The sequence below is a fragment of the Pseudomonas sp. B8(2017) genome (assembly GCF_002113575.1).
In the GTDB taxonomy this organism is placed as follows: Bacteria; Pseudomonadota; Gammaproteobacteria; order Pseudomonadales; family Pseudomonadaceae; genus Aquipseudomonas; species Aquipseudomonas putida_Z.
This window is the reverse complement of the sequence record NZ_NEIO01000003.1, coordinates 285,831-343,501: the sequence shown is the minus strand read 5'-3', so window position 1 is coordinate 343,501 and position 57,671 is coordinate 285,831. Positions and strand designations below refer to the sequence as shown.

Below are 57,671 nucleotides of genomic sequence, written 5' to 3'. Positions count from 1 at the left end.
TCACCGACGAAACCGTCGGGCATGCCTTCGATGGCATCGAGGAGTACGACAACCCGCTGCCGAAATGGTGGTTCTGGCTGTTCGTCGGTACCATCGTCTTCGCCCTCGGCTACCTGGTGCTGTACCCGGGCCTGGGCAACTGGAAAGGCGTCCTGCCGGGCTACTCGTACTTGGATAACGACAAGCAGACCGAGTTTTCCAACGGCCAGCCGGGCTGGACCGGCGTGCACGAGTGGGAAAAGGAAATGGCCAAGGCCGACGCCCGCTTCGGGCCGATCTTCGCCAAGTTCGCCGCCATGCCCATCACCGAGGTGGCCAAGGACCCGCAGGCCCTGAAGATGGGCGCGCGGCTGTTCGCTTCCAACTGCTCGGTGTGCCACGGCTCCGACGCCAAGGGTGCCTTCGGCTTCCCTAACCTCACCGACAACGACTGGCGCTGGGGCGGCGAGCCAGACACCATCAAGACCACCATCATGGGCGGTCGCCACGGCGTGATGCCGGCCTGGGCCGAAGTGATCGGTGACCAGGGCGTGGCCGATGTGGCCGCGTTCGTGGTCAGCAAGCTCGATGGCCGCACCCTGCCAGAGGGCGTGAAGGCCGATGCCGAGAACGGGCAGAAGATCTTCGCCGCCAACTGCGTGGCCTGCCACGGGCCGGAGGGCAAGGGTACGCCAGCCATGGGCGCGCCGAACCTGACCCATCCGCAGGCGTTCATCTACGGTTCGAGCTTTGCCCAGTTGCAACAGACCATCCGCTACGGTCGCCAGGGGCAGATGCCGGCCCAGGAGCAGATGCAAGGGAATGACAAGGTGCACTTGCTGGCGGCTTATGTGTACAGCCTGTCGCAGCAGGCCGAACCGGCCAAGGCCGAGTAAGCAGGCCTGGCCTCTTCGCGGGTAAACCCGCTCCCACAGGTACTGCGCTCGCCCAAGGGCCTGTGCGATTCCTGTGGGAGCGGGTTCACCCGCGAAGAGGCCGGCAAAGACACAGCATTTCTTGCAGGCTGATGACCTGGATCAATTGACACCTGCCATAACACGATTCATACCACGAACCCAACGCGACTAAAGGTCGCAGTGCAGCCCCATACTGCCATCAGCGGCGTATCATGGGCCGCAGAGCGCTAGCAGATTGCGCGAGACTGCGGCCGGCACGCACTGGCTGCGGCGTTTCTCCACTGCCGTGGGACTTGATGATGAGCAAGCAAATTCCGGTACATGACGTCACCCCGCCTGCCAACAAAGGGAAGGATTCCGTCGACCTCTACGCCTCCCGGGAAAAGATCTACACCCGTGCCTTCACCGGCCTGTTCCGACGCCTGCGCATGGTCGGCGGGGCTGTGCTGTTCCTGCTGTACTTCGGCACCGTATGGCTGAACTGGGGTGGCCACCAGGCCGTGTGGTGGAACCTGCCCGAGCGCAAGTTCTACATCTTCGGCGCCACCATCTGGCCGCAAGACTTCATCCTGCTTTCGGGCATCCTCATCGTTGCCGCCTTCGGCCTGTTCTTCATCACCGTGTTCGCCGGCCGGGTGTGGTGCGGCTACACCTGCCCGCAAAGCGTGTGGACCTGGATTTTCATGTGGTGCGAAAAGGTCACCGAGGGCGACCGCAACCAGCGCATGAAGCTCGACAAAGCCCCCATGAGCGGCAACAAGTTCCTGCGCAAGTTCGCCAAGCACAGCCTGTGGCTGCTGATCGGCTTCGTCACCGGCATGACCTTCGTCGGCTACTTCTCGCCGATCCGTGAACTGGCCACCGAATTCTTTACCGGCCAGGCCGACGGCTGGGCCTACTTCTGGGTCGGCTTCTTCACCCTCGCCACCTACGGTAACGCCGGCTGGCTGCGCGAGCAGGTATGCGTGTACATGTGCCCCTACGCGCGCTTCCAGAGCGTGATGTTCGACAAGGACACACTGATCGTTTCCTACGACCCGCGCCGTGGCGAAACCCGCGGCCCGCGCAAAAAGGACCTGGACTACAAGGCCGCGGGCCTGGGCGACTGCATCGACTGCACCATGTGCGTGCAGGTCTGCCCCACCGGCATCGACATCCGTGACGGCTTGCAGATCGAGTGCATCGGCTGCGCCGCGTGCATCGACGCCTGCGACAACATCATGGACAAGATGAACTACCCCAGGGGGCTGATCAGCTACACCACCGAACACAACCTGTCCGGGCAGAAGACCCACATGCTGCGCCCACGCCTGATCGGCTATGCCGTGGTCCTGCTGGTGATGATGGTCGGCCTGGCCACCGCCTTCGCCACCCGTTCGCTGGTCGGTTTCGACGTGAGCAAGGACCGCGTGCTGTACCGCGAGAACGCCCAGGGCCGGATCGAGAACGTGTACAGCCTGAAAGTGATGAACAAGGACCAGCGTGACCACGTCTACGTGCTGGACGCTACCGGCCTGCCGGACCTGAAGCTTGAAGGCCAGCGCGAGATCCGCGTGGACGCTGGTGACATCGTCAGCCTGCCGGTGCAGCTGTCGATCGCGCCCGAGAAACTGCCATCGACCACCAACGAAATCACCTTCATCCTCAAGAGCGCCGATGACAGCGACGCCCAGGTTGAAGCCAAGAGCCGCTTCATCGGCCCACAGATCCGCTGAGAGAGATAACCCACAATGCCTGCCACCGCCGCCAGCCCCTGGTACAAGCACCTCTGGCCCTGGATCATCATCGGCATCCTCGCCACCTCGGTGTGCCTGAGCCTGACCATGGTCAGCATCGCCGTGCACAACCCGGACAACCTGGTGAACGACAACTACTACGAGGCTGGCAAGGGCATCAACCGCTCGCTGGACCGAGAACTGCTGGCGCAGACGCTGGGCCTGAAGGCCGGCGTGCACCTGGACGAGCTGACCGGCGAAGTGGATGTGCGCCTGGCCGGCAACAGCGACCCGCAGAGCCTGGAGCTGAACCTGATTTCGCCAACCCAGCCGGAGAAAGACCGCAAGGTGCTGCTGAGCCGGGTCGAGGCAGGGCGCTATGTGGGGCAGCTGGAGGACAAGGTTGACGGGCGGCGCTTCGTCGAGCTGCTGGGTAGCGAAGGTGGCCAGGTTTGGCGCTTGTTCGAGGAAGAAAAGGTGGAGCATGGTGTGACCTTGCAGCTGGGTGATGAAGCGCTGCAAGGTGCCGAGCACCAGCAGTAGCAACACCGCTAATCCCTGTGGGAGCGGGCATGCCCGCTCCCACAGGGTTTCATATCTGTCTGACCAGTCGTGCCTGCCTTATGACCCAGCCCACCCCCTGCTACCACTGCGCCCTGCCCGTCCCCTCCGGCAGCCGCTTCACCGCCGTGGTCCTCGGCCAGCCTCGGCAGTTCTGCTGCCCCGGCTGCCAGGCGGTGGCCGAGTCGATCGTCGCCGGTGGCCTGGAGCACTACTACCAGCACCGCAGCGACAACAGCGCCAACCCCGAGGCCCTGCCCAAGCAGCTTCAGGACGAACTGGCCCTCTACGACCGCAGCGACGTACAGCAAACCTTCGTTCGCCATGCTGGCGACCTGGCCGAAACCACCCTGCTGGTCGAAGGCATCAGCTGCGCCGCCTGCGGCTGGCTGATCGAAAAGCACCTGCGCAACCTGCCCGGCGTCGCCGAGGCGCGCCTGAACCTGTCCAACCACCGCCTGCTGCTGAACTGGCATGACCAGCAACTGCCGCTCTCGCGCCTGCTGGCCGAGCTGCGCCAGATCGGCTACGCCGCCCACCCCTATCAGCCCGACCAGGCCGCCGAGCAACTGGCACGCGAGAACCGCAGCGCCCTGCGCCGCCTGGGCGTGGCCGGGCTGCTGTGGTTCCAGGCGATGATGGCAACCATGGCCACCTGGCCGGAATTCAACATCGACCTGTCGCCCGAGCTGCACACCATCCTGCGCTGGGTGGCGCTGTTCCTCACCATCCCCATCGTGTTCTACAGCTGCGCACCGTTCTTCAAGGGCGCGGCACGCGACCTGCGTACCCGCCACCTGACCATGGACGTTTCGGTGTCGCTGGCCATTGGCCTGGCCTTCGGCGCCGGCATCTGGACCGCCATCACCGGCAGCGGCGAGCTGTATTTCGACACCGTGGGCATGTTCGCGCTGTTCCTGCTCACCGGCCGCTACCTGGAGCGCCGCGCCCGCGAACGCACCGCCGCGGCCACTGCGCAGCTGGTCAACCTGCTGCCGGCCTCGTGCCTGCGCCTGGACGCCGTCGGCCGCAGCGAGCGCATCCTGCTCAGCGAACTGCAGCGCGGTGACACGGTGCAGGTGCTGCCAGGCGCGGTAATCCCCGCCGACGGGCGCATCGTCGAAGGCCGCTCCAGCGTCGATGAATCGTTGCTGACCGGTGAATACCTGCCGCAACCACGGCGGGTCGGCGAGCGGGTCACCGGCGGTACCCTGAACGTCGAAAGCACCCTGAACGTGGAAGTCGAAGCCCTCGGCCACGACTCGCGGTTGTCGGCCATCGTCCGCCTGCTGGAACGCGCCCAGACCGAAAAACCACGCCTGGCCGAAATCGCCGACCGGGCCTCGCGGTGGTTCCTGCTGTTCTCGCTGCTGGCCGCTGCGGCCATCGGCCTGTGGTGGTGGCACCTGGACCCGGCGCGGGCGTTCTGGATCGTGCTGGCCATGCTGGTAGCGACCTGCCCTTGCGCGCTGTCCCTGGCCACGCCAACGGCGCTTACTGCGGCCACTGGCACCTTGCACAAGCTCGGCCTGCTGGTCACCCGTGGCCATGTGCTGGAAGGCCTGAACCAGATCGACACAGTGATTTTCGACAAGACCGGCACGCTGACCGAAGGCCGCCTGACCTTGCGCAGCATTCGCCCGCTCGGCAGCCTGCCCGCCGACCGCTGCCTGGCCCTGGCCGCGGCGCTGGAGAACCGCTCCGAACACCCCATCGCCCGTGCCTTCGGCCGTACCGCCACGCCTGCTGACGACGTGCAGACCGTGCCGGGCCTGGGCCTGGAAGGGCTGGTCGAAGGCCAGCGCCTGCGCATTGGCCAGGCCACCTTCGTCTGCGCCCTGAGCGGCGCGGAAATCCCCGGTGTGCCAGAGCCGCGCGGCCAGTGGCTGCTGCTGGGCGACCGCCAGGGCCCGCTGGCCTGGTTCGGCCTGGATGACCGCCTGCGCGACGATGCCCCTGCCCTGCTGGCGGCCTGCAAGGCCCGTGGCTGGCGCACGCTGCTGCTGTCGGGCGACAGCTCGCCGATGGTTGCCGAAGTGGCCGCACAGCTGGGCATCGACCAGGCCATCGGCGGCCTGCGCCCGGACGACAAACTGGACCGGCTGAAGGCGCTGCAGGCGGCCGGGCGCAAGGTGCTGATGCTGGGTGACGGGGTCAACGACGTGCCGGTACTGGCCGCCGCCGACATCAGCATCGCCATGGGCAGCGCCACCGACCTGGCCAAGACCAGCGCCGACGCCGTGCTGCTGTCCAACCGCCTGCAGGCTCTGGTACAGGCCTTCGAGCTGGCCCGCCGCACCCGCCGCAACATCCTCGAGAACCTGCTCTGGGCGACCTTGTATAATGGCCTGATGTTACCGTTCGCCGCGCTTGGCTGGATCACCCCGGTTTGGGCAGCCATCGGCATGTCGGTCAGTTCACTGATCGTGGTACTCAACGCCCTGCGCCTGACCCGCCTGCCCCTGCCATCGGGCCTGCCAGCGAACGAAGCGTCCTTGCCCGGGAGGAAGTCGTCATGCCCGCACTCTATGTCATGATCCCCGCAGCCCTGCTGCTGGTCGGCGTGGCCGTGTACATCTTCTTCTGGGCGGTGGACAGCGGCCAGTACGACGACCTGGAAAGCCCTGCCCACAGCATCCTGTTCGACGACCAGGACCCGCGCCACCAGGCGGCGGTGAAGCCTGACGACAACCAGGCCGACACCGACAAGGAACCCCCACCCCGTGCCTGACCTGCTGCCCCTGCTGGGCTCGGCGTTGGTCCTCGGCCTGCTCGGCGGCGGCCACTGCCTGGGCATGTGCGGCGGCCTGATGGGTGCGCTGACCCTAGCCATACCACCCGAACAACGTGGCCGGCGCTTGCGCCTGCTGCTGGCGTACAACCTTGGGCGCATTCTCAGCTATGCCTGTGCCGGCCTGCTGCTGGGCCTGGCCGGCTGGGCCGTGGCCAGCAGCCCGGCGGCGCTGGCACTGCGGGTGGTGGCGGCGCTGCTGTTGATCGCCATGGGGTTGTACCTGGCCGGCTGGTGGAGCGGGCTGACCCGCATCGAGGCGCTGGGCCGGGGGCTGTGGCGGCATATCCAGCCGGTGGCGTCGCGCTTGCTGCCGGTGTCCAGCGTGCCTCGGGCGTTGTTGCTGGGGGCCTTGTGGGGGTGGTTGCCGTGCGGGTTGGTGTACAGCACCTTGCTGTGGGCGGCCAGCCAGGGCAATGCCGGGTACAGCGCGGCGCTGATGCTGGCTTTCGGCGTGGGGACCTGGCCGGTATTGCTGGCTACCGGATTAGCCGCGGAGCGAGTAAACATTTTGTTGAAAAGACGCAGTGTGCGGGTGGCTGGCGGAGTGCTGGTGATGCTGTTTGGTATCTGGACCATGCCTGGACCGCACCAGCATTGGTTGATGGGGCATTGATGGGGGCCGCTTTGCGACCCTTCGCGGGCATGCCCGCTCCTACAGGATCATGTGTACCCCTGTGGGAGCGGGCAAGCCCGCGAAGGGCTGCAGAGCAGCCCCAATGCCCTTGATACAAATCAACACAGATTCCTACAGACGGCCATAGACTCCGGGGCACTGCTGCTCTTTCCGGGGACCGCCCTCATGCTCGACGACCTTCGTTGGGATACCGACCTGATCCGCCGTTACGACCTGGCCGGACCACGCTACACCTCTTACCCGACCGCCGTGCAACTGCACAGCGAAGTGGGCTCGTTCGACCTGCTCCACGCCCTGCGCGAAAGCCGTCGGGCCGCGCGCCCGCTGTCGCTGTACGTGCATGTGCCGTTCTGCGCCAACATCTGCTACTACTGCGCCTGCAACAAGGTGATCACCAAGGACCGCGGCCGCGCTGCGCCCTACCTGCAGCGCCTGGAGCAGGAAATCCAGCTGATCGCCTGCCACCTCGACCCTAAACAGCGTGTCGAGCAGCTGCATTTCGGCGGCGGCACGCCAACTTTCCTCAGCCATGTGGAACTGCGCCAGCTGATGGCCACCCTGCGCCAGCACTTCCACCTGCTGGACGACGACTCCGGCGACTACGGCATCGAGATCGACCCGCGCGAAGCCGACTGGTCGACCATGGGCCTGCTCCGCGAACTGGGCTTCAACCGCGTCAGCCTGGGTGTGCAGGACCTCGACCCGGCCGTGCAGCGTGCGGTCAACCGCCTGCAGAGCCTGGAACAGACCCGCACCCTGATCGAAGCCGCGCGCACCCTGCAGTTCCGCTCGATCAACCTCGACCTGATCTACGGCCTGCCCAAGCAAACCCCGGAAGGCTTTGCCCGCACCGTCGAAGAAGTGATCCGCCTGCAACCCGACCGCCTGTCGGTGTTCAACTACGCCCACCTGCCCGAGCGCTTCATGCCGCAACGGCGCATCGACAGCAATGACCTGCCCAGCGCGGCCGCCAAGCTGGAGATGCTGCACGCCACCATCGACCAGCTGACCGCAGCCGGCTACCGCTACATCGGCATGGACCACTTCGCCCTGCCCGACGACGAGCTGGCCATCGCCCAGGAAGAAGGCACCCTGCAGCGCAACTTCCAGGGTTACACCACCCATGGGCACTGCGACCTGATCGGCCTGGGCGTATCGGCCATCAGCCAGATCGGCGACCTGTACTGCCAGAACAGCAGCGACCTCAACACCTACCAGGACAGCCTGTCCAACGCCCAGCTGGCCACCCAGCGCGGCCTGCTGTGCAACCACGACGACCGCATCCGCCGGGCAGTGATCCAGCAACTGATCTGCCATTTCGAGCTGGATTTCGAGCCGATCGAACAAGCCTTCACCATCGATTTTCGCGGCTACTTCAACGACCTCTGGCCAGAACTGCTGACCTTGCAGCGCGACGGCCTGATCCGCCTGGACGACAAAGGCATCCGCATCCTGCCGGCCGGCCGCCTGCTGGCGCGTTCGGTATGCATGGTGTTCGACGCCTACCTGGCGATGCACAACCGCCAGCGCTTCTCGCGGGTGATCTGAACCGAGTCGTTCAACCGCATGGACAAAGTTCCTTGCCAGGCACACCATGGGCACAGCGAAGGCCCCGGCGCACACCCGCCGGGGCCGGCCAGTTCGCACCACAACAGCGCACGCTGGCCTACAACCTACGCCGTGAGTTACCCTTACGTCTTATGTGTGCTTTCCCACAAGGATCGAATGAAAATGTCCGAGCCAGTCAAACTGCGCCCACACAACCAGGCCCATTGCAAGGACTGCAGCCTGGCCCCCCTGTGCCTGCCTCTGTCGCTCAACCTGGAAGACATGGATGCACTGGATGAAATCGTCAAGCGTGGGCGGCCGTTGAAAAAAGGCGAGTTCCTGTTCCGCCAGGGCGACAATTTCGGCTCGGTCTACGCGGTACGTTCCGGCGCGCTGAAAACCTTCAGCCTCAGCGACAGCGGCGAAGAGCAGATCACCGGCTTCCACCTGCCCAGCGAGCTGGTCGGCCTGTCGGGCATGGACACCGAAGCCTACCCGGTGTCGGCCCAGGCCCAGGAAACCACCTCGGTGTGCGAAATCCCGTTCGAGCGCCTCGACGAGCTGTCGGTGCAGCTACCGCAGCTGCGCCGCCAGCTGATGCGGGTAATGAGCCGGGAAATCCGCGACGACCAGCAGATGATGCTGCTGCTGTCGAAAAAGACCGCTGACGAGCGTATTGCCACCTTCCTGGTCAACCTGTCGGCACGCTTCCGCGCCCGCGGCTATTCGGCCAACCAGTTCCGCCTGAGCATGTCGCGCAACGAGATCGGCAACTACCTGGGCCTGGCGGTGGAAACCGTGTCGCGGGTGTTCACCCGCTTCCAGCAGAACGGCCTGATCCGTGCCGAAGGCAAGGAAGTGCACATTCTCGACCCGATCCAGCTGTGCGCGCTGGCCGGTGGAGCAATGGAGGCCTGAGGCCGGCGTTTAGCGGGTATACTTGGGCATTCGTTTTCCCAGGATACCCGCAACAATGCACAGCGACGCCTTCGACCTCAAAGCCCTGATCCGCCCGGTAGTGGACTTCCCCAAACCGGGCGTGATCTTCCGCGATATCACCCCGCTGTTCCAGTCGCCGCGCGGGCTGCGCTATGTGGCCGACCAGTTCATCGAACGCTATGTCGAAGCCGAGTTCAGCCACATTGGCGCCATGGACGCGCGGGGCTTCCTGATCGGCTCGATCATCGCCCACCAGCTGAACAAGCCACTGATCCTGTTCCGCAAGCAGGGCAAGCTGCCGGCTGATGTGCTGAGCGAGGGTTACCAGACCGAGTACGGCGAAGCCTTCCTGGAAGTGCATGCCGACAGCCTGTGCGAAGGGGATTCGGTGTTGATCTTCGATGACTTGATTGCTACTGGCGGTACGCTGCTGGCAGCGGCCAACCTGGTGCGCCGGACCGGTGCGCGGGTGTTCGAGGCGGCGGCGATCATCGATCTGCCGGAGCTGGACGGGTCGCGCCGGCTGCAGGCGGCCGGGGTACCGACTTTCTGCCTGACCGAGTTTTCACTCAGCGAATACTGAGTATTCGAGGGCGCTTTGCGCCCTATCGCCGGCAAGCCAGCTCCCACAAGTACGGCGCTGCCATCAGCCCTGCGGCAACCCTGTGGGAGCTGGCTTGCCGGCGATGGGCCGCAAAGCGGCCCCAACCATTCTGAATCAGAGCGAAATCGGCCGACGCCCCGCAAACGCATGGGCCAAGGTCCCACCATCCACCAGCTCCAGCTCGCCGCCCAGCGGCACGCCATGGGCAATCCGCGACGCCACCAGGCCCTTCTCGCTCAGCAACTGGGCAATGTAATGCGCCGTCGCCTCCCCTTCCACCGTCGGGTTGGTCGCCAGGATCACCTCGGTGAAGGTGCCCTGCTCCTCGATCCGCGCCATCAGTTGCGGAATCCCGATCGCCTCAGGCCCCAACCCGTCCAGCGGCGACAAGTGGCCCTTGAGCACGAAGTAGCGGCCACGGTAGCCGGTCTGCTCCACTGCATACACATCGGTCGGCCCTTCGACCACACACAACTGGGTATCGTCACGGCGCGTGTCGGCGCATTGCGGGCAAAGCTCCTGTTCGGTCAGGGTGCGGCACTGACGGCAATGCCCAACCCCCTCCATGGCCTGGGTCAAGGCCTGGGCCAGACGCAGGCCGCCGCTGCGGTCACGTTCGAGCAGTTGCAGGGCCATGCGCTGGGCGGTTTTCTGGCCGACCCCCGGGAGAATACGCAGGGCATCGATCAGTTGGCGGATGAGAGGGCTGAAGCTCATGGGAAAGGCCTGACAAATCAATAAGAGGCGGTTTATACCCAGCGGGGGCAGTGGCGTCAAATCAGCCATGCGCACATCGCAAGGCTTGCGCGGTCCCTGTAGGAGCGGCCTTGTGTCGCGATGGGGCGCGAAGCGGCCCCAGGTTGCCAGCTTCGCAGCATGGATTGCCGGGGCTGCTGCGCAGCCCTTTCGCGACACAAGGCCGCTCCTACAAAGACCGCGCAGGCTGCAGGAACGCACAAAAAAACCGCCGCTGTCATCAGCGGCGGTTTTCGGTAACGCAAATGCCCTTAGAACGGCATCTTGAAGCCCGGCGGCAGCTGCATGCCGGCGGTCATGCTGCCCATCTTGTCCTGGCTGTTCTGCTCGACCTTGCGCACGGCGTCGTTCAGCGCGGCGGCGATCAGGTCTTCCAGCACTTCCTTGTCGTCTTCATCAGTCGACATCAGGCTCTGGTCGATGCTGACGCGCTTGACGTCGTGACGACCGGTCATCACCACGCTCACCAGGCCACCACCGGACTGGCCGGTGACTTCGGCGTTGGCCAGCTCTTCCTGCATCTTCTGCATCTTTTCCTGCATCTGCTGGGCCTGCTTCATCAGGCCGGCCATGCCACCTTTCATCATGGGGGTATACCTCGATTGGGTCATGTGATGCGGCCCGGCACCGGGCCGGCCGCATGGTTATCCGTTACTGGCCCTGATTAACCAGGGCTTCTACAGGCTCAATAGTATCCTGCCGCACCTTGGCGCCGAACAACTTGATCATCTGCTGGATCAACGGATCCTGCTCGATCGAGGTGACTGCGTCCTGCTGGCGCTCGGCGCGTTTGCGCGCCGCTGCCTGGGCCGGGGTTTCCTGCTCGGGCAGGATCAGCTCGATGCGCAGGTTCAGCGTGCGCCCCAGGTGCTGGTTGAGCGCTTCGTTAAGGCGCCGCTGCTGGGTGGCGTTGAACAGCGCACCCTGGCCAGGGTCCAGGTGCAGCAGCCAGTCGTCGCCATCGGCGGCAATCAACGTACAGTTTGCCGCGATGTTGCCTGTCATCCCGGATACAGGCAACTGTGGGAATAATTCCAGCCATTGCAGGGCCAAGCCGGTGGCCGGCTTGGCTGCGGGCAGCGGTTCGGCTGCCGGCTTGGGTGCTTCTTCCTGGACGTGTTCGGCCAGTTCGTCCAGGTAGCTGAAGCCGACCGGGTCGCTTTCGCCGCCGTAATAGTCTTCGTCCAACGGCGGTTCATCGTCGCGGTCCATGCCTACTGCGGCATAAGCGGACGGGTCGAAAGGTGGCTCGTCGTCGTGTGCCGGGGCGGCAGATACCGGCGTGGGTGCAGGGGGCGGAGCAGGAGCCGGCGCAGGCTCGGCCACTACCGGTGCAGGCGCTGGCGCGGGCTCTTCCCATGGCAGATCAACCACCTCTGCCACGGGTTCTGGTGCTGGCTCAGGTTCGCTGACCGGGGCAGGCTCAGCCGCCACCACAGGCTCGACAACCGGCTGTGGCGCTGGCTCGACCGGTGCGGGCGCCTGCACTTGTTGCGCGGCAACCGGTGCAACAGGCGCCACGACAGCAGCGGCCGGCGGCGCCACGGCAACCGCCGGCGCTGCCACCGGTGTTGCAGGATCAGCTGTGGCCTGGCTGATCCCCACTGGCTTTAGTACCGGCTTCGGCGCGTCGTCGGTGTCGGCCGGGCGGAACGCCAGCATGCGCAGCAGGACCATTTCGAAACCACCGCGCGGGTCCGGCGCCAGGGGCAGGTCACGGCGGCCGATCAGGCCCATCTGGTAATAGAACTGCACGTCCTCGGCTGGCAATGCCGAGGCCAGCGCCAGCACCCGCTCACGGTCACCCTGGCCGTTGTCCACCGCTTCCGGCAGCGCCTGGGCAATGGCAACGCGGTGCAGCACATTGAGCATCTCGGCCAGCACGCCAGCCCAGTCCGGCCCCTGCTCGGCCAGGTTGCGCACGGCCTCGAGCAAGGCCCGGGCATCGCCTTCGAGCAGCGCCTGCAGCACCCCGTAAACCTGGCCATGATCGAGGCTGCCGAGCATGGCCCGCACATCGGCGGCCAATACCTTGCCTTCGCCAAAGGCGATGGCCTGGTCGGTCAGGCTCATGGCGTCACGCATCGAACCATCAGCCGCGCGCCCCAGCAGCCACAGGGCATCCGGCTCGAACGGCACGTTCTCGGCAGCCAGAACATGGCTGAGGTGCTCGACCACCCGCTCCGGGCTCATGTTCTTCAGCGAGAACTGCAGGCAGCGCGACAGGATGGTGGCCGGCAGCTTCTGCGGGTCGGTGGTGGCGAGGATGAACTTGACGTAGGGCGGCGGCTCTTCCAGCGTCTTGAGCAAGGCGTTGAACGAGTGGGTCGAGAGCATGTGCACTTCGTCGATCAGGTAGACCTTGAAGCGCCCACGGCTCGGGGCGTACTGCACGTTATCGAGCAGTTCGCGGGTGTCCTCGACCTTGGTGCGGCTGGCGGCGTCGATCTCGATCAGGTCGACGAAACGGCCTTCGTCGATCTCCCGGCACACCGAGCAGGTGCCGCAGGGCGTGGAGGTGATGCCGGTTTCGCAGTTCAGGCACTTGGCGATGATACGGGCAATGGTGGTCTTGCCCACACCCCGGGTACCGGTGAACAGGTAGGCATGGTGCAGGCGCTGGTTGTCCAAGGCATTGATCAAGGCCTTGAGCACATGGGTCTGGCCGACCATTTCGCGGAACGAGCGCGGACGCCATTTACGTGCAAGAACCTGATAACTCATCGAAAAACCATCGTAGCCTGATCGAGCGGAAGATCGCTAATGCTAGCGGAGCGGGGGCAAAATTGCACCCTGCGCAAGTCGTCTAAGCTTTGAAACTGGCGCGCCATCCAGGGAGGATTGCCTTTGCGAAGACTGCTGGCCCTGTTGCTGCTGTGGAGCACCTACAGCCAGGCTGAACAGCCCGTGTTGCGTTTTTCTGTCGCCGAGAGCTGGAGCATGCCGCTGGTGCGCATCGAAAACGACCAGCCGGTGGAAGGTTTGCTGTACGACCTGATGCAGGCCTTGGCCAAAGAGGTGGGCGTACGCCCCGAATACCACGTCATGGCCCGCCTGCGCCTGCAGGAGGCGATGAACAGCGGTGATATAGATGTGCGCTGCTATGTCAGCACCCAGTGGTTCAATGATCGGCCGGGGGATTTTGTCTGGAGCATCCCGTTGCTGCACCAGCGAGACTTGCTGGTAGGCCGCGCTGGCGACAGTACTCCGCTCCCCCCGGAGCAATTGCCTGCCCAGGCCATCGGCACAGTGCTTGGCTACACCTATTCGACCTTGCAACCGCTGCTCGACCAAGGCCGCCTGCACCGCGAGGACAGCCGCAGCCAGTTGCTGGTGCTGCAGAAGCTGCAAGCCGGGCGCTATCGGCATGCGGTAAGCAACCAGCTGTCGTTGCAGTGGTTCAACCAGGGTCTGCCCGCCGAGCAGCAATTGCAGGCGCTGGCGGTGCTGGAGGACCAGGACCTGGGGTGCATGGTACGCAATGACCCGGCGATACCGACCCAAGGGCTGCTGCGGGCGCTGGTGCGGATGAAGCAGTCGGGGGAGATCGAGCGGATTGTGCAGCGGTATGGGGGGATGGGCGATCCAACCCCTATGTCTGTGGCTCGCCCCTGAACCCTGGAGCATCGGCAGCGATCTCTGACTCAAAATCTCAAAATCTCAAAGTCGACGCGGTCGCTGTGGGAGCGGGCGAGCCCGCGAACACCGGCAAAGCCGGTGCCAGCCACCGAGCTGCATTCTTCGCGGGCATGCCCGCTCCCACAAGATTGTGCGGTGCAGACACAGTTTCTATTGCAGGCTCAAGCCTGGTGGTGCTGTCAGCAGGCTGATTGCACGCTCGCCAGCAAACCCGCACTCAAGAACATCCCCACGCCAAACACAAAATGCGTGGCCAGGCTCTTCAGGCAGTTGCGCGCAGGCGTCGGCGTCCTCGACGCAAAGAACCCCGCGCCCATCGCCGGTTGCATGAAGCACAAAGGCGCCACGACCGTCACCACACCAACAACCAGCGCAGGCAACAAAGTAGGTGCCAGCAACCAGCCCTCCCCCACGATCACGACCAGCAGCATCGCGAACAGCACGCCGATGGCGTAATGAATCCCCCACCCCAACGCCAGCTCATGCCGCACCGGTTCCGCCTTGGCAATCGCCTGGTGCCGCACACGCCCGTGCAGCAAATGCCCCGCCCAACGCCCGACCATGGCGAAGTTCAGCGTGGCGACACCCATCCGCCTCAGCAGCAGCCCCCACAAGTCCATCACCATCGTGGCACCGATACCAATTGGCAAAGCAGCGGAAAACATTGCAGTAAACGTCATTGAACAAGCCCTCGAAGATTGACGGTCATCACCATGCCGCGCAGCATAGAAGTTGAAGTCAACTTCAAGTCAAGGGCCCGAAATGGACATTGCCGACGTCGCCAAACGCACAGGCGTACCCGCCTCGACGCTGCGCTACTACGAGAAGAAAGGCCTGCTCAAGTCACTTGCCGGGCCTGGCCAGCGACGGCAGTTCGCAACCGATGTTGCAGACCGGCTGGCGTTGATCGCCCTGGGCCAGGCTGCGGGGTTTTCGCTGGATGAAGTGGGGACGATGCTGGTGGACCTGCAGGTCGACCGCCAGATGCTGATCGCCAAGGCCGACGAACTGGATGCACGGATCAGGCGCTTGCAGGCGATGAGCAAGGGCTTGCGGCATGCGGCGCAGTGCCCTGAGGAAGATCACTTGGAATGCCCGAAATTCCAGCGGCTGATGAAGCTGTCGGCGGCGGAGCATGGAAAAAAACAGGGCAGTTCAACAGCTACCTTTAAGCGGCCAAGATAAAACCACCATCTGGATGCATCATCATCTGAATAGAGTAATGGCAATGCGATATCAATACGCCACTACTCAGTGTAGAGTTACGCGCCTCCGCGCCCTGCCGTGCGCCGAGAACAGTACTCACACTCAGGAAATGTTGCATGTCCACAATTCGAAATCTGACCGCTGCCGCACTGATAGCGCTGACCACTGGTTGTGCTACCGGCCTCAATTCGGCCCAAGAGTCGGAACTTGCCAGCTATCGCGCCAGAAACCTCGCGGTTGAAGAAAAAAGCCCAGGGCTTGCTGCCGGCCTTGGCCTGCTTCCAGGTGGCGGTTCGTTCTACGGTCGCGCATATGGCTTTGGTGTTGTGAACCTGCTGTTCTGGCCGCTTTCCATTCTGTGGGACCCGGTGAGTGGGCATGACGCTGCAGAGATGATCAACTACCAAGCCAGCAAAGCCCATGTTGCAACGCTGAAAAAGCACGACATGGACGAACTCGATGCCAAGCTGGAATCTGACACGATCGACCTCAAACGCTACACGCTCGACAAACGCAGAATCGATGAGAAGTACAACCTGTAAAGGCATCTGCCGCACAGCGCAACGCTCGGCCTGAGGCCTGTACGTTCCCAACGATGCCGCGGCGCAGCCTTTCAATAGTTGAAGCCATACACGATGTATGGCTTTCGTCTTGCTTTACCGGCATATCACTCAAGGATTATTCAAGTGACCTACTTCCGTGTGTTTCTGGTCTCGGTATTTATTGCCCTTTGCACTGGGTGCGCTTCGCCTGCGCAAATCTCCGGAATGTCCGTGGCATCCGACCAGACCGATGCGCAGTTTTATGATCAACGCCTGCATCGCAATATTCAGGTAACCGAAGTAAATGGCGGAGACGCCACCAACCCGCTCTGGACTTCGGAAATCGACGGCCCCGACTTCGGTGCTGCACTCAAACAATCACTTGCCAGTGCTGACCTGCTTGGCGAAGCACCTGCTGCCTACACCCTGCGCGCCAACCTGCTGCGGGTCGACCAACCCATTTTTGGCCTGGATTTCGAAGTTACCTGCGAGGCTGAATATACGTTGACCGAGTCTGCTTCAAACACCGTTATTTTCCGAGAGATCATTCGGACGCCCTTTACCGCTGGCGTTGGCGACTCCGTTATCGCGATCAAGCGTCTGCGCCTGGCCAATGAAGGTTCGGCACGCACGAATATCAGCACGCTGCTGAAGCGCCTCAAGGCGCTCAAACTTGAGGCCGGACAGGTTTCTCTAAAGTAATGGATACCTGCTGATACCGGGCTTTCGATGCGGGTAGGACAACAGCGCCTACTCCGCTGCATCGGCGCGGTCGCGGCAGAAATGGAAGTCAGAAGGCACCTACCGGCGCCGGGCACATGCCTGCGTCTTGCAGCCCCCGAAGGATTGCTTCCTGGAAGGTGCCGAGCCTGTTGCCCGGAGATCGAACACCAGCACCTGCGCATCAGTAGCGTGGCTGAACGTGACCGCCTGGGTTTCCGTCAGCTTCAGTCCGTCGCCCTCCACAACAGTTTCTCCGTTCACCCGGAGCCTGCCAGCGACAACGTGGACATAGGCGTGTCGTCGCCCTGCGAGGGCCAGAGTATGCGACTCACCTTGTGAGAAGTTGCCCGCATAGATTTTCGTATCCTGGAGGATTTTCAGCGATCCGGCTTGCCCCGTTTTCGAGGCGATCAGCTGGAGCTTTCCATGCCGTTCTCCGGCCGGAAAGTGCTTCTGTTGGTATGAAGGCTTGGTGCGAGACGAATGAGGGGTCAGCCAGATTTGTAGCAGATGCACAGGCTGGGTAGCGGAAGCATTGAATTCGCTGTGCTCGATACCCGAGCCGGCACTGATGAGCTGAAAGTCGCCTGCGTGAATCCTGGTGCTGTTTGCCAGGGTGTCTCGATGGGCCAATGTTCCCTTGAGGACATAGGTCAGGATCTCCACATCACGATGGCCATGTTGACCGAAGCCTTTACCCTGTGAAATCCAGTCTTCGTTGATGACGCGCAGGTCCGAGAAACCACTCTCTTGCGGGTTTCTATAGCTTCCAAACGAGAAGGAATGCCGGGATTTCAGCCACGGCAAACGGGTGGCGCCCCGATCACCTGCCTTGCGGATCTCTTTCATGCTCACACCGAAATGCATTGCTTCAAAGAGGAGGCAGCTTAGAGGAGAGTTTGATCGAAGAAAAATATCAGAAACTGGTCTAAATCATCGCCCTGGTAGATTGAATAGACATTCGGTTACCCTGAGACGCTCGTGACTCATCAAAATCAATGATAGGTAACATCGACATTTGCCTGTTTTCTATCAGCCAAATGAAATGGAGAATGGCGCCTGAACTCAAATCCGGAACTGTCTGATGCGCTTTATGCCTCTTGCTGCTGCCTCCTTCACTATCACGCTGCTGGCGGGGTGCGCATCCGCGCCTAATCAGCCGACAAAGGAGTTGCTGACCGCGAAATCTCCAGAAGCTTTTTCCGCCTGCGTCATGCAGAAGTTGCAAGAGAATCAGCAATCGCCAAACGTCACCCATACGAGCCGAAGCTATCGCGTGATCCTGAGCAGCCCTGCTGCGGCGGACAATGTGATCGAGACGTTCAAAGGGGACACGGGCGGGAAAGTCTACGTTTATCAGCGAGGGCTCTTTTCTGAAAACCTCGTTCGTGTAGCTTCCCAATGCGCTTGAGGAGAAGTCGAGTAGGGTAATGCGAGAAATCCTTGAGAATTCAAGGACCTGAAATGGAGGCGGCCCCACCAGCCACACCCCGGCACTCGATGTTCCCGCTATGGCTGCTCCCTTCCGGGCCTGACCAGGTTAACGGGTAATCAATGCGGGGGGACCGATGGGGCCACCACTACAAGGCTCGCTGAACAGTGAGTGGCGCCATTGTACCGGTCTTGGGGGCAGATACAACCTCTGGAGAAGAAAAAGTCATCATTTCTCAATGACTTGTCCGGGCCGGGGTGGACTGGAGCTGCCAATTCGCGGGTGAACCCGCTCCTACAGGGGTAGCGCTGACAGCAAGACCAGCGCAGGACCTGTGGGAGCGGGCGTGTCGAGGCGTCGAACCGCCGCGAAGCAGGCGCCGCGGTGGATGGCACGGGCTTCGCCCGTGTTCGCGGGCATGCCCGCTCCCACAAGGACCGCGCAAGCCACAGGGGATTGCGCAGGGCGTTAGACAGCGATGCCCTGCTCGGCCAGGAAGGTGACGAAGGCATCTTCATCAAGTACCTTCACCCCCAACTCACTGGCCTTGGCCAGCTTGGACCCCGCCCCCGGCCCTGCCACCACGCAGTGGGTCTTGCCGGAAACCGAACCCGCCACCTTGGCCCCCAGGCTTTCCAGCTTTTCCTTGGCGACATCACGGCTCATGCGCTCCAGGGTGCCGGTCAGCACCCAGGTCTGGCCGGCCAGCGGCAGGCCTTCGGCGACTTTCTTCTCGCTGCTCCAGTGCATGCCGAACGCCAGCAACTGTGCCTCGATGTCCCGAGCCAGTTTCTGGTTGGCTTCATCCTTGAAGAACTCGCGCACGGCTTCGGCCTGTTTGGCCGCCAGGGCCTGGCGCAGGTCGATGCCGTCGGCGGCGATGATCTTGTCCAGGCTGTCGAGCCTGGCCACCAGCTTCTCGGCACCGGTCGGGCCAACCGAGGCGATGTCGAGTTTGGCGATCATGCCGGCCAGGGTGGTGCTGGCGGCGAATTCGGCAGCCAGCTCGCCTTCGTCCTGCAGTTGCATGCCGCTGTCGAGCAACTGCTTGATGACCTTGCGGTTGTGCTCGTCCTCGAAGAAGTTGTGGATCTCGTACGCCACCTCCAGGCCGATGTCCGGCAGGTAGGTGAGCACTTGCGGCAGCGCTTGCTGCACGCGCGCCAGGCTGCCCAGCGACCGGGCCAGCACCTTGGCGGTCTCCTCGCCTACGTCCGGGATGCCCAGGGCGTAGATGAAGCGCGCCAGGCCCGGGCGCTTGCTGGCTTCGATGGCATCCAGCAGCTTCTTGCTGGACACTTCGGCAAAACCTTCCAGGCCGACGATCTGGTCGAATTCCAGCTTGTACAGGTCGGCCGGCGAGCCGATCAGGCCTTCGTCCACCAGCTGCTCGACGCTCTTCTCGCCCAGGCCGTCGATGTCCATGGCGCGGCGTGACACGTAGTGGATGATCGCCTGCTTGAGCTGGGCGCCACAGGCCAGGCGACCGACGCAGCGGTACACCGCACCCTCGCTGGTGGTTTCCTTGCCCTTGCTACGCTTGACCAGCTGGGTACGCTCGACCTGCGAGCCGCATACCGGGCATTCGCTAGGCACCTGCACCGGGCGCGCATCTTCCGGGCGGCGCTCCAGCACTACCTGCATCACCTGCGGAATCACGTCACCGGCGCGGCGGATGATCACCGTGTCGCCAATGCGCAGGCCCAGGCGGGCGATTTCGTCCATGTTGTGCAGGGTGGCGTTGGACACGGTCACACCGGCGACCTTGACCGGTTTCAGGCGTGCCACGGGCGTTACCGCGCCGGTGCGGCCGACCTGGAACTCGACATCCAGCACCTCGGTCAGCTCTTCCATGGCCGGGAACTTGTGGGCAATCGCCCAGCGGGGCTCACGGGCACGGAAGCCCAGTTCGCGCTGGGCGGCCAGGCTGTTGACCTTGAACACCACGCCGTCGATTTCGTAGGGCAGGCTGTTGCGTCGCTCGCCGATGTCGCGGTAGTAGGCCAGGCATTCTTCAATGCCAGCGGCATGCTTGAGTTCGCGGCTGATCGGCAGGCCCCAGGCCTTGAGCTGCTCGAGGATGCCGATGTGGCTGTCGCCGATGCTCGCGGACACCTGGCCGACGCCATAGCAGCAGAATTCCAGCGGGCGGCTGGCGGTGATTTTCGAGTCCAGCTGACGCAGGCTGCCGGCGGCGGCGTTGCGCGGGTTGGCGAAGGTCTTGCCACCGGCTTCGGCCTGGGCGGCGTTGAGCCGGTCGAAACCGGCCTTGCTCATATACACCTCGCCGCGCACCTCCAGTACCGCCGGCCACCCCTCGCCTTGCAGCTTGAGCGGGATGTTGCGCACGGTACGCACGTTGGCACTGATGTCTTCGCCAGTGGTGCCGTCGCCACGGGTGGCGCCCTGTACCAACTGGCCGTCGCGGTACAACAAGCTCACGGCCAGGCCGTCGAGCTTGGGCTCGCAGCTGTAGTCGACCGCACCGGGCTGGTCGAGGCCGTCTACCACGCGGCGGCCGAACTCACGCAGGTCGGCTTCTTCGAAGGCGTTGCCCAGGCTGAGCATGGGCACTTCGTGGCGTACCTGGCTGAACGCGGCCAGGGCTTCGCCACCCACGCGCTGGGTGGGCGAGTCGGGGGTTACTAGGTGCGGGTGTTCGGCTTCAAGCGCCTTGAGCTCGTTGAACAGGCGGTCGTATTCGGCATCGGGCACGCTTGGCTCATCGAGCACGTAGTAGCGGTAGTTGTGCTGGTCGAGCTCGGCACGCAGTTCGTGGATACGGGTTTCGGCGGTCATGGGATTTGTCTTCTCTTGCAAAGCAAAAGAGCAGCCTGGGGGTGGGTGCCGGGGGCTTGAGGTATTTATTGCCTGTTCCGCCCTCTTCGCGGGCTTGCCCGCTCCCACAAGGACACCACGAGCCTCAAGGGCAGTGATGTACCTGTGGGAGCGGGCAAGCCCGCGAAGAGGCCAGCACAGGCAATTGCAATACCTGAACCGACCAGCACGCCCTCAGGCTGCTCTTTCGTCTGGATCTGTCAGCGCTTCTGGGTCAGCGCACGGCGCTCGAACTCGACGATGCGCTGGCGGTAGTGCTCGATGGTCTGGGCGGTCAGCACGCTGCGCTGGTCGTCCTTGAGCTCACCGTTCAGTTCGTGCGCCAGCTTGCGCGCCGCAGCCACCATCACGTCGAAGGCCTGCTTCGGATGACGTGGGCCCGGCAGGCCGAGGAAGAAGCTCACCGCGCGGGTGCTGAAGTGATCGATGTCGTCCAGGTCGAACACGCCGGGCTTGACGGCGTTGGCCATGGAGAACAGCACCTCGCCGTGACCGGCCATGCTCTCGTGACGGTGGAAGATGTCCATTTCGCCGAAGCGCAGGCCGCTTTCCAGAATGTTCTGCAGCAGCGCCGGGCCCTTGAAGCCACCCTCGTCGCGGGAGATGACGCTGATCACCAGCACTTCCTCGGCCGGCGGCAGCTCCTTGACGCTGTTGCTGGCAGGCGCCGCACCGTTGCTGCGGGTGTTTTCCGCGGCAAAGTCGTCATCGCTGTCGGCAAACAGGTCGGGCTCGCGTGGCTCGGCGCTGAGGTTCAGGTCACCCTGCTGTGCATCCGCAGCAGCGGTGGCGCGCTTGCCGCGCTTGGCAGCCTTGGCCGGCTTGGGCTCGCGCTCGCGATCACGCGCAGAAGCACTGAGCGACGGCAGGTCGCTTTCGTCCAGCTCAGGCTCCTTGTGGGTATCCAGCACCCGCGAAGGGCCAAGCACTTCGGCATTGCCCTCTTCGTCCGGCAGGTTGGAATAACTGCGATCCAGACGGAATTTCAACTTGCCTTTCCCGCCGCGCATGCGGCGCCAGCCGTCGAAAAGAATCCCGGCAATGACAATGATGCCGATGACGATCAGCCACTCGCGCAGACCGATTTCCATGTAATCCCGTGCCTCTATAAAAATATGCTTGAAAACAAAGGGTTCAAAGCCCTTTAACACGTGGCGCCAACTCTATGTTCTGACAGGCGTTTTACCCACGCAAAAAACGAGTGACATTAAGCTAGCACGACCAAAGACAACTTTACACCGTCTGTCGCACATGGCGGGGGCATTTCGCTACGGAATATGCCCTTATCGTCGAGCATCAGGCATCGACCATGGCCATGGCCTCCTCCACATCGACGGCAACCAGACGTGAACAGCCCGGTTCATGCATGGTCACCCCCATCAATTGATCCGCCATCTCCATGGCAATCTTGTTATGGGTGATGTAGATGAACTGCACGCTTTCACTCATTTCCTTGACCAGACGGGCGTAACGCCCGACGTTGGCATCGTCCAGCGGCGCGTCGACTTCGTCGAGCATGCAGAACGGTGCGGGGTTCAACTTGAAGATGGCAAACACCAGCGCCAATGCGGTCAGTGCCTTCTCGCCGCCGGACAGCAGATGGATGGTGCTGTTCTTCTTGCCCGGTGGCCGCGCCATGATCGTTACCCCTGTATCGAGTAGATCTTCGCCCGTCAGTTCCAGATAAGCGCTGCCACCACCGAAAACTTTTGGGAAAAGTGCCTGTAATCCGGCATTTATCTGATCAAAGGTATCCTTGAAGCGGTTGCGGGTTTCCTTGTCGATCTTGCGAATGACGTTTTCCAGGGTCTCCAGGGCTTCGACCAGGTCGGCGTCCTGGGCGTCCAGGTAGCGCTTGCGCTCGGACTGCTGCTCGTACTCTTCGATGGCCGCCAGGTTGATCGCCCCCAGGCGCTGGATACGCGCATCGAGCTGCTCCAACTCCTGTTCGGTGCCCTGCTCGCTGGCCTCGGCCTCCAGGGTGGCGAGCACACCTTGCAGGTCGTAGCCATCGGCCAGCAACTGCTCCTGCAAGGTCTTGCGCCGCACATCCAGGCCCTGGCACTCCAGGCGCAGCTGTTCCAGCTGGCCACGCAGCAACTGGGCCTGCTGCTCGGCCTGGGTACGGCGCTTTTCGGCGTCGCGCAGTTCGCGGTCGGCTTCGTCCATGTGCAGGCGAGCCTGGCGCATTTCCTCGTCGACGCTCATGCGCCGCTCCAGCAGCTCTTCCAGCTTCAGGCGCAGTTCTTCCTGCGGGGCCTCGCCCTCCTCCAGGTTCAGGCTCAGTTGCTCCTGGCGCTCGGTCAGGCGCGCGGCCTGCTGCTCAAGACGCTCCAGGGCCTGGCGGGTGGAATCATGCTGCGCGCGCAGCGAGCCCAGGCGTACAGCCAGTTGGTGGGCGTGATCCTTGTGCTGGCGGGCCTCCTGGCGCACGCGATCGAGGCTTTCGCGCAGGGTGTCGCGGCGGGCCATCAACTGCTCGCGCTGCTCGGTGTTCTGTGCCATCAGCTCCAGGGCCTCCTGCAGCAGCAGGCGGGCTTCGCCCAGCTGCTCATGCTCCAGGGCGCGCTGTTCTTCCAGTTCGGTCAGCTCTTCCTGCAGGCGCCGGCGGCGCAGCTCGACCTGCTCGGCACGTGCGCGGCCAGCCGACAGGTTGGCCTTCAGCTCGCCATGCAGGCGGTTTTCTTCCTGGGTGCGACGGCGCAGTTGTTCACGCTGTTCTTCAAGGTCCAGCTGCTGCTCGCGCAGGGCCTGCAGTTGCTGCTCCAACTGCTCCAGCGCCGCTTCCTGCTCCAGTTGTTCCTGACCCAGGCGCTCGATCTCCTGGCCGCGTGCCAGCACGCCGCCTTCAGCTTCGCCGCCACGGCGCACCCGCAGGAAGTGTTGGCCAACCCAGTAACCATCGCGGCTGACCAGGCTCTGGCCTTCGCCGAGCGACGCGCGCTGCGCCAGCGCCTGGGCAAGGTCTTCCACGGGTTTGACCTGGCCCAGCCAGGGCGCCAGGTCGACACGGCCTTCGACCTTTTCCAGCAGGCTGCCGGGCAGCGACGAACCGGTACCGCTCGCCAGCAGCAAGCGCAACTCGCCCTGCTCCAGGCCGGAAAAATCGAGGTTACTGAAGTCGTCCACCAGCACAGCCTGCAGGTCGGCGCCGAGCACGGTTTCTACCGCAAGCTCCCAGCCCGGCTCAACCCGCAACCCTTCAGCCAGCCGCGGCTGTTGCTCCAGGCCTTGGCCCTGCAGCCAGTGCGCAGCACCTGCACCCGGCTCCAGGGCAGCCTGCTGCAGGGCTTCGAGCGAGGCCAGGCGGCCGCCCAGGCGTTGCAAGTCGCCCTGCGCCTGCTGTTGGGCCTGGGTGGCCTGCTGCAGTTGCTCACGCGCGCCTTCCAGGCGCTCGACCACCTGCTCTTCCGACAATTGCAACTCTTCCAGCAGCATTTCGCTGCTGGCCAGCTGCTCGGCCAGTTCGAGCATGGCCGCATCCTGCGGGTCGCTGCCCAGCAGCTCACGCTCCTCGCCCAGCTTGCGCTGGCGCTCGGCCTGGCGTTCCAGGCTGGCCTCCAGCTGTTGCAGGCGCGCCTGCTGCACTTCGGCCTGGCGGCGCGGCTCGGCGGAACGACTGTTGAAGCTGTCCCACTGTTCCTGCCAGCCGTGCATGCCCAGCTCGGCCTCTTCAAGGGCGGCAGTGGCTTCTTCGGCAGCGGCCAGGGTCATTTCCTGCTCGGGTTCGAGCATGGCCAGCTCTTCGCCCAAGGTAGCCAGCAGGGTACGGTCGTGGCCCAGGTGCGACTCGGTTTCCAGGCGCGTGCGCTCGGCTTCCTTGAAGTCATCCTGCAACTGGCGCAGGCGCTGCTGGCCGTGCTGGATGCTCTGCTCGACCCGGGCGATGTCACCGGCCACCGAGTAGAAACGGCCCTGCACCTGGTTGAAGCGTTCGGACAATTCGTGATGGCCATCGCGCAGGCGCTCGATGCTGGCATCGGCATTGCGCTGCTCGGCCACCAACGCCTCATGGGACACATCCTGGTCGCCGATCACCGCCTCGCGCTGGCGCACCCGTTCGTCCAGGTCACGCCAGCGCAAGGCCGACAGGCGCGCCTTCAGCTGGCGCTCCTGGGCCTTGTATTCGCGGTACTTCTCGGCCGCCTGGGCCTGACGGTGCAGGCGCTCCAGCTGGCGCTCCAGCTCTTCGCGCAGGTCGGTCAGGCGCGCCAGGTTTTCCTGGGTGCGGCGGATGCGGCTCTCGGTTTCACGGCGGCGTTCCTTGTACTTGGAAATGCCGGCGGCTTCCTCGATGAAGTTGCGCAGCTCCTCGGGCTTGGCCTCGATCAGCTTGGAGATCATGCCCTGTTCGATGATCGAGTAGCTGCGCGGCCCCAGCCCGGTACCGAGGAAGATGTCGGTGATATCGCGCCGGCGGCACTTGGTGCCGTTGAGGTAGTAGCTGTTCTGCCCGTCGCGGGTGACCTTTCGGCGGATCGAGATCTCGGCGTAGGCGGCATATTCGCCGACCAGGGTGGTTTCGCTGTTGTCGAACACCAGCTCGATGCTGGCCTGGCTGACCGGCTTGCGGCCACTGGAGCCGTTGAAGATGACATCGGTCATCGACTCGCCGCGCAGGTTCTTTGCCGAACTCTCGCCCATCACCCAGCGCACGGCATCGATGATGTTGGACTTGCCACAGCCGTTGGGGCCGACCACGGCCGCCATGTTGCTGGGGAAGTTGACCGTGGTCGGGTCGACGAACGACTTGAACCCGGCCAGGCGAATGCACTTCAGGCGCATCGGTCAGCCTCGGGCCAACGCCGCCAGCACCAGTTCGCAGCTGCGCTGGCCATAGGCGGTGAGCACCTCGCGAATGCGCGGCAGGTCACGGGCGATCACGGCGTCGAGCAGGCGGGCGAACAGGTCCAGGTAATCGATCATGTTGGCCTGGCGCTGGTCCAGCGACAGGTAGTAGGCACGGCTCATCGCCGGCTGCAGGTTTTCCACGGTTTCCTGCAGGAACGGGTTGTCGGCGAACGGATAGGCCGCCCGCATGACCGCGAAGCTGTCGGCGACGAAGGCCTTGATGTCCAGCTGGTCATGGGCCCGCTGCAGGCGCTGCTGGATCTCCAGGAACGGGCGCAGGTCGGCATCGGTGCGCCATTTTTGCGCAACCGCGTTACCCAGCAGGATGTAGAACTCACCCATCAGTGCGCACAGGCTGCGCACACTGCGCTCGTCGAGCTCGGTCACATGGGCACCCCGGCGCGGCAGGATCGCCACCAGGTGGCGGCGTTCGAGGATCAGCAGCGCCTCGCGCACCGAGCCGCGGCTGACGTTGAGAGCCTGGGTGACCTTCTGCTCCTGGATACGCTCGCCTGGCGCCAGCTCGCCGCGGATGATGCGTTCGGCCAGGTAATCGGCAATCTGCTCGGAGAGGCTGTCCGGGGCCTTGAACGTCATGGTTTTCCTTCAAAATCATTGAACTGGGCACAAGGAGCGGATTGTAGCGTACTTGGCCGGTAATCGCGCAGAGGGGCCTGGCGGTTTATTTGACCTGCAAGGCAACCCGGTGCCCGGCGCGATCTATGCTTGGGATATGGGCAATGTGTGCGGCCGGGCTTGGACATGAGCAATTTCTTGACCTTTGAGTCAGAAAAATATTGACCAGCTGGACAGCTCTTGCTTAGAGTCCGCCCAACAACAATAAAACCATTGCGAGGCCATCCCCGTGATCCAGTTTCTCGTCAACCAGGAGCTGCGTAGTGAGCATGCCCTGGACCCGAACATGACGGTGCTGCAGTACCTGCGCGAGCACCTGGGCAAACCTGGCACCAAGGAGGGCTGCGCCAGTGGTGACTGCGGCGCCTGCACCGTGGTGGTCGGCGAACTGACCCAGGACGACCAGGGCAACGACAGCCTGCGCTACCGCAGCCTCAACTCGTGCCTGACCTTCGTTTCGTCGCTGCACGGCAAGCAACTGATCAGCGTCGAAGGCCTCAAGCACCAGGGCCAGCTGCACAGCGTGCAACAGGCCATGGCCGATTGCCATGGCTCGCAGTGCGGCTTCTGCACCCCCGGTTTCGTGATGTCGCTGTTCGCCCTGCAGAAGAACAGCAGCGGCCCCGACCTGCACCAGGCCCAGGAAGCCCTGGCCGGCAACCTGTGCCGCTGCACCGGCTACCGGCCGATCCTCGACGCCGCCGAGCAGAGCTGCCGCCAACCCTGCCGCGACCAGTTCGATGCCCAGCAGGCACAGACCATCAGCCGCCTCAAGGCCATTGCGCCAACCCAGACCGGCGAGTTGAACAGCGGTGACAAGCGCTGCCTGGTGCCACTGACCGTGGCCGACCTGGCCGACCTGTACAGCTCGCACCCCGAAGCGCGGCTGCTGGCCGGCGGTACCGACCTGGCCCTGGAAGTCACCCAGTTCCACAAGACCTTGCCGGTGATGATCTACGTCGGCCATGTGGCCGAGCTCAAGCGCATCGAGAAAACCGCCAGCCACCTGGAAATCGGCGCCGCCACCCCGCTCACCGACTGCTACGGCGCACTGAACGAGGAATACCCGGACTTCGGCGCCCTGCTGCACCGCTTCGCCTCGCTGCAGATCCGCAACCAGGGCACCCTGGGCGGCAATATCGGCAACGCTTCGCCAATCGGCGACTCGCCACCCCTGCTGATTGCCCTGGATGCGCAGATCGTCCTGCGCCAGGGCGAGCGCCAGCGGGTGATGCCACTGGAAGACTACTTCATCGACTACCGCATCACTGCCCGCCAGGACAGCGAGTTCATCGAGAAGATCATCGTGCCGCGCGCCACCAGCGATTGGGCGTTCCGCGCCTATAAAGTGTCCAAACGCCTGGACGATGACATTTCCGCCGTGTGCGGCGCCTTCAACCTGAGCATCGAAGACGGTGTGGTCAGTGGTGTGCGCATCGCCTTCGGCGGCATGGCGGCAATCCCCAAACGGGCCCGTGCCTGCGAAGCGGCGCTGCGCGGCAAGCCGTGGAACCAGGCCGCCATCGAGCGTGCCTGCCAGGCCCTGGCGGAAGACTTCACCCCGCTCAGCGACTTCCGCGCCAGCAAGGAATACCGCCTGCTGACCGCGCAGAACCTGCTGCGCAAGTACTTCATCGAACAGCAAACGCCGTACATCGAAACCCGGGTGACCGCTTATGTCTAACCATCACGTAGCCAAGAGCCAGGCCGAGATGGCCGAACTGTTCAGCCAGGACCTGACCACCGGGGTCGGCCGCAGCGTCAAGCACGACAGCGCCGACAAGCATGTGTCCGGCGAAGCGGTGTACATCGACGACCGCCTGGAGTTCCCCAACCAGCTGCACGTCTATGCACGCACCGCCGACCGCGCCCACGCGCGCATCCTGCGCATCGACACCACGCCGTGCTATGCCTTCGAGGGCGTGCGCATCGCCATCACCCACGAAGACATCCCCGGCCTCAAGGACATCGGCCCGGTGGTGGCCGGCGACCCGCTGCTGGCCATCGACAAGGTCGAGTTCTTCGGCCAGCCGGTACTCGCCGTGGCCGCCCGCGACCTCGATACCGCGCGCCGTGCGGCCATGGCCGCCATCGTCGAGTATGAAGACCTGGAGCCGGTGCTGGATGTAGTCGAAGCATTGCGCAAGAAGCACTTCGTGCTCGACAGCCACACCCACCAGCGTGGCGATTCCGCTGCTGCCCTGGCCAGTGCCCCGCACCGCATCCAGGGCACCCTGCACATCGGTGGCCAGGAGCACTTCTACCTGGAAACGCAGGTTTCCTCGGTGATGCCCACCGAAGACGGCGGCATGATTGTCTACTGCTCCACGCAAAACCCCACCGAAGTGCAAAAGCTGGTCGCCGAAGTACTCGACGTGCCAATGAACAAGGTGGTGCTGGACATGCGCCGCATGGGTGGCGGTTTTGGCGGCAAGGAAACCCAGGCCGCCAGCCCGGCGTGCCTGTGCGCCGTGGTCGCGCGCCTGACCGGCCAGCCGACCAAGATGCGCCTGCCACGGGTCGAAGACATGACCATGACCGGCAAGCGCCACCCGTTCTACGTCGAGTACGACGTGGGCTTCGACGACGACGGGCGCCTGCACGGCATCAACTTCGACCTGGCCGGCAACTGCGGCTACTCGCCTGACCTGTCCGGTTCGATCGTCGACCGCGCCATGTTCCACTCCGACAACGCCTACTACCTGGGCGATGCCACCGTGCACGGCCACCGCTGCAAGACCAACACCGCCTCCAACACCGCCTACCGCGGCTTCGGCGGCCCGCAGGGGATGGTCGCCATCGAGCAGGTGATGGACCACATCGCACGCCACCTGGGCCGCGACCCGCTGGCGGTGCGCAAGGCCAACTACTACGGCAAGACCGAGCGCAACGTCACCCACTACTACCAGACCGTCGAGCACAACATGCTCGAAGAGATGACCGCCGAACTGGAAGCCAGCAGTGACTATGCCGAGCGCCGCGAGTCGATCCGCCGCTTCAACGCCAACAGCCCGATCCTGAAGAAGGGCCTGGCGCTGACCCCGGTCAAGTTCGGTATCTCGTTCACCGCCACCTTCCTCAACCAGGCCGGTGCGCTGATCCATATCTACACCGACGGCAGCATCCACCTGAACCACGGTGGCACCGAGATGGGCCAGGGCCTGAACACCAAGGTGGCACAGGTGGTGGCACAGATCTTCCAGGTCGATTTCAGCCGCATCCAGATCACCGCCACCAACACCGACAAGGTGCCCAACACCTCGCCGACCGCGGCCTCCAGTGGTGCCGACCTGAACGGCAAGGCGGCGCAGAACGCTGCCGAAATCCTCAAGAAGCGCCTGACCGAGTTCGCCGCGCGGCACTACCAGGTGACCGAGGAAGACGTCGAGTTCCGCAACGGCCATGTGCGCGTGCGCGACCAGATCGTCAGCTTCGAGCAGCTGGTGCAGCAGGCCTACTTCGCCCAGGTGTCGCTGTCCAGCACCGGCTTCTACCGTACGCCGAAGATCTACTACGACCGCAGCCAGGCACGTGGCCGGCCGTTCTACTACTTCGCCTTCGGCGCCGCCTGCGTGGAAGTGGTGGTCGACACCCTGACCGGCGAATACAAGATGCTGCGCGCCGACATCCTGCACGATGTGGGTGATTCGCTGAACCCGGCCATCGACATCGGCCAGGTGGAAGGCGGCTTCATCCAGGGCATGGGCTGGCTGACCACCGAAGAACTGGTGTGGAACGCCAAGGGCAAGCTGATGACCAACGGCCCGGCCAGCTACAAGATCCCGGCAGTGGCCGACATGCCGCTGGATCTGCGGGTAAAGCTGGTGGAGAACCGCAAGAACCCGGAAGACACCGTGTTCCACTCCAAGGCCGTGGGCGAGCCGCCGTTCATGCTCGGCATCGCTGCCTGGTGCGCGATCAAGGACGCCGTGGCCAGCATCGCCGACTACCGCGTGCAGCCACAGGTGGATGCGCCGGCGACACCGGAGCGGGTGTTGTGGGGTTGCGAGCAGATGCGCAAGGCAGTGGCAGCAGCGCAACCTGCCGAGCCGGAGCTGGAAACCGTCACTCACTGAGGTTGGGTGGGCGCCTGTTCGGGCCCTATCGCCGGCAAGCCGGCTCCCACAGGTACTGCACCGCTGGCAAGCCCTGTGTTGTACCTGTGGGAGCCCTGCTTGCCGGCGATAGGGCCAGTACAGGCCACCTGAAATGAGGATCTGCATCATGCACCAATGGATCAACGCCCTCGCCGACCACCAGTCCCGTGGCGAAGCCTGCGTGCTGGTTACCATCATCGAGGAACGCGGCTCGACCCCGCGCAATGCCGGCTCGAAAATGGTCGTCAGCGCCAGCGGCCTGTTCGACACCATCGGCGGCGGCCACCTGGAATACAAGGCCCTGCACATCGCCCGGCAGATGCTCGAAGAGCACCGCACTACCCCGCACCTGGAGCGTTTCAGCCTCGGTGCCAGCCTTGGCCAGTGCTGCGGCGGCGTCACTGTGCTGCTGTTCGAACCCATGGCCGCGGTGCAGGCGCAGATTGCGGTGTTCGGCGCGGGCCATGTCGGCCGGGCTCTGGTACCCTTGCTCGCCGCGCTGCCCTGCCGGGTGCGCTGGATCGATTCGCGCGAGCAGGAGTTCCCTGCCCTGATCCCCGACGGGGTGACCAAGGTGGTCAGCGAGGAGCCGGTCGACGAAGTGGCAGACCTGCCGCCAGGCTGCTACTGCATCGTCATGACCCACAACCACCAGCTCGACCTGGAACTGACCGCCGCCATTCTCAAGCGCAACGACTTCACCTGGTTCGGCCTGATCGGCTCGAAGACCAAACGGGTCAAGTTCGAGCACCGCCTGCGCGAGCGCGGCTACGACGATGCCGTAATGGCGCGCATGCGCTGCCCGATGGGCCTGGCCGAGGTCAAGGGCAAGCTGCCCATCGAGATCGCCGTTTCCATCGCCGGTGAAATCATCGCCACCTACAACGCCTGCTTCGGCCAGCACGACGCTGCCGCCAATGCCGGCCCCATTGCCCAGTTGCTGCCGCCTTCCCGGCGCAGCCAAGCCATTTGACGAGTGTGTTATGACCGTTACCCGCAAAGCCTACCGTGCCGCCATCCTGCACAGCATCGCCGACCCGGCCGAGGTGGGCCTGGAGGCTTCCCATGAATACTTCGAGGACGGCCTGCTGGTAGTCGACGACGGCCGCATCCGCGCCGTAGGCCACGCCGCCGAACTGTTGCCGACCCTGGACGCCGATATCCCGGTCGAGCACTACCAGGACGCGCTGATCACCCCGGGTTTCATCGACACCCACATCCACTTCCCGCAGACCGGCATGATCGGTTCCTACGGCGAACAGCTGCTGGACTGGCTGAACACCTATACCTTCCCCTGCGAAAAGCAGTTCGCCGACAAGGGCCACGCCGACCAGGTGGCGAAGATCTTCCTCAAGGAACTGCTGCGCAACGGCACCACCACCGCCCTGGTGTTCGGCAGCGTGCACCCGGAATCGGTCAATGCCCTGTTCGAGGAAGCCGAGCGCCTGGACCTGCGCCTGATCGCCGGCAAGGTGATGATGGACCGCAACGCCCCGGATTACCTGACCGACACCGCCGAGTCCGGCTATGCCGAAAGCAAGGCACTGATCGAGCGCTGGCACGGCAAGGGCCGCCTGCACTATGCAGTCACCCCGCGCTTCGCCCCGACCAGTACGCCTGAGCAGCTGACGCTGGCAGGCCAACTGCTCAAGGAGCACCCGGGCGTGTACATGCACACGCACCTGTCGGAAAACCTCAAGGAAATCGATTGGGTCAAGTCGCTGTTCCCCGAGCAGAAGGGTTACCTGGACGTATACGACCACTTCGAGCTGCTGGGCGAACGCTCGGTATTCGCCCATGGCGTGCACCTGTGCGATGACGAATGCCAGCGCCTGGCCGAAACCGGCTCGGCCGTGGCCTTCTGCCCCACCTCCAACCTGTTCCTCGGCAGCGGCCTGTTCAACCTGCCCCAGGCCGAGCGCTTCAAGGTCAATGTGGGCCTGGGCACCGACGTTGGCGCCGGCACCAGCTTCTCGCTGCTCAACACCCTGAACGAGGCGTACAAGGTGATGCAGTTGCAGGGCGCGCGCCTGCACCCGTACAAGTCGCTGTACCTGGCCACCCTCGGCGGCGCCCGCGCGCTGCGCCTGGACGACCGCATCGGCAGCCTGCGCCCGGGCAACGATGCCGACTTCGTGGTACTGGACTACAAGGCCACGCCACTGCTGGACTACCGCATCCAGCAGTCCAACAGCATCGAGGAAACCCTGTTCGTGCTCACCACCCTCGGCGACGACCGCACCGTGCGCGAAACCTACGCCGCAGGGCGTTGCGTGCACCAGCGCTAAGGTTCTTTTGCCAGGCCCCGGTACAGTGCGCCGCCGATCGCAGCACCAATCAGCGGCGCTACCCAGAACAGCCACAGCTGTTGCAGGGCCCAGCCACCGACGAACAAGGCCGGCCCCGTGCTACGCGCGGGGTTGACCGAGGTATTGGTCACCGGGATCGAGATCAGGTGGATCAGGGTCAGGGCCAGGCCGATGGCGATCGGTGCAAAGCCCGCCGGCGCCCGGGCATCGGTGGCGCCCATGATCACCACCAGGAACATCGCCGTCATCACCACTTCACTGACAAAGCCCGCCCCGAGCGTGTAGCCGCCGGGCGAGTGGTCGGCGTAGCCGTTCGAAGCCAATCCCGCAGACAGCTCGAAACCTGCCTTGCCGCTGGCAATGAGGTAGATCACACCTGCCGCCAGGATGGCGCCGATCACCTGGGCGATCACGTAGGGCAACAGCTCTTTGGCCGGGAAGCGCCCGCCCACCACCAGCCCGAACGACACGGCGGGGTTGAGGTGGCAGCCGGAGATATGGCCGATGGCGAAGGCCATGGTCAGCACGGTGAGGCCGAAGGCGAAGGCGACGCCGAGTACACCGATGCCGATGGGGGAACTGGCGGCGAGTACCGCACTGCCACAGCCGCCAAGCACCAGCCAGAAGGTGCCGAGAAGCTCGGCGCCCATGCGTTTACCGAGGGACATGCTCATGAGTCCATTCCTCAAGAAGTTGAACGCAACGAATGCGCAAGCCCAACTGCTTGATGAAGGTTTGCTCACAAGAATTTAGCAGACCTTTGATCAATGACCAGAAATGGCTGGGGCCGCTTCGCGCCCCATCGCCGGCAAGCCAGCTCCCACAGGTGTGGGAGCTGGCTTGCCGGCGATGGGCTGCAAAGCAGCCCCCTTCAGTCAACCAGGCAAACGATCAACCCTTGACCGATACCTTGGGCTTTTTCAGCAAGTGCGAGAACACCGCATGCAGATCGTCCGAGGCACTCTCCTCGTCCAGGTTCAGCTTGCTGTCGATGTGGTCCATGTGGTGCATCATCAGGCTCACCGCCTGCTCGGCATCGCGCGCCTCGATGGCATCGATCAGCTGCATGTGTTCGTCATACGAGCAATGCGAGCGGTTGCCGCTTTCGTACTGGGCAATGATCAGCGAGGTCTGCGACACCAGGCTGCGCTGGAAGCTGACCAACGGCGCATTACCTGCGGCCTCGGCCAGCTTGAGGTGAAATTCGCCGGAAAGACGAATGCCGGCACCGCGGTCACCACGGGAGAAGCTGTCGCGCTCCTCACGCACCATCTGCCGCAGCTCGTTGAGCTGCTCGAGGGTAGCGTGCTGCACGGCCAGTTCGGTGATGGCCCGTTCGACCATGCGCCGGGAGAAGAACACCTGGCGGGCCTCTTCCACCGTGGGGCTGGCCACCACCGCGCCGCGGTTCGGCCGCAACAGCACCACGCTTTCGTGGGCCAGGCGCGACAAGGCGCGGCGGATGATGGTGCGGCTGACGCCGAAGATCTCGCCCAGCGCTTCCTCGCTCAACTTGGTGCCCGGTGCCAGACGCTGCTCGAGGATCGCCTCGAAAATATGCGCGTAGACGATGTCGTCCTGGGTACCACTGCGGCCAGCCTTGCCGGTACGCGCAGGTTTCTTCAGAGGTTGCAGCTGTTCGTTCATGGGCTCTCGAGGCACGAAGGAAAGTATGGCGCCATTGTACACAGGCTGAGCCGTTTCTGCAGGTGGCCTTTTACCTATATAGCCGTTGTACGACGCATTGCGCACACAAAACATAAAACATTATTTGCATTCTTTGTACACAAAAGCATAATCCACCGAGCAACTTCTTGACCCGCAAGTCAACAAACCGGTCAGACGTCTGCCTTCCCTCGCGGAGCCGCCAAGTGCATTGCTCAGGCCCCTGGCTCCATAACAACAAGAAAGACTTGAGGAGTACTCGCTGTGGAAAGCCGCAAATCCGAAGCCCCTACGCTGGATCTTGCCCCACCGCTCGAAACGAGCTGGCTGGAGCGGATTTTCAAACTCAAGCAACACGGCAGCACCGTCAGAACCGAAATGATCGCCGGGGTGACCACCTTCATCACCATGGCCTACATCATCTTCGTCAACCCCAACATCATGGCCGACGCCGGCATCGACCACGGTGCCGCCTTCGTCGCCACCTGCATCGCCGCCGCGCTGGGCTGCCTGCTGATGGGCCTGTACGCCAACTGGCCGGTAGGCCTGGCGCCGGGCATGGGGCTTAACGCCTTCTTCACCTACACCGTGGTCGGCACCATGGGCTACAACTGGGAAACGGCACTGGGCGCAGTCTTCGTCTCGGGTGTGCTGTTCATGTTCCTGACCTTGTCGAAAGTGCGCGAATGGTTGCTCAACAGCATCCCGGTCAGCCTGCGCCATGCCATGGGGGCCGGCGTCGGATTGTTTCTCGGGCTGATCGGCCTGAAGACGGCAGGCATCATCGTCGACAGCCCGGCCACGCTGATCAAGCTGGGCTCGCTGCATGAACCGGGGCCGCTGCTGGCTGCGGTGTGCTTCCTGCTGATCGCCATCCTCAGCTACAAGCGGGTGTTCGGTGCGATCCTGATCAGCATCATCGGTGTCACCCTGGCCGGCTGGGGCCTGGGCCTGGTGAAATTCGGCGGGGTGATGTCGATGCCGCCAAGCCTGGCACCGACCTGGATGGCCATGGATGTGGCTGGCGTGTTCAACGTCAGCATGATCAGCGTGGTGCTGGCGTTCCTGTTCGTGCACATGTTCGACACCGCCGGCACCCTGATGGGCGTGGCACAGCGGGCCAACCTGGTGGCACCGGACGGGCGTATCGAGAACCTGTCGAAGGCGCTGAAGGCTGACAGTGCTTCAAGTGTGTTCGGCGCCGTGGTCGGCGTGCCGCCGGTGACCAGTTATGTGGAAAGTGCTGCCGGTGTAGCCGCAGGTGGTCGTACCGGCCTGACTGCCGTGGTGGTCGGCCTGCTGTTCATCGCGGCGATGTTCTTCGCCCCGCTGGCCGGGATGATTCCGGCCTATGCCACCGCCGGTGCGCTGATCTACGTGGCGATGCTGATGATGGGCAGCATGGCGCATATCCACTGGGACGAGGCCACCGACAGCATTCCGGCGATCGTCACGGTGATCATGATGCCGCTGACTTTCTCGGTCGCCGACGGTATTGCCCTGGGCTTCATCAGCTATGTGGCGCTGAAGGCAGGTACCGGCAAGTACAAGGAAATCTCCGCCAGCCTGTGGGTGCTGTGCGCGATCTTCATTGCCAAGTTCGTGTTCCTCTGAACCCTGCTGCACCAACCAAGGGCGCCTCGGCGCCCTTTCTTTATTGCTACAGCCTGTACCGGCCTCTTCGCGGGCTTGCCCGCTCCCACAGGATCACCACAGCCTTAAAACCCGGCGCCGTACCTGTGGGAGCGGGCAAGCCCGCGAAGAGGCCGGTGCAGGCGATACAAAAACAGCAGACGAAAAAAAGCCCGCCAGTGTGAGAGCGGGCCAAAGGACCTACGAAGATTCTTCTAGCGACCAACTAGCTTCCACGATAGGTCGAATAGCTGTACGGCGAGATCAGCAGCGGCACGTGGTAGTGCTCCTGCTGCTCGTCGATGCCAAAGCGCAGCACGACAACATCCAGGAACGCCTGGGCCGGCAGCTGTACACCGCGAGCGCGGTAGTAGTCGCCAGCGCTGAACTGCAGCTGGTAGACGCCGGTACGGTAATCGTCACCCTGCAGCAGCGGCGCGTCGACACGGCCATCGCTGTTGGTCAGGGCGGTGTTCACCAGCTCCAGCTGCTGGCCTTCGACACGGTACAGCTCGACCTTGATCGAGCTGCCCGGGCAGCCATGCGCGGCATCCAGTACGTGTGTGGTCAAACGTCCCATTGCTTGTCGCCTCTTGTTCAATCTGTGGGCAAAAAATACACGGCCATCATCACGCCAAAGGGCCTGAGATGTGCGGGAATGACGCCATTAAGACATTCCATCGCCAAATTGTACACAATTTTTTGAGCCCTTCTGTCGTACCTGCCGTTTCTTGCCCATAAACGACCCATCGGTCGCAAATACAGGCGCCGTAAAGACGCAAACGTCATTAGCTGACCAATCAGGCAGGTTTCTTGCACTGTTTTTCCAGGTCGCTGCGAGGCGACAAAAGGGAAGAAATGCGGAAAAACAGGCTTACAAAAGATTTCAGAAGTTGTATACAATCAGCCCATCCGGTGGTGCGACATACCGACGCGGCCCGCCCACCCCCCGCACTAACGCACAAGAAGGAAGACTGCAGTGAGCGCTGACTACCCTCGCGACCTGATCGGTTACGGCAACAACCCTCCTCACCCGCAATGGCCGGGCAACGCTCGCATCGCGCTGTCTTTCGTCCTCAACTACGAGGAAGGTGGCGAACGCAACATCCTGCACGGTGACAAGGAGTCCGAAGCATTCCTCTCGGAAATGGTCGCCGCCCAGCCACTGCAGGGCGTGCGCAACATGAGCATGGAATCGCTGTACGAATATGGCAGCCGCGCCGGTGTGTGGCGCCTGCTGAAGCTGTTCAAGGACAGCGGCGTGCCACTGACCATCTTCGCCGTGGCCATGGCCGCCCAGCGCCACCCCGACGTGATCCGCGCCATGGCCGAGGCCGGCCATGAAATCTGCAGCCACGGCTACCGCTGGATCGACTACCAGTACATGGACGAGGCCCAGGAGCGCGAGCACATGCTCGAAGCCATCCGCATCCTCACCGAAATCACCGGCGAGCGCCCGCTGGGCTGGTACACCGGCCGCACCGGCCCGAACACCCGTCGCCTGGTGATGGAGGAAGGTGGCTTCCTGTACGACAGCGACACCTATGACGACGACCTACCCTACTGGGAGCCGAACAACTCTACCGGCAAGCCGCACCTGGTGATCCCCTACACCCTCGACACCAACGACATGCGCTTCACCCAGGTACAGGGCTTCAACTGCGGCGAGCAGTTCTTCCAGTACCTGAAGGACGCCTTCGATGTGCTGTACGCCGAAGGCGCCGAAGCACCGAAAATGCTGTCCATCGGCCTGCACTGCCGCCTGGTCGGCCGTCCGGCACGCCTGGCCGCACTGAAGCGCTTCGTCGACTACGCAAAAAGCCATGACCAGGTCTGGTTCGCCCGTCGCGTGGACATCGCCCGCCACTGGCACGCCACCCACCCGTACAAGAAAGAGAACGCCTGATGACCGCCTTCAACACCCTCAAGCCATCCGCCCTGGGCCGTGACGCCTTCGTCAAGGCATTCGCCGACATCTACGAGCACTCGCCGTGGGTAGCCGAAAAAGCCTATGACCTGGGCCAACTGGGCGAGCTGGACGAGATCGAGGCGCTGCACCAGCGCATGAGCGACATCCTGCTCAGCGCCAACCACGCCGACCAGCTGGCGCTGATCAACGCTCACCCGGACCTGGCCGGCAAGGCCGCCATCCAGGGCGAGCTGACCGAATCGAGCACCAACGAGCAGGCCGGCGCCGGTATTCACCAGTGCACCGCCGAAGAGTTCGCCCGTTTCACCGAGCTGAACGACGCCTACAAGGCCAAGTTCCAGTTCCCGTTCATCATGGCGGTTAAAGGCAGCAACCGGCACCAGATCCTCGCCTCCTTCGAAAAACGCATCCACAACGATGCCGATGCCGAATTCAAGGAAGCCCTGGCGCAGATCAACCTGATCGCCCTGTTCCGCCTGCTGCAGCTGTAAAGCCGCCGCAACGCTTGAGCCTTATCCAGAACAACGAACATAGAAGAGATATCCGCATGCGCACCCTGATGATCGAGCCCCTGACCAAAGAAGCCTTCGCCCCTTTCGGAGACGTGATCGAAACCGACGGCAGCGACCACTTCATGATCAACAACGGCTCGACCATGCGCTTTCACAAGCTCGCCACGGTCGAAACCGCCGAGCCTGAAGACAAGGCGATCATCAGCATCTTCCGCGCCGACGCGCTGGACATGCCGCTGACCGTGCGCATGCTGGAACGCCATCCGCTGGGCAGCCAGGCTTTCATCCCGCTGCTCGGCAACCCCTTTCTGATCGTGGTCGCGCCAGTTGGCGATGCACCTGTATCAGGTTTGGTCCGAGCCTTCCGCAGTAATGGCAGGCAGGGCGTCAATTACCATCGCGGCGTCTGGCACCACCCGGTGCTGACGATCGAAAAGCGGGATGACTTCCTGGTGGTTGATCGCAGTGGTTCCGGCAACAACTGCGACGAGCATTACTTCACCGAGGAACAGATGCTGGTCCTCAATCCCCACCAATAAGAAAAGGTCGGTCATTCAAGGGCATTGCCCGAGCGGGTGACCGGCAAGAGGTACATACTGTGGAAGCACACCTTCACGAATGGCTGAACCTGAGCATTCGCTGGGTTCACATGATCACCGGTGTCGCCTGGATCGGTGCATCGTTCTACTTCGTCTGGCTGGAGAACCACCTGAACCGAAGCAACCCGCGCGATGGGTTGTCGGGTGATCTCTGGGCAATTCACGGCGGTGGTATCTACCACCTGGAGAAATACAAGCTCGCCCCCCCGAAAATGCCCGAGAACCTGCACTGGTTCAAATGGGAAGCCTACTTCACCTGGATGTCCGGTATCGCCCTGCTGTGCGTGGTGTTCTACTGGAACCCGACCCTGTACCTGCTGGCCCCCGGCAGCACCCTTAGCGGTGCCGAAGGCGTGGCCATCGGTATCGGCTCGCTGATCGCCGGCTGGTTCATCTACGACTTCCTGTGCGACTCGCCCCTGGGCAAGAAGCCAGCGCTGCTCGGTGCTGTACTGTTCGTGCTGATCATCGCCGCGTGCTGGGGCTTCAGCCTGGTATTCAGCGGCCGTGGTGCGTACCTGCACACCGGCGCGATCATCGGCACCATCATGGTCGGCAACGTGTTCCGCATCATCATGCCGGCCCAGCGCCAGCTGGTGGCTGCGATCGAGAACAACCAGACCCCCGACCCGGTACTGCCGGCCAAGGGCCTGCTGCGCTCGCGCCACAACAACTACTTCACCCTGCCGGTGCTGTTCATCATGATCAGCAACCACTTCCCGAGCACCTACGGTAGCCAGTACAACTGGCTGATCCTGGCCGGTATCGCAGTAGCCGCGGTCCTGATCCGCCACTACTTCAACACCCGCCACGACAGCAACAAGTACGCCTGGACCCTGCCGGTCGGCGCCCTGGCGATGATCTGCCTGGCCTACGTCACCGGTCCGAAACCGATGGCCGTCAGCCCTGAGCAAGCCGCGGCGAAGGTCGAGTACCAGCCACTGCCTGCGACCGCTGTAGGTGGCAAGACCGCTGCCGAGCAACGCGCCGAGGACGCCGCCCAGGCTGCCGCAGCGCCTGCCACGCCGGCCGAAGCCCCTGCCCAGGCCACCGCCCAGGCTGGCGGCGAGAGCTTCGACAAGATCCACAATGTCATCCAGGAACGCTGCACCGTGTGCCACTCGTCCAAGCCGACCAGCCCACTGTTCAGCGCCGCCCCTGCCGGCGTGATGTTCGACACCCCGCAGCAGATCCAGGCCCAGGCCGCGCGCATCCAGGCGCAAGCGGTCGCCAGCCAGATCATGCCGCTGGGCAACATCACCCAGATGACCACCGAAGAGCGCAAGCTGGTCGGTGACTGGATCGCCAAAGGCGCCCCGGTCAACTGAAACACAATTGTCGGGATAACACCGCCCCCTGTGGGAGCGGGTTCACCCGCGAAGAGGCCGGCACTCCCGGCCTCTGTTTCAAGACATACGCAACAAGCAAGCATCGAGCGCTCAGCCTCAAGCGGGAACCTCAGGCTCTCTTAACCGGAAGCCTGCCGCCTGAGGCCGGCGCTTGGATCCGAGAATAAAAACAAAACTCGAGGTGCTGCATGTCCGAGTCACGCAAGGCGTACATCCCTGTTGCGCCGCCGCGCGAGCCCTTGCCCCTGTTCCAACTGATCCTGGTTGGCCTGCAACACGTTCTGCTGATGTACGGTGGCGCCATCGCCGTGCCATTGATCATCGGCCAGGCCGCCGGGTTGTCCCGTGAAGAAGTCGCTTTCCTGATCAACGCCGACCTGCTGGTCGCTGGCGTCGCTACCATCATCCAGTCCTTCGGTATCGGCCCGGTGGGCATCCGCATGCCGGTGATGATGGGTGCCAGTTTCGCTGCCGTCGGCAGCATGGTGGCCATGGCCGGCATGCCTGGCGTGGGCCTGCAGGGGATCTTCGGCGCGACCATCGCCGCCGGGTTCTTCGGCATGCTGATCGCGCCGTTCATGTCCAAGGTCGTACGCTTCTTCCCGCCACTGGTCACCGGCACGGTGATCACCTCGATTGGCCTGTCGCTGTTCCCGGTGGCAGTCAACTGGGCCGGTGGCGGCCACCAGGCAGATACCTTCGGCTCGCCGATCTACCTGCTGGTGGCCGGCCTGGTGCTGGCGGTAATCCTGCTGATCAACCGTTTCATGCGCGGTTTCTGGGTCAACGTGTCGGTGCTGGTGGGCATGGGCCTGGGCTACATCCTGGCCGGCTCCATCGGCATGGTCGACCTGTCGGGCCTGAACGACGCGCCGTGGCTGCAAGTGGTCACCCCACTGCACTTCGGCATGCCGACCTTCAGCCTGGCACCGATCCTGTCCATGTGCCTGGTGGTGGTGATCATCTTCGTCGAGTCCACCGGCATGTTCCTGGCCCTGGGCAAGGTGACCGATCGTGAAGTTACCCCAGGGATGCTGCGCCGCGGCCTGCTGTGCGATGCCGGCGCGTCGTTCATCGCCGGCTTCTTCAACACCTTCACCCACTCCTCGTTCGCCCAGAACATCGGCCTGGTGCAGATGACCGGGGTGCGCTGCCGCTATGTCACCATCGTGGCCGGTGCACTGCTGATCCTGCTCAGCCTGCTGCCCAAGGCGGCCTTCCTGATTGCCTCGATCCCGCCTGCGGTACTGGGCGGCGCGTCCATCGCCATGTTCGGCATGGTCACCGCCACCGGGATCAAGATTCTCCAGGAGGCGGACATCGGCGACCGTCGCAACCAGCTGCTGGTTGCGGTGAGCGTCGGCTTCGGGTTGATCCCCGTGGTGCGTCCGGAGTTCTTCGCCCAGATGCCCCAGTGGATGGAACCCATCACCCACAGTGGCATCGCCATGGCCACGGTCAGTGCCCTGGTGTTGAACGTGCTGTTCAACATCCTTGGTGGTGCCGACCGCGCGGTGCACAACGAAGCCTGTCACCAGCATTGAGTAAGGGGGGCGGCGCACTGCCGCCCCGCCTCGATTCGCCGTAAACGCTACACCGTCGGCCCGCCGGAATGGGCCGTCCGGGGCGCCTGCGCGCCAAAAAAACCCAACAAAAACAATAAGTCCGGGAACCACAACATGAAACGCATCACCTCGTCCCTCTTGCTGGGCAGCAGCCTGCTGGCCACCCTCCCCGCCCACGCTGGCGAATGGCTGCAGTGGCATGGCGAAAGCCTGACCTACCTGTACGGCAAGGATTTCAAGGTCAACCCACGCATCCAGCAGACGGTGACCTTCGAGCACGCCAACAAATGGAAGTACGGCGATACCTTCATGTTCGTCGACAAGGTCTTCTATAACGGCAAGCCCGACCCGGGCAAAGGCGTCACCTCCTACTACGGTGAGTTCAGCCCGCGCCTGTCGTTCGGCAAGATCTTCGACCAGAAGCTGGCGTTCGGCCCGATCAAGGATGTGCTGCTGGCCATGACCTACGAGCGTGGCGAGGGCGACAACGAGGCCTACCTGATCGGCCCCGGCTTCGACCTGGACATCCCCGGCTTCAACTACTTCACCCTCAACTTCTACCTGCGCAACACCGAAGGCAGCCGCCCCGGTGACAACGTCTGGCAGATCACCCCGGCCTTCTCGTACACCATTCCGGTGGGCAAATCCGACATTCTGATCGACGGTTACATGGACTGGGTGGTCGACAACGACCAGACCCGCCGTGGCACTTACCACGCCAACCTGCAGTTCAACCCACAGGTCAAGTACGACCTGGGCAAAGCCCTGAACCTGGGCGCCAAGCAGCTGTACGTGGGCATCGAGTACAGCTACTGGAAGGACAAGTACGGCATCGACAGCCAAGGCAATATCGACAGTAACCAGAGCGTCACCAGTGCCCTGATCAAGGTGCACTTCTAGAAAACTGACCAAACGCACAAGTTTGTACCACACTGCTCCAGGACGGAGCACTTGAGGCAAGGCGCGCAAGCCAGTAATCTGCGCGCCCCCTCGATCAGGGCAGAAGGGATTCTGCCTGCGTTTACTGACCGCTCAGTCAATGAATTCGGGCGGTTGGCCAACGTGTTGCCAGCCTGAAAGACCCTTTTCATCCGTTCAGAACGAAGTCGAGCAGGAAGGTTTTGCCAGCCCAGGAAAGTTGGCTCAACCCTTGCCAAACAGCTGTGGCCTATCGAAAAAAGCTGACTCAAAAGACAAAAAAGCGCCAACAACGAGCGCTGACAATTGATCAATCAAGGGAGCGACACTCGCAATGCGTACCATCAACAGCCTGATCCTCGCCGGCGGCCTGCTGGCCTGTGGCACCACCTTCGGCGGCGACCTGCTGCAATGGCAGAACAACAGCCTGACCTACCTGGGGGGCAAGAACTTCAAGGTCAACCCGTCGATCCAGCAAACCGTGACCTTCGAGCACGCTGATGGCTGGAAGTACGGCGATAACTTCATCTTTGTCGACAAGATCTTCTACCAGGGCCAGAAAGATGAGGGCAATGGCCCGAACACCTACTACGGCGAAATCAGCCCGCGCCTGTCGTTCGGCAAGATCTTCGACCAGAAGCTGGCGTTCGGCCCGGTCAAGGATGTGCTGCTGGCGATGACCTACGAGTTCGGCGAAGGTGATACCGAGTCGTACCTGATCGGCCCTGGTTTCGACCTGGACATCCCTGGCTTCGACTACTTCCAGCTGAACTTCTACAACCGCACCACCGACGGCAGCCGCGCCGGCGACAACGTGTGGCAGATCACCCCGGTGTGGTCGTATACCATTCCGGTCGGTTCGTCCGATGTGCTGATCGACGGTTTCATGGACTGGGTGGTGGACAACGACGAGAACCGCCGCGGCACCTACCAGGCCAACCTGCACTTCAACCCGCAGATCAAGTATGACCTGGGCAAGGCCTTGCACCTGGGCGAGAAGCAGCTGTATGTGGGTGTGGAGTACGACTACTGGAAGAACAAGTACGGCATCAAGGATTCCGATGCCTTCACCACCGACCAGAACACCATGAGCTTCCTGCTCAAGGTTCACTTCTGACTTGAAGCGTTGGGGCCGCGCTGCGGCCCATCGCCGGCAAGCCGGCTCCCACCTCGACCGCGCTGCCTTCAGGCCTGTGCAGTACCTGTGGTCCATCGCCGGCAAGCCGGCTCCCACCTCGACCGCGCTGCCTTCAGGCCTGTGCAGTACCTGTGGTCCATCGCCGGCAAGCTGGCCCCAACCTCGACCGCGCTGCCTTCAGGCCTGTGCAGTACCTTTGGTCCATCGCCGGCAAGCCGGCCCCAACCTCGACCGCGCTGCCTTCAGGCCTGTGCAGTACCTGTGGTCCATCGCCGGCAAGCCGGCCCCAACCTCGACCGCGCTGCCTCAGGCCTGTGCAGTACCTGTGGGAGCTGGCTTGCCGGCGATGAGGCCCTGACAGGCATACAAGACAGTTGCTCCTACACTGTGGGAGCGGGTTCACCCGCGAACCGGGGCAAAGCCCCGGCCATGCAACTCAGGTGGTCGGCCGAACCGCCCGCCACAGTTTCCCCGCAATGCCCACCACGGCCAGCACCACGGCACCGGCCACAACCCCGACACCGCCGTTCAGCAGCGCCACGGTCAACGCCCCGCCACGCCCTTCACTGAACGCCTCGATGGCATGATGCAGCGGCCCGATGCCATGCACCAGGATCCCGCCACCGACCAGGAACATGGCCGCCGTGCCGATTACCGACAGGCTCTTCATCATGTATGGCGCGGCACGCAGAATGCCGTTACCCACCGCCCTGGCCAGGCGTGATGCCTTGCGGGTCATCCACAGCCCCAGGTCATCGAGCTTGACGATACCGCCCACCAGCCCGTACACGCCGATGGTCATGACCACCGCGATACCCGACAGCACGACGATCTGCTGGGTCAACGGCGAGTCGGCAACGATGCCCAGGGTGATGGCGATGATTTCCGCCGAAAGGATGAAGTCGGTACGTACCGCGCCCTTGATCTTGGCTTTCTCGAACGCCACCAGGTCGACATTGGCATCGGCCACCGCCTCCTTGAGCGCTTCATGCTCGGCGTCAGTCTCGGCCTTGCTGTGCAGGAACTTGTGCGCCAGCTTCTCGAAACCCTCGAAGCACAGGTAGGCGCCGCCCAGCATCAGCAACGGCGTCACCGCCCAGGGGATGAACGCACTGATCAGCAGCGCCGCCGGCACCAGGATGGCCTTGTTCACCATCGAGCCCTTGGCCACAGCCCACACCACCGGGATCTCGCGCTCGGCACGCACCCCGGTGACCTGCTGGGCATTCAATGCCAGGTCATCGCCCAGCACGCCTGCGGTCTTTTTCGCCGCCACCTTGGTCATCACCGAGACGTCATCAAGCACCGTGGCGATGTCGTCGATCAGTACCAGTAGACTGCTTCCTGCCATGTTTGCCTGTATCCAGAAGAGTGAGTGCCCAGGATTCTAGCCCAAAGCCGCTGCCTTGAGCGCCCGTCGAGCCCGGTGCTACCATGCCCGATCCCTCTTAGAGGTGGCCAGACACGAGGAAGATCCCTGACCATGAGCACCATTCGCGAGCGCAACAAGGAACTGATCCTGCGCGCGGCCAGCGAGGAATTCGCCGACAAGGGCTTCGCCGCCACCAAGACCAGCGATATCGCGGCCAAGGCCGGCCTGCCCAAGCCGAACGTGTATTACTACTTCAAATCCAAGGACAACCTCTACCGCGAGGTCCTGGAAAGCATCATTGCGCCGATCATGCAGGCGTCGACCCCGTTCAATGCCGACGGTGACCCGAAGGAAGTGCTGAGTGCGTACATTCGCTCGAAGATCCGCATTTCCCGCGACCTGCCGCATGCGTCCAAGGTGTTCGCCAGCGAGATCATGCACGGCGCCCCGCACCTGTCGCCGAACCAGGTAGCGCAGCTGAACGAGCAGGCGCGGCATAACATCGAGTGCATCCAGCGCTGGATCGACCGCGGGCAGATCGCCCATGTGGATGCGCATCACCTGATGTTCAGCATCTGGGCAGCGACCCAGACCTATGCCGATTTCGACTGGCAGATCTCTGCGGTGACCGGCAAGGCCAAGCTGGCCGACAGCGATTATGACGCGGCGGCGGAGACCATCATCCGCATGGTGCTCAAGGGGTGTGAGCCCGAGATAGCCTGACAGGGCCAGTGGGGCTGCCTTGCAGCCCATCGCGACACAAGGCCGCTCCTACAAGGGATCGCGTACTACCTGCGATCCCTTGTAGGAGCGGCCTTGTGTCGCGAAAGGGCCGCAAAGCGGCCCCAGCCATCTTCAGCCTTACGCCGCTACCCCGGCATCCGCCTTCAACCCCACCTCCTCGATCGCACTGATCGCGCACTGCTCGTCGATATCCGACGTATCCCCGCTGATCCCTACCGCACCCAGCACCTTGCCGTCCTGATCACGCACCAGCACGCCACCCGGCGCCGGCACCACCGGCCGCTCGCCCAACCCGTTCAGCGCGGCAAAAAATGCCGGCCGCTGCTGCGCATCCAGCGCCAGCAGGCGTGAGCCCTTGCCCAGGGCAATCGCGCCCCAGGCCTTGCCGGTGGCCACCTCCGGCCGGATCAGGCTGGCGCCATCCTCGCGTTGCAGCGCCAGCAAGTGGCCGCCGGCATCCAGCACCGCCACGGTCAGTGGCGCGGCATTGATCTTGCGGCCCGCCGCCAGCGCGGCATTCACCAGGCTGACCGCGACTTTCAGGTTCAAAGCGTTCATGGAAAGGTCCTCTTCTTGTTGTGAGAAGCCCTGAGGGCAGTTGAAAACCGATAGAACAAATAGAACACAACGAAAGATATTTTTGTATACAATATTTTGAAACGATCGTATGCGATGGCGCAAACCTCCGTTTTCACGGGCGCTCGAACGAAAGCGACGTCCGCCGACGAAAACCCGTTGACCTAAGCGGCCAGCCGTGAATACACTCTGGCACAAAGCAAGTTGTATACAATTACAAAATCGATGAGGCACAAACCATGAGCAAAATGAGAGCAATCGATGCAGCCGTTCTGGTCATGCGCCGTGAAGGTGTAGATACCGCGTTCGGCATCCCGGGGGCTGCCATCAACCCGTTGTACTCGGCCCTGAAGAAAGTCGGTGGCATCGATCACGTCCTCGCTCGTCACGTCGAAGGCGCCTCGCACATGGCCGAGGGTTACACCCGTGCCAACCCGGGCAACATCGGCGTGTGCATCGGCACCTCCGGCCCAGCCGGCACCGACATGGTCACCGGCCTGTACAGTGCCTCCGCCGACTCCATCCCGATCCTCTGCATCACCGGCCAGGCCCCACGTGCCCGCCTGCACAAGGAAGACTTCCAGGCTGTCGACATCACCAACATCGTCAAGCCGGTCACCAAGTGGGCCACCACCGTTCTGGAGCCAGGCCAGGTGCCTTACGCCTTCCAGAAGGCCTTCTATGAAATGCGTACCGGCCGCCCAGGCCCGGTACTGATCGACCTGCCGTTCGATGTGCAGATGGCCGAAATCGAATTCGACATCGACGCCTACGAACCGCTGCCAGTGCACAAGCCGTCCGCCACCCGCGTACAGGCCGAAAAAGCCCTGGCCCTGCTCAATGACGCCGAGCGCCCGCTGCTGGTAGCCGGTGGCGGCATCATCAACGCCGACGCCAGCGACAAGCTGGTCGAGTTCGCCGAACTGACCGGTGTACCGGTAATCCCGACCCTGATGGGCTGGGGCACCATCCCGGACGACCACGCACAGATGGTCGGCATGGTCGGCCTGCAGACTTCGCACCGCTACGGCAACGCCACTCTGCTGAAATCCGACTTGGTGTTCGGTATCGGTAACCGCTGGGCCAACCGTCACACCGGTTCCGTCGACGTCTACACCGAAGGCCGCAAGTTCGTGCACGTGGACATCGAACCGACCCAGATCGGCCGCGTGTTCACCCCGGACCTGGGTATCGTTTCCGACGCCGGCAAGGCACTGGACGTGTTCCTCGAAGTGGCCCGCGAGTGGAAAGCCGCCGGCAAGCTGAAGTGCCGCAAGGCCTGGCTGGAAGACTGCCAGGAGCGCAAGGCAACCCTGCAGCGCAAGACCCACTTCGACAACGTGCCGGTCAAGCCGCAGCGCGTCTACGAAGAAATGAACCAGGTATTTGGCAAGGACACCTGCTACGTCAGCACCATCGGTCTGTCGCAGATCGCCGGCGCGCAGTTCCTGCACGTGTACAAGCCACGCCACTGGATCAACTGCGGCCAGGCCGGCCCGCTGGGCTGGACCATCCCTGCCGCCCTCGGTGTGGTCAAGGCCGATCCGAAGCGCAAGGTGGTCGCGCTGTCGGGTGACTACGACTTCCAGTTCATGATCGAAGAGCTGGCGGTGGGCGCACAGTTCAACCTGCCGTACGTGCACGTACTCGTGAACAACGCCTACCTGGGCCTGATCCGTCAGGCGCAACGTGGCTTCGACATGGATTACTGTGTACAACTGGCGTTCGAGAACATCAACTCGACCGACGCCGCCACCTACGGTGTCGACCATGTCGCCGTGGTCGAAGGCCTGGGCTGCAAGGCCATCCGTGTATTCGAGCCGGCCGAGATCGCCCCTGCCCTGCTCAAGGCACAGAAGATGGCCGAAGAGTTCCGCGTGCCGGTGGTGGTCGAAGTGATTCTCGAACGTGTGACCAACATTTCCATGGGCACCGAGATCAACGCGGTCAACGAGTTCGAAGACCTGGCCCTGGTCGGCAACGACGCGCCAACCGCCATCTCGCTGCTGGACTGATCGCCTGACGCCCCCGTGCCGGCCCCTACCTGAGGGCGCCGGGGGCCTTCATCGCAAGGAGACACAACATGCCTCGCTTCGCTGCCAACCTGTCCATGCTGTTCACCGAACAGGACTTCCTGGCCCGCTTCAAGGCTGCCGCCGATGCTGGTTTCAGCGGCGTCGAATACCTCTTCCCGTACGACTTCAGCGCTGCCGAGATCAAGCAGCAGCTGGAGGCCAACGGCCTGACCCAGGTGCTGTTCAACCTGCCGGCGGGCGATTGGGCCAAGGGTGAGCGCGGTATCACCTGCCACCCTGACCGCGTCGAGGAATTCCGCGCCGGTGTCGACAAGGCCATCGAATACGCCAAGGTGCTGGGCAACACCCAGGTCAACGCCCTGGCCGGCATTCGCCCACAAGGCCCGGACTGCGCCACCGTGCGCAAGACCTTCGTGGAAAACCTGCGCTACGCCGCCGACAAGCTGAAAGCCGCCGGGATCCGCCTGGTCATGGAAATGATCAACACCCGCGACATCCCCGGCTTCTACCTGAACACCACCAAGCAGGCCCTGGAAATCCAGGCCGAGGTTGGCAGCGACAACCTGTTCCTGCAGTACGACATCTACCACATGCAGATCATGGAAGGTGACCTGGCTCGTACCATGGAAGCCAACCTGAAACTGATCAACCACATCCAGCTGGCCGACAACCCCGGCCGCAACGAGCCAGGCACCGGCGAGATCAACTACCGCTTCCTGTTCGAGCACCTGGACCGCATCGGCTACCAGGGCTGGGTGGGCGCGGAGTACAAGCCGCTGACCACCACCGAAGCGGGCCTGGGCTGGCTGAAGACCCATAACGCAATCTAAGGCTGATCGGGGTCCCGTGACACATGCCTGACCCTGTGGGAGCGGGTTCACCCGCGAATGCGATGTTGGCTTCACTGCCGCTTTCGCGGGTAAACCCGCTCCCACAGAGTTTTGTGTCCAACAAGGGGCCTGTGCAGCCTGCTCCATCGAGATTCAACAAATACAACGAGGTAATCTCTCATGGCTAAAATCGGTTTCATCGGCACCGGCATCATGGGCAAGCCCATGGCTCAGAACCTGCAGAAAGCAGGTCACAGCATCTTCGTTTCCACTCACCACGACGCTGCCCCGGCCGACCTGATCGCCGCCGGTGCCGTGGCCCTGGCCAACCCGAAGGAAGTTGCCCAGGAAGCCGAGTTCATCATCGTCATGGTCCCCGACACCCCGCAGGTCGAGAGCGTCCTGTTCGGTGACAACGGCGTGGCTGAAGGCGTGGGCCCGAACAAGGTCGTGATCGACATGAGCTCGATCTCCCCTACCGCTACCAAAGCCTTCGCCGAGAAAATCAAGGCCACCGGCGCTGCCTACCTGGACGCCCCTGTGTCCGGCGGCGAAGTCGGTGCCAAGGCCGCGACCCTGAGCATCATGGTCGGTGGCTGCCCGAAAGCCTTCGAGCGCACCCTGCCGCTGTTCGAAGCCATGGGCAAGAACATCACCCGCGTCGGTGGCAATGGCGACGGCCAGACCGCCAAGGTGGCCAACCAGATCATCGTTGCCCTGAACATCCAGGCCGTTGCCGAAGCCCTGCTGTTCGCCGCCAAGAACGGCGCGGACCCGGCCAAGGTACGTGAAGCACTGATGGGCGGCTTCGCCTCGTCGAAGATCCTCGAAGTGCACGCCGAGCGCATGATCAAGGGCACCTTCGACCCAGGCTTCCGCATCAACCTGCACCAGAAGGACCTGAACCTGGCCCTGCAGGGTGCCAAGGAGCTGGGCATCAACCTGCCCAACACCTCCAATGCCCAGCAAGTGTTCAACACCTGCCAGGCCCTGGGCGGCGGCAACTGGGACCACTCGGCGCTGATCAAAGGCCTGGAGCACATGGCCAACTTCTCGATCCGCGACGACAAGTAATTCGAATTCGGGGGCTGCTGCGCAGCCCAATCGCCGGCAAGCCAGCTCCCACAGGGACCGCACAATCCCTCAATCCTGTGCTGTACCTGTGGGAGCTGGCTTGCCGGCGATGAATTCAACACCTTTGAACCTGCGACCACAGGTTCAAAAGTGGCACCGAGCAACACCCGCCCCTGGTTCGGCCTGCACGGAGGCAGTTCCAGGGGCGTTTTTGATTCTGCAGAACAACAATAATTGGGAGCCTGCCATGTCGGTCGATCCGCAAAAACTTCTCCGCGAGCTGTTCGACACAGCCATCGCCGCCGCCCACCCCCGTCAAGTCCTCGAACCCTACCTGCCCGCCGACCGCAGCGGCCGGGTCATCGTCATCGGTGCCGGCAAGGCCGCAGCCGCCATGGCCGAAGTGGTCGAGAAAAGCTGGCAGGGCGAAGTCTCCGGGCTTGTTGTCACTCGGTACGGTCACGGCGCCAACTGCCAGAAGATCGAGGTGGTCGAAGCTGCCCACCCGGTCCCCGATGCCGCCGGCCTGGCCGTGGCAAAACGCGTGCTGGAACTGGTCAGCAACCTCAGTGAAGACGATCGCGTCATCTTCCTGCTGTCCGGCGGTGGCTCGGCGCTGCTGGCCCTGCCCGCCGAAGGCCTGACCCTGGCCGACAAGCAGCAGATCAACAAGGCGCTGCTGAAATCCGGCGCCACCATCGGCGAGATGAACTGCGTGCGCAAGCACCTCTCGGCGATCAAGGGCGGCCGCCTGGCCAAGGCCTGCTGGCCGGCCACGGTGTACACCTATGCCATTTCCGATGTCCCGGGCGACCTCGCCACGGTGATCGCCTCCGGCCCTACCGTGGCCGACCCGAGCACCTCGGCCGATGCCCTGGCCATCCTCAAGCGCTACAACATCGAAGCGCCCAAGGCCGTTATCGACTGGCTCAACAACCCAGCCTCGGAAACCGTCAAGGCCGATGACCCGGCCCTGGCCCGCAGCCACTTCCAGCTGATCGCCAAGCCCCAGCAGTCGCTCGAAGCTGCCGCGGTCAAAGCCCGCCAGGCCGGGTTCAGCCCGCTGATCCTCGGCGACCTGGAAGGCGAATCACGCGAAGTGGCCAAGGTGCACGCCGGTATCGCCCGGCAGATCGTCCAGCACGGCCAGCCGCTGAAGGCACCCTGCGTGATCCTGTCCGGCGGCGAAACCACCGTGACCGTGCGCGGCAATGGCCGTGGCGGGCGCAACGCCGAGTTCCTGCTCAGCCTCACCGAAAGCCTGAAAGGCCTGCCGGGCGTGTATGCCCTGGCCGGTGACACCGACGGTATCGATGGCTCGGAAGAAAACGCCGGCGCCTTCATGACCCCGGCCAGCTACGCCCGTGCCGAAGCCCTGGGCCTGTCGGCCAGCGACGAGCTGGACAACAACAACGGCTACGGCTATTTCGCCGCCCTGGATGCGCTGATCGTCACCGAGCCGACCCGCACCAACGTCAACGACTTCCGCGCCATCCTGATCCTCGAGACTGCCCAATCATGACGCCTGATAAAAAAGTCAAAATCCTCGCCACCCTTGGCCCTGCGATCAAAGGCATCGACGACATCCGCCAACTGGTAGAAGCCGGGGTGAACATCTTCCGCCTCAACTTCAGCCACGGCGAGCACGCCGACCACGCCCTGCGCTACCAGTGGATCCGCGAAGTCGAGCAGCAACTGAACTACCCGCTGGGTATCCTCATGGACCTGCAGGGGCCGAAGCTGCGCGTCGGCCGCTTTGCCGACGGCAAGGTGCAGCTGCAACGCGGCCAGGCCCTGCGCCTGGACCTGGACAACACCCCGGGCGACAGCCGCCGGGTCAACCTGCCGCACCCCGAGATCATCGCCGCCCTCGAGCCGGGCATGGACCTGCTGCTGGACGACGGCAAGCTGCGCCTGCGCGTCACCGCCAAGCACAGCGACGCCATCGACACCGAAGTGCTGGCCGGTGGCGAGCTGTCCGATCGCAAGGGTGTCAACGTGCCGCAAGCGGTGCTCGACCTCTCCCCGCTCACCGAAAAAGACCGCCGCGACCTGGCCTTCGGCCTGGAACTGGGCGTGGACTGGGTGGCCCTTTCGTTCGTGCAGCGCCCCGAAGACATCACCGAAGCACGCCAGCTGATCGGTGACCGTGCCTACCTGATGGCGAAGATCGAGAAGCCATCGGCAGTCGAACAGCTGCAAGCCATCGCGGAGCTTGCGGATGCGATCATGGTGGCCCGTGGCGACCTGGGCGTGGAGGTGCCGGCCGAAAGCGTGCCGCAGATCCAGAAACGCATCATCGGCACCTGCCGCCAACTGGGCAAACCAGTGGTGGTGGCCACGCAGATGCTCGAATCCATGCGCTTCTCGCCAGCGCCGACCCGCGCCGAAGTCACCGACGTGGCCAACGCCGTGGCCGAAGGTGCCGATGCGGTGATGCTGTCGGCCGAGACTGCCTCGGGTGAGTACCCGCTGGAAGCCGTGCAGATGATGAGCAAGATCATTCGCCAGGTGGAGAACGGCCCGGACTACCAGGCCCAGCTCGACGTTGGCCGGCCGAAGGCCGAGGCCACCGTGTCGGACGCCATCAGCTGCGCCATCCGCCGTATCAGCGGCATCCTGCCGGTGGCGGTGCTGGTCAACTACAGCGAGTCGGGCGCCTCGACCCTGCGCGCGGCCCGCGAGCGGCCACGGGCCCCGATCCTCAACCTGACGCCGAACCTGACCACCGCGCGCCGCCTGAGCGTAGCGTGGGGCGTGCACTCGGTGGTCAACGACCGCCTGCGCCAGGTGGACGAGGTTGTTTCCACTGCACTGGAGATTGCCCAGGCACAAGGCATGGCCAGCCGTGGCGACACGCTGCTGATCACTGCCGGTGTGCCTTTTGGCAAGCCAGGGTCGACTAACACGCTGCGGATCGAGACCTTGATCTAAAGCACCGCATCTCTCCTGTGGGAGCGGGCGTGCCCGCGAAGAGGCCAGCAGGGACAACGATGTTGCCTGAGCTGACGCATTCGCGGGCACGCCCGCTCCTACAGGGTCGGTGGTGTCGCACACAACTGCGGAAAACCCGAGGCCCAAAGAGGCCCACCGCTCCCCATCAACCTCACTGACTGCCCCGATGTACACCAAAAATTTCGTCAACCCGTGCCCCGACTGGGCCACGGCGTTACTCAACGGCTTCAGCCAGGTGCTGCTGCTGCGCCACCCCCTGTGCGGCCTGTGCTGCCTGCTGGCCATCCTGCTGACCGCCCCCGGCCTGGTCGGTGGCGCCCTGCTCGGCGCCCTGGCCGGCCTGCTCACCGCCCAGGCACGCGGCTACGACCGTGCCGACCGCCAGGCCGGGCTGTACTGCTACAACGGCGTGCTGATCGGCATCCTGATCAGTGCCGTGCTGCCCTGGTCGGTCATCCTGCCGCCACTGATCATCGCCGCTGGCGGCCTGTCCAGCATCATCACCCACCAGTGGCGCAAGCGCGGCGGCAAACTGCTGATCGCCTACACCGCACCCTTCGTGCTGCTGGGCTGGGCCGTATTGCTGATAGCCACCCCCTCGCCCAGCGGCTTCGTCGAAGCCGACCCGCTGTATGCGTTGGCGCGCGGCGTGGGCCAGATCTTCCTGCTCGACCAGCCCCTGGCCGGCCTGCTGATCATCATCGGCATGTTCATCGCCAACCCCTATGCCGCAATGTGGGCGGTGATCGGCTCGGCTATCGGCGGCGGCGTGGCACTGTTCGCCGACCAGGCGCAAGCCGCCTGGCTGGGCTTGTACGGTTTCAACGCCGCGTTGGCGGCACTGGCGTTCAGCAGGCAAGGTGAAAAGCCGTGGGTGACACTGCTGGCCATCGCCCTGGCCCTGCTGCTGCAACCGCTGTTCAAGCTGCTACCGGTGCCCGGCCTGACCGCGCCCTTCGTCGCCGCCTGCTGGCTGACGCACCTGGGCAACCACCTGGCCCAGCCCAGGCAGCGTGACGCTAGCCGCTTGCACAGCTGAAATGCAGCCCCTAGGCTCAGCCCATCGCTTTTGTGGAACGAGCCAATGAACAACCCTGCGAGCCTGCGCGAGCAGCTTTACATCATCGTCTTCCAGACCGATACCGTGGCTGGAAGACGCTTCGACAAGATCCTCCTGCTGATCATCCTGGCCAGCCTAGTTACCGTCATCCTCGACAGCATCGACGAAGTGCACCAGGGCTACGCCGGCCTGCTGGCCGGCATCGAGTGGGGCTTTACCGCGATCTTCCTGGCCGAGTACCTCACCCGCCTGTACTGCTCGCCCAAGCCGCTGCGCTATGCCTTCAGCTTTTATGGCCTGGTCGATCTGCTGGCGATCGTGCCGGGGATCATCGCGCTGTACTACAGCGACGCCCAGTACCTGCTGATCATCCGCGTGATACGGATGCTGCGGATCTTCCGTGTGCTCAAGCTCAGCCCGTACCTCAAGCAGGCCCATTACCTGATGGAGGCGCTGCGCGGCAGCAAGCAGAAGATCATCGTGTTCCTGGTGACGGTATCGACCCTGGTGACGGTGTTCGGCACCTTGATGTATGTGATCGAAGGGCCTGAGCACGGCTTTACCAGCATTCCCAAGGGCATCTACTGGGCCATCGTTACCCTGACCACGGTAGGCTTTGGCGACATCGTGCCGAAGACCCCGCTGGGGCAGGTGCTGTCGTCGCTGGTGATGATTACCGGTTACTCGATCATCGCCGTACCGACCGGGATCTTTACAGCCGAGCTGGCCAATGCCATGCGCGGGGAGCAGTTGCAGCACTCCTGCCCGAACTGCAGCAAGAAGACTCACGAGCACGGCGCGGCGTTCTGTTCCCGGTGCGGAAGCGGACTGTTTCCAAAGCTGTGATGTTGACGGCTGTGGCTGTGAGCCGCAGCCGACCATCGCACGCTTTGACTATCGACGAATTTGTCTAATTTCTGCATTCAGTCCGTCCTGATTGCTATTGAAGCCCGGAGCGCCGCTCCCATTCCACTCTTCAGCTGTAAACCAACTTTGCATCTCTTTTTCCAGCGCAGCAGCCCCAGCCTCATTGGGTTCGAAAGTAGTTATTGCAATCGGCTTTGAGCGCACTCTGACGAAACCATAATTCCCAGCAACACGATCAGTGGCAGAAAAATTGTAATCCTTCATTGAATCGCCTTTCAGATCAACTATCAAGCCACCCTTAACATAAACCTCGCGCCCGGCAAAGTTCTCATGAGTGGCTGTCCTCGGCAACAGATCCGGAGCCTCTCCCCGAGCCAACCTGTAGTGTTTGTAACCATCACCCTGAGCCTCATATACATAAATACTTCTACGTTCAGCAGCAGATCTCTTTTTGAGCAACTGTTTCAAAAGCCCCGTCGGCAAACCTTTTTCTTTCATGAAGCCGGTTGTACCAGTTCGACGCCACGGCATGAAAAGCTTTGTAATATTTACGCGACCTGAAGGATCCAAGCCATTGACCGGATCAGAGGTACAGTAGACATAACTATTGATACCGCCTTTATTGAAAGGGCTTAAATGATCAGGCGAAAGAAAGCGCATAAGTCTTGGCAAGAACTGACGATGCCCGTTCCCTAAAAGATAACCACTTGTTACAAAATCCAGTCTTTCACCATTGAAAGCTTGCCTACCCTCCATACCATTATGCGTACCAAATCCGTAGGGCGTATATGAGAGCTCATTAATTTCATTGGCAAGCTCCCCATACACTGTCCCTGTATCACTACTCATTAGTAGCTTGGTGCTGGCCCCGAACAACGCAAGCGGCCATGTTGATACAGAGAAAAAATTCAGATTTTTCTCACCCACTTCGCCTACCAACCTATTTTTACAAAAAAAAATTCGAACGCTTCTCATGAATCACCCTTAAAGACTTTAATTCTACACAACAATTCTGCCTTGACTGTCGCAATGACATCAAACCGCCCCATCAAATCCAATTGCAGTTTCAGGCCTATTCTGGGCACTTTTTATTTGAACTGGCTACTGGTAAATTTATCAGGTCTAATGCCAAAGCCCTCAGCCCAGCGCCTGTCGCCAGCACGCCATCCTTACAAAGTCGCGTATGGTTTAAGTTCGATGCGATCAACGTGACTGACCTCAGCAGCTGGGCTGCTGTTGGCATAAACAAAGTATTTTTTGTTCTTTAACTACCACTACCCCACCCGCTATAGTCGCAGGCAAACTGCCAACACCTTCTCGATAACAAGGAAGCAACGTGAAAAAACTCTTCACCGCCTCGCTGCTCGCCGCAGGCCTTGCCCTGGGCAATTTCGCCCAGGCCGCCCCCACCCTGCTCAACGTTTCCTACGACGTGATGCGCGACTTCTACAAGGACTACAACCCGGCCTTCCAGAAGCACTGGGAAGCCGAGCACAACGAGAAGGTCAACGTGCAGATGTCCTTCGGCGGCTCGAGCAAGCAGGCGCGAGCGGTGATCGATGGCCTGCCGGCCGATGTCATCACCATGAACATGGCCACCGATATCAACGCCCTGGCCGACAACGGCAAGCTGGTGCCGGACAACTGGGTAACCCGCCTGCCGAACAACAGCGCGCCGTTCACCTCGGCCACTGTGTTCATCGTGCGCAAGGGTAACCCCAAGGCGCTGAAAGACTGGCCCGACCTGCTCAAGGATGGCGTACAGGTGATCGTGCCCAACCCCAAGACCTCGGGTAACGGCCGCTACACCTACCTGTCGGCCTGGGGCTATGTGCTCAAGCAAGGCGGTGATGAAAACAAGGCCAAGGACTTTGTCGGCAAGCTGTTCAAGCAGGCGCCGGTATTGGACACCGGTGGCCGCGCCGCCACCACCACCTTCATGACCAACCAGATCGGCGACGTGCTGGTGACCTTCGAGAACGAAGCCGAAATGATCGCCCGCGAGTTCGGCCGCGACCAGTTCGAAGTGGTCTACCCGAGCGTGTCGGCCGAAGCCGAGCCGCCGGTCAGCGTGGTCGACAAGGTGGTGGCGAAGAAAGGCACCCAGGCAGCGGCCGAGGAATACTTGA

General features: G+C 63.0%; 50 protein-coding genes and 1 other RNA gene (2 of these 51 cut by a window edge). 35 read left to right on the top strand and 16 right to left on the bottom strand.

Translation table 11 applies throughout. The features are described from left to right. From ccoP to CAG22_RS07570, 9 genes are all read left to right on the top strand, one after another. A protein-coding gene (ccoP, locus tag CAG22_RS07610) for a cytochrome-c oxidase, cbb3-type subunit III (protein WP_025340010.1) crosses the window boundary here: on the top strand, positions 1–875 show its 3' portion. 103 nt of this gene lie to the left of the window's left edge; 875 of the gene's 978 nt are visible here — the last part of the coding sequence; its start codon lies off the left edge, out of view; it ends in the stop codon at positions 873–875. 320 nt (positions 876–1,195) lie between these two features. Beyond that, a complete protein-coding gene (ccoG, locus tag CAG22_RS07605) occupies positions 1,196–2,611 on the top strand; it encodes a cytochrome c oxidase accessory protein CcoG (RefSeq protein WP_085592829.1) in 1,416 nt (471 codons plus the stop codon). A 15-nt stretch (positions 2,612–2,626) separates the two neighbouring features. Further along, positions 2,627–3,154, top strand: a complete 528-nt coding sequence (locus CAG22_RS07600; RefSeq protein ID WP_085592831.1) for a FixH family protein — start codon at positions 2,627–2,629, stop codon at positions 3,152–3,154. Between the two features lie 80 nt (positions 3,155–3,234). Continuing rightward, positions 3,235–5,709, top strand: a complete 2,475-nt coding sequence (locus tag CAG22_RS07595) for a heavy metal translocating P-type ATPase (RefSeq protein WP_085705110.1) — start codon at positions 3,235–3,237, stop codon at positions 5,707–5,709. Continuing rightward, on the top strand, positions 5,688–5,903 hold the full coding sequence (gene ccoS / locus CAG22_RS07590) for a cbb3-type cytochrome oxidase assembly protein CcoS (RefSeq protein WP_025340014.1): 216 nt from the start codon (positions 5,688–5,690) through the stop codon (positions 5,901–5,903). The genes CAG22_RS07595 and ccoS overlap by 22 nt, the downstream gene beginning before the upstream one ends. Continuing rightward, positions 5,896–6,579, top strand: a complete 684-nt coding sequence (locus tag CAG22_RS07585) for a sulfite exporter TauE/SafE family protein (protein WP_025340015.1) — start codon at positions 5,896–5,898, stop codon at positions 6,577–6,579. Before ccoS ends, CAG22_RS07585 begins: the two co-directional genes overlap by 8 nt. Positions 6,580–6,765: 186 nt before the next feature. Further along, a complete protein-coding gene (hemN, locus tag CAG22_RS07580) occupies positions 6,766–8,148 on the top strand; it encodes an oxygen-independent coproporphyrinogen III oxidase (protein WP_025340016.1) in 1,383 nt (460 codons plus the stop codon). A gap of 183 nt (positions 8,149–8,331) precedes the next feature. Further along, positions 8,332–9,066 (top strand): Crp/Fnr family transcriptional regulator FnrA, encoded by a 735-nt coding sequence (gene fnrA / locus CAG22_RS07575; protein ID WP_015271145.1) that lies wholly within the window; start codon positions 8,332–8,334, stop codon positions 9,064–9,066. Positions 9,067–9,121: 55 nt separating this feature from the next. Beyond that, positions 9,122–9,670 carry an adenine phosphoribosyltransferase gene (locus CAG22_RS07570; protein ID WP_085691613.1) on the top strand — a complete coding sequence of 183 codons (549 nt, stop codon included), beginning with the start codon at positions 9,122–9,124 and terminating at the stop codon, positions 9,668–9,670. Between the two features lie 135 nt (positions 9,671–9,805). Here CAG22_RS07570 and recR read toward each other — a convergent pair whose 3' ends face one another. The 3 genes from recR to dnaX form a co-directional block, all read right to left on the bottom strand. Continuing rightward, positions 9,806–10,408, bottom strand: a complete 603-nt coding sequence (recR, locus tag CAG22_RS07565; protein ID WP_003259670.1) for a recombination mediator RecR — start codon at positions 10,406–10,408, stop codon at positions 9,806–9,808. 290 nt (positions 10,409–10,698) lie between these two features. Beyond that, positions 10,699–11,034: a YbaB/EbfC family nucleoid-associated protein gene (locus tag CAG22_RS07560; protein WP_003259671.1), complete on the bottom strand. Its 336-nt coding sequence runs from the start codon at positions 11,032–11,034 to the stop codon at positions 10,699–10,701. A gap of 64 nt (positions 11,035–11,098) precedes the next feature. Then, positions 11,099–13,171, bottom strand: coding sequence for a DNA polymerase III subunit gamma/tau (gene dnaX / locus CAG22_RS07555; RefSeq protein WP_085705108.1), 2,073 nt, complete (start codon positions 13,169–13,171; stop codon positions 11,099–11,101). A 123-nt stretch (positions 13,172–13,294) separates the two neighbouring features. Here dnaX and CAG22_RS07550 point away from each other — a divergent pair, with 123 nt between their 5' ends. Continuing rightward, positions 13,295–14,062, top strand: coding sequence for an ABC transporter substrate-binding protein (locus CAG22_RS07550; RefSeq protein ID WP_085592839.1), 768 nt, complete (start codon positions 13,295–13,297; stop codon positions 14,060–14,062). Positions 14,063–14,265: 203 nt separating this feature from the next. On the opposite strand, the gene CAG22_RS07540 is transcribed toward CAG22_RS07550, so the two are convergent. Beyond that, positions 14,266–14,766, bottom strand: coding sequence for a DUF2938 domain-containing protein (locus tag CAG22_RS07540; RefSeq protein WP_075045880.1), 501 nt, complete (start codon positions 14,764–14,766; stop codon positions 14,266–14,268). An 82-nt stretch (positions 14,767–14,848) separates the two neighbouring features. On the opposite strand from CAG22_RS07540, the gene CAG22_RS07535 reads away from it, so the two are divergent. From CAG22_RS07535 to CAG22_RS07525, 3 genes are all read left to right on the top strand, one after another. Further along, positions 14,849–15,271 (top strand): helix-turn-helix domain-containing protein, encoded by a 423-nt coding sequence (locus tag CAG22_RS07535; RefSeq protein ID WP_085705105.1) that lies wholly within the window; start codon positions 14,849–14,851, stop codon positions 15,269–15,271. A gap of 137 nt (positions 15,272–15,408) precedes the next feature. Next, positions 15,409–15,834, top strand: a complete 426-nt coding sequence (locus CAG22_RS07530; protein ID WP_085705103.1) for a hypothetical protein — start codon at positions 15,409–15,411, stop codon at positions 15,832–15,834. Positions 15,835–15,978: 144 nt separating this feature from the next. Continuing rightward, entirely contained in the window at positions 15,979–16,536 is a 558-nt protein-coding gene (locus tag CAG22_RS07525) for a hypothetical protein (RefSeq protein ID WP_256573577.1), read from the top strand. A 99-nt stretch (positions 16,537–16,635) separates the two neighbouring features. On the opposite strand, the gene CAG22_RS07520 is transcribed toward CAG22_RS07525, so the two are convergent. Next, on the bottom strand, positions 16,636–17,406 hold the full coding sequence (locus tag CAG22_RS07520) for a pirin family protein (RefSeq protein ID WP_085592865.1): 771 nt from the start codon (positions 17,404–17,406) through the stop codon (positions 16,636–16,638). Positions 17,407–17,641: 235 nt separating this feature from the next. On the opposite strand from CAG22_RS07520, the gene CAG22_RS07515 reads away from it, so the two are divergent. Continuing rightward, positions 17,642–17,968 (top strand): hypothetical protein, encoded by a 327-nt coding sequence (locus CAG22_RS07515; protein WP_085592847.1) that lies wholly within the window; start codon positions 17,642–17,644, stop codon positions 17,966–17,968. Between the two features lie 63 nt (positions 17,969–18,031). Here CAG22_RS07515 and ffs read toward each other — a convergent pair. The 5 genes from ffs to CAG22_RS07490 all read right to left on the bottom strand — a co-directional run bounded on the left by ffs (position 18,032) and on the right by CAG22_RS07490 (position 26,275). Continuing rightward, positions 18,032–18,128, bottom strand: an RNA gene (gene ffs, locus CAG22_RS07510) — signal recognition particle sRNA small type. 329 nt (positions 18,129–18,457) lie between these two features. After that, positions 18,458–20,788 (bottom strand): NAD-dependent DNA ligase LigA, encoded by a 2,331-nt coding sequence (ligA, locus tag CAG22_RS07505; RefSeq protein WP_085705101.1) that lies wholly within the window; start codon positions 20,786–20,788, stop codon positions 18,458–18,460. Positions 20,789–21,027: 239 nt separating this feature from the next. After that, positions 21,028–21,918, bottom strand: coding sequence for a cell division protein ZipA (zipA, locus tag CAG22_RS07500; protein WP_025340022.1), 891 nt, complete (start codon positions 21,916–21,918; stop codon positions 21,028–21,030). A gap of 205 nt (positions 21,919–22,123) precedes the next feature. Beyond that, on the bottom strand, positions 22,124–25,612 hold the full coding sequence (gene smc, locus CAG22_RS07495; protein WP_085705099.1) for a chromosome segregation protein SMC: 3,489 nt from the start codon (positions 25,610–25,612) through the stop codon (positions 22,124–22,126). Between the two features lie 3 nt (positions 25,613–25,615). Then, positions 25,616–26,275, bottom strand: a complete 660-nt coding sequence (locus tag CAG22_RS07490; RefSeq protein ID WP_015271155.1) for a GntR family transcriptional regulator — start codon at positions 26,273–26,275, stop codon at positions 25,616–25,618. 268 nt (positions 26,276–26,543) lie between these two features. Between CAG22_RS07490 and xdhA the strand changes: the two genes are divergently transcribed. The 4 genes from xdhA to guaD all read left to right on the top strand — a co-directional run bounded on the left by xdhA (position 26,544) and on the right by guaD (position 32,699). Next, on the top strand, positions 26,544–27,998 hold the full coding sequence (gene xdhA / locus CAG22_RS07485) for a xanthine dehydrogenase small subunit (protein ID WP_025340024.1): 1,455 nt from the start codon (positions 26,544–26,546) through the stop codon (positions 27,996–27,998). Continuing rightward, positions 27,991–30,390 (top strand): xanthine dehydrogenase molybdopterin binding subunit, encoded by a 2,400-nt coding sequence (gene xdhB / locus CAG22_RS07480; protein ID WP_085705097.1) that lies wholly within the window; start codon positions 27,991–27,993, stop codon positions 30,388–30,390. Before xdhA ends, xdhB begins: the two co-directional genes overlap by 8 nt. A gap of 148 nt (positions 30,391–30,538) precedes the next feature. Next, positions 30,539–31,384 carry a xanthine dehydrogenase accessory protein XdhC gene (xdhC, locus tag CAG22_RS07475; RefSeq protein WP_025340026.1) on the top strand — a complete coding sequence of 282 codons (846 nt, stop codon included), beginning with the start codon at positions 30,539–30,541 and terminating at the stop codon, positions 31,382–31,384. Positions 31,385–31,394: 10 nt separating this feature from the next. Further along, the gene (guaD, locus tag CAG22_RS07470) at positions 31,395–32,699 is read left to right on the top strand and encodes a guanine deaminase (protein ID WP_075045889.1); all 1,305 of its coding nucleotides are present in this window, start codon (positions 31,395–31,397) and stop codon (positions 32,697–32,699) included. On the opposite strand, the gene aqpZ is transcribed toward guaD, so the two are convergent. Both aqpZ and CAG22_RS07460 read right to left on the bottom strand, forming a co-directional pair. Further along, the gene (gene aqpZ, locus CAG22_RS07465) at positions 32,696–33,394 is read right to left on the bottom strand and encodes an aquaporin Z (protein WP_025340028.1); all 699 of its coding nucleotides are present in this window, start codon (positions 33,392–33,394) and stop codon (positions 32,696–32,698) included. The genes guaD and aqpZ overlap by 4 nt on opposite strands. 217 nt (positions 33,395–33,611) lie before the next feature. Beyond that, a complete protein-coding gene (locus CAG22_RS07460; protein WP_003259493.1) occupies positions 33,612–34,367 on the bottom strand; it encodes a GntR family transcriptional regulator in 756 nt (251 codons plus the stop codon). Positions 34,368–34,649: 282 nt separating this feature from the next. On the opposite strand from CAG22_RS07460, the gene CAG22_RS07455 reads away from it, so the two are divergent. Next, positions 34,650–35,999 (top strand): NCS2 family permease, encoded by a 1,350-nt coding sequence (locus CAG22_RS07455; RefSeq protein WP_013973528.1) that lies wholly within the window; start codon positions 34,650–34,652, stop codon positions 35,997–35,999. A 244-nt stretch (positions 36,000–36,243) separates the two neighbouring features. On the opposite strand, the gene uraH is transcribed toward CAG22_RS07455, so the two are convergent. Continuing rightward, positions 36,244–36,597, bottom strand: coding sequence for a hydroxyisourate hydrolase (uraH, locus tag CAG22_RS07445; RefSeq protein WP_003259496.1), 354 nt, complete (start codon positions 36,595–36,597; stop codon positions 36,244–36,246). Between the two features lie 399 nt (positions 36,598–36,996). On the opposite strand from uraH, the gene puuE reads away from it, so the two are divergent. The 7 genes from puuE to CAG22_RS07410 all read left to right on the top strand — a co-directional run bounded on the left by puuE (position 36,997) and on the right by CAG22_RS07410 (position 44,007). Continuing rightward, entirely contained in the window at positions 36,997–37,923 is a 927-nt protein-coding gene (puuE, locus tag CAG22_RS07440; protein WP_025340029.1) for an allantoinase PuuE, read from the top strand. Next, positions 37,923–38,438 carry a 2-oxo-4-hydroxy-4-carboxy-5-ureidoimidazoline decarboxylase gene (gene uraD, locus CAG22_RS07435; RefSeq protein ID WP_025340030.1) on the top strand — a complete coding sequence of 172 codons (516 nt, stop codon included), beginning with the start codon at positions 37,923–37,925 and terminating at the stop codon, positions 38,436–38,438. The genes puuE and uraD overlap by 1 nt, the downstream gene beginning before the upstream one ends. A gap of 56 nt (positions 38,439–38,494) precedes the next feature. After that, a complete protein-coding gene (locus CAG22_RS07430; RefSeq protein WP_003259500.1) occupies positions 38,495–38,998 on the top strand; it encodes an ureidoglycolate lyase in 504 nt (167 codons plus the stop codon). 59 nt (positions 38,999–39,057) lie between these two features. Beyond that, a complete protein-coding gene (locus CAG22_RS07425; RefSeq protein ID WP_085691625.1) occupies positions 39,058–40,386 on the top strand; it encodes a urate hydroxylase PuuD in 1,329 nt (442 codons plus the stop codon). A 209-nt stretch (positions 40,387–40,595) separates the two neighbouring features. Continuing rightward, positions 40,596–41,951, top strand: coding sequence for a nucleobase:cation symporter-2 family protein (locus tag CAG22_RS07420; RefSeq protein ID WP_085593158.1), 1,356 nt, complete (start codon positions 40,596–40,598; stop codon positions 41,949–41,951). A 135-nt stretch (positions 41,952–42,086) separates the two neighbouring features. Continuing rightward, positions 42,087–42,872: an outer membrane protein OmpK gene (locus tag CAG22_RS07415; RefSeq protein ID WP_075045891.1), complete on the top strand. Its 786-nt coding sequence runs from the start codon at positions 42,087–42,089 to the stop codon at positions 42,870–42,872. Positions 42,873–43,224: 352 nt separating this feature from the next. Continuing rightward, complete coding sequence (locus tag CAG22_RS07410; protein ID WP_085705093.1) at positions 43,225–44,007, top strand: outer membrane protein OmpK; 783 nt, start codon at positions 43,225–43,227, stop codon at positions 44,005–44,007. A 457-nt stretch (positions 44,008–44,464) separates the two neighbouring features. Here CAG22_RS07410 and CAG22_RS07405 read toward each other — a convergent pair whose 3' ends face one another. Then, a complete protein-coding gene (locus tag CAG22_RS07405; RefSeq protein WP_085705091.1) occupies positions 44,465–45,379 on the bottom strand; it encodes a DUF808 domain-containing protein in 915 nt (304 codons plus the stop codon). Positions 45,380–45,511: 132 nt separating this feature from the next. On the opposite strand from CAG22_RS07405, the gene CAG22_RS07400 reads away from it, so the two are divergent. After that, positions 45,512–46,123: a TetR/AcrR family transcriptional regulator gene (locus tag CAG22_RS07400; RefSeq protein ID WP_025340035.1), complete on the top strand. Its 612-nt coding sequence runs from the start codon at positions 45,512–45,514 to the stop codon at positions 46,121–46,123. A gap of 138 nt (positions 46,124–46,261) precedes the next feature. On the opposite strand, the gene CAG22_RS07395 is transcribed toward CAG22_RS07400, so the two are convergent. Continuing rightward, a complete protein-coding gene (locus tag CAG22_RS07395) occupies positions 46,262–46,702 on the bottom strand; it encodes a heme-binding protein (protein ID WP_013973539.1) in 441 nt (146 codons plus the stop codon). A 257-nt stretch (positions 46,703–46,959) separates the two neighbouring features. Between CAG22_RS07395 and gcl the strand changes: the two genes are divergently transcribed. From gcl to CAG22_RS07360, 7 genes are all read left to right on the top strand, one after another. Next, on the top strand, positions 46,960–48,735 hold the full coding sequence (gene gcl / locus CAG22_RS07390; RefSeq protein ID WP_015271168.1) for a glyoxylate carboligase: 1,776 nt from the start codon (positions 46,960–46,962) through the stop codon (positions 48,733–48,735). A 68-nt stretch (positions 48,736–48,803) separates the two neighbouring features. Continuing rightward, positions 48,804–49,586, top strand: a complete 783-nt coding sequence (gene hyi / locus CAG22_RS07385) for a hydroxypyruvate isomerase (RefSeq protein WP_085593168.1) — start codon at positions 48,804–48,806, stop codon at positions 49,584–49,586. A 180-nt stretch (positions 49,587–49,766) separates the two neighbouring features. Further along, positions 49,767–50,660 carry a 2-hydroxy-3-oxopropionate reductase gene (locus CAG22_RS07380; RefSeq protein WP_025340037.1) on the top strand — a complete coding sequence of 298 codons (894 nt, stop codon included), beginning with the start codon at positions 49,767–49,769 and terminating at the stop codon, positions 50,658–50,660. A gap of 247 nt (positions 50,661–50,907) precedes the next feature. Then, positions 50,908–52,182: a glycerate kinase gene (locus tag CAG22_RS07375; protein ID WP_025340038.1), complete on the top strand. Its 1,275-nt coding sequence runs from the start codon at positions 50,908–50,910 to the stop codon at positions 52,180–52,182. After that, a complete protein-coding gene (gene pyk, locus CAG22_RS07370) occupies positions 52,179–53,594 on the top strand; it encodes a pyruvate kinase (RefSeq protein ID WP_025340039.1) in 1,416 nt (471 codons plus the stop codon). Before CAG22_RS07375 ends, pyk begins: the two co-directional genes overlap by 4 nt. A gap of 187 nt (positions 53,595–53,781) precedes the next feature. Then, complete coding sequence (locus tag CAG22_RS07365; protein WP_085705089.1) at positions 53,782–54,654, top strand: urea transporter; 873 nt, start codon at positions 53,782–53,784, stop codon at positions 54,652–54,654. 45 nt (positions 54,655–54,699) lie between these two features. Then, positions 54,700–55,521, top strand: a complete 822-nt coding sequence (locus CAG22_RS07360) for an ion transporter (RefSeq protein WP_061551041.1) — start codon at positions 54,700–54,702, stop codon at positions 55,519–55,521. Between the two features lie 48 nt (positions 55,522–55,569). On the opposite strand, the gene CAG22_RS07355 is transcribed toward CAG22_RS07360, so the two are convergent. Beyond that, positions 55,570–56,517, bottom strand: a complete 948-nt coding sequence (locus CAG22_RS07355; RefSeq protein ID WP_085705087.1) for an RHS repeat-associated core domain-containing protein — start codon at positions 56,515–56,517, stop codon at positions 55,570–55,572. A gap of 361 nt (positions 56,518–56,878) precedes the next feature. On the opposite strand from CAG22_RS07355, the gene CAG22_RS07350 reads away from it, so the two are divergent. Beyond that, positions 56,879–57,671 carry the 5' portion of a sulfate ABC transporter substrate-binding protein gene (locus CAG22_RS07350; protein ID WP_015271174.1) on the top strand. Its footprint extends 209 nt past the window's final position, so 793 of the gene's 1,002 nt are visible here — the first part of the coding sequence; its start codon is at positions 56,879–56,881; its stop codon lies off the right edge, out of view.

Bases quoted from the DNA above. Each gene is read 5' to 3' on its own strand.
- ccoG (WP_085592829.1), top strand. From the start codon at position 1,196: ATGAGCAAGCAAATTCCGGTACATGACGTCACCCCGCCTGCCAACAAA.
- CAG22_RS07600 (WP_085592831.1), top strand. From the start codon at position 2,627: ATGCCTGCCACCGCCGCCAGCCCCTGGTACAAGCACCTCTGGCCCTGG.
- CAG22_RS07595 (WP_085705110.1), top strand. From the start codon at position 3,235: ATGACCCAGCCCACCCCCTGCTACCACTGCGCCCTGCCCGTCCCCTCC.
- ccoS (WP_025340014.1), top strand. From the start codon at position 5,688: ATGCCCGCACTCTATGTCATGATCCCCGCAGCCCTGCTGCTGGTCGGC.
- hemN (WP_025340016.1), top strand. From the start codon at position 6,766: ATGCTCGACGACCTTCGTTGGGATACCGACCTGATCCGCCGTTACGAC.
- fnrA (WP_015271145.1), top strand. From the start codon at position 8,332: ATGTCCGAGCCAGTCAAACTGCGCCCACACAACCAGGCCCATTGCAAG.
- CAG22_RS07570 (WP_085691613.1), top strand. From the start codon at position 9,122: ATGCACAGCGACGCCTTCGACCTCAAAGCCCTGATCCGCCCGGTAGTG.
- recR (WP_003259670.1), bottom strand. From the start codon at position 10,408: ATGAGCTTCAGCCCTCTCATCCGCCAACTGATCGATGCCCTGCGTATT.
- CAG22_RS07560 (WP_003259671.1), bottom strand. From the start codon at position 11,034: ATGATGAAAGGTGGCATGGCCGGCCTGATGAAGCAGGCCCAGCAGATG.
- dnaX (WP_085705108.1), bottom strand. From the start codon at position 13,171: ATGAGTTATCAGGTTCTTGCACGTAAATGGCGTCCGCGCTCGTTCCGC.
- CAG22_RS07540 (WP_075045880.1), bottom strand. From the start codon at position 14,766: ATGACGTTTACTGCAATGTTTTCCGCTGCTTTGCCAATTGGTATCGGT.
- CAG22_RS07535 (WP_085705105.1), top strand. From the start codon at position 14,849: ATGGACATTGCCGACGTCGCCAAACGCACAGGCGTACCCGCCTCGACG.
- CAG22_RS07530 (WP_085705103.1), top strand. From the start codon at position 15,409: ATGTCCACAATTCGAAATCTGACCGCTGCCGCACTGATAGCGCTGACC.
- CAG22_RS07520 (WP_085592865.1), bottom strand. From the start codon at position 17,406: ATGAAAGAGATCCGCAAGGCAGGTGATCGGGGCGCCACCCGTTTGCCG.
- CAG22_RS07515 (WP_085592847.1), top strand. From the start codon at position 17,642: ATGCGCTTTATGCCTCTTGCTGCTGCCTCCTTCACTATCACGCTGCTG.
- ligA (WP_085705101.1), bottom strand. From the start codon at position 20,788: ATGACCGCCGAAACCCGTATCCACGAACTGCGTGCCGAGCTCGACCAG.
- zipA (WP_025340022.1), bottom strand. From the start codon at position 21,918: ATGGAAATCGGTCTGCGCGAGTGGCTGATCGTCATCGGCATCATTGTC.
- smc (WP_085705099.1), bottom strand. From the start codon at position 25,612: ATGCGCCTGAAGTGCATTCGCCTGGCCGGGTTCAAGTCGTTCGTCGAC.
- CAG22_RS07490 (WP_015271155.1), bottom strand. From the start codon at position 26,275: ATGACGTTCAAGGCCCCGGACAGCCTCTCCGAGCAGATTGCCGATTAC.
- xdhB (WP_085705097.1), top strand. From the start codon at position 27,991: ATGTCTAACCATCACGTAGCCAAGAGCCAGGCCGAGATGGCCGAACTG.
- xdhC (WP_025340026.1), top strand. From the start codon at position 30,539: ATGCACCAATGGATCAACGCCCTCGCCGACCACCAGTCCCGTGGCGAA.
- guaD (WP_075045889.1), top strand. From the start codon at position 31,395: ATGACCGTTACCCGCAAAGCCTACCGTGCCGCCATCCTGCACAGCATC.
- aqpZ (WP_025340028.1), bottom strand. From the start codon at position 33,394: ATGAGCATGTCCCTCGGTAAACGCATGGGCGCCGAGCTTCTCGGCACC.
- CAG22_RS07460 (WP_003259493.1), bottom strand. From the start codon at position 34,367: ATGAACGAACAGCTGCAACCTCTGAAGAAACCTGCGCGTACCGGCAAG.
- uraH (WP_003259496.1), bottom strand. From the start codon at position 36,597: ATGGGACGTTTGACCACACACGTACTGGATGCCGCGCATGGCTGCCCG.
- uraD (WP_025340030.1), top strand. From the start codon at position 37,923: ATGACCGCCTTCAACACCCTCAAGCCATCCGCCCTGGGCCGTGACGCC.
- CAG22_RS07430 (WP_003259500.1), top strand. From the start codon at position 38,495: ATGCGCACCCTGATGATCGAGCCCCTGACCAAAGAAGCCTTCGCCCCT.
- CAG22_RS07420 (WP_085593158.1), top strand. From the start codon at position 40,596: ATGTCCGAGTCACGCAAGGCGTACATCCCTGTTGCGCCGCCGCGCGAG.
- CAG22_RS07415 (WP_075045891.1), top strand. From the start codon at position 42,087: ATGAAACGCATCACCTCGTCCCTCTTGCTGGGCAGCAGCCTGCTGGCC.
- CAG22_RS07410 (WP_085705093.1), top strand. From the start codon at position 43,225: ATGCGTACCATCAACAGCCTGATCCTCGCCGGCGGCCTGCTGGCCTGT.
- CAG22_RS07405 (WP_085705091.1), bottom strand. From the start codon at position 45,379: ATGGCAGGAAGCAGTCTACTGGTACTGATCGACGACATCGCCACGGTG.
- CAG22_RS07400 (WP_025340035.1), top strand. From the start codon at position 45,512: ATGAGCACCATTCGCGAGCGCAACAAGGAACTGATCCTGCGCGCGGCC.
- CAG22_RS07395 (WP_013973539.1), bottom strand. From the start codon at position 46,702: ATGAACGCTTTGAACCTGAAAGTCGCGGTCAGCCTGGTGAATGCCGCG.
- gcl (WP_015271168.1), top strand. From the start codon at position 46,960: ATGAGCAAAATGAGAGCAATCGATGCAGCCGTTCTGGTCATGCGCCGT.
- hyi (WP_085593168.1), top strand. From the start codon at position 48,804: ATGCCTCGCTTCGCTGCCAACCTGTCCATGCTGTTCACCGAACAGGAC.
- CAG22_RS07380 (WP_025340037.1), top strand. From the start codon at position 49,767: ATGGCTAAAATCGGTTTCATCGGCACCGGCATCATGGGCAAGCCCATG.
- CAG22_RS07375 (WP_025340038.1), top strand. From the start codon at position 50,908: ATGTCGGTCGATCCGCAAAAACTTCTCCGCGAGCTGTTCGACACAGCC.
- pyk (WP_025340039.1), top strand. From the start codon at position 52,179: ATGACGCCTGATAAAAAAGTCAAAATCCTCGCCACCCTTGGCCCTGCG.
- CAG22_RS07365 (WP_085705089.1), top strand. From the start codon at position 53,782: ATGTACACCAAAAATTTCGTCAACCCGTGCCCCGACTGGGCCACGGCG.
- CAG22_RS07360 (WP_061551041.1), top strand. From the start codon at position 54,700: ATGAACAACCCTGCGAGCCTGCGCGAGCAGCTTTACATCATCGTCTTC.
- CAG22_RS07355 (WP_085705087.1), bottom strand. From the start codon at position 56,517: ATGAGAAGCGTTCGAATTTTTTTTTGTAAAAATAGGTTGGTAGGCGAA.